The sequence below is a fragment of the Acidovorax sp. SRB_14 genome (genome assembly GCF_012932145.1).
GTDB lineage: Bacteria > Pseudomonadota > Gammaproteobacteria > Burkholderiales > Burkholderiaceae_C > Simplicispira.
In genome coordinates this window covers 56,840-98,682 of record NZ_MWOK01000005.1, presented here as the reverse complement: position 1 = coordinate 98,682, position 41,843 = coordinate 56,840, and the positions used below count along the sequence as shown (strand labels likewise).

Here is a 41,843-nt window from a genome sequence, read left to right as displayed (position 1 = left end):
GGAGCGCATGAGCACACCGTGGCCTTGCAGGGCCCAGTGGGTGGCGGCGCTGCCATCGTTGGTGCTGAGCATCCCGCGCACCTTCACCGTCTCTTGCCGCTCCCCCTGGCGCAGGTGCCAGGTGCCATAGGTTTCATCACTCTCGCGGATCACGATGCACTGGTGGGCCAGCAGGTCCGCCGGCTGGGCTGGCTCGCCCGCTCCTGCCAGGTAGGCGGGTGCCGCGCACAGGACGCGCTGGTTGGCCAGAAGCCGGCGCGCGGTGAGGCGCGAGTCGGGCAAATCCCCAAAACGCACGGCCGCATCGAAGCCTTGCTCCACCAGATTCACCGGCCGGTCGGTGAGGTGCAGTTGAACTTCCACCTCGGGGTAAGCCCGCGCAAAGGCCGACAGGGCCGGTGCAATGTGCACGCGACCAAAGCCCAGCGTGGCGGCCAGCTTGATGAGTCCGCGCGGGGAACTGCGTGCGCCCGCCACGGTGCGCTCCAGCGCCTCCAGGTCGCTCAGGATGCGGGCGCCGTCCAGCAAATAGGTTTCGCCCTCGGGTGTCAAACCGATGCGGCGGGTGGTTCGGTGCAGCAGGCGCACGCCCAGGCGATGCTCCAGTTGCGCCAGGCGCCGACTGACGGCCGGAGGCGTGATACCCATCTGCTGAGCGGCAGCGGCCAGGCTGCCTTCTTTCATCAGCAGGGCAAAAAAGCGCAGGTCTGAAAATCCGTCCATGCCGGGCAATTCGTGCGTTTGATTTATGAATGAAGTGATTTTGAATGACTTTATGCGTTTTTCAATCACCCATAAGATGACTTCAAATAACGCAGCACCCTCACCAGGAGACAATTCCCATGAAGCACACCCCTGTTTGGCCCTCCCTGACCCGTCGCATGGCGGCCACCGCCGCGCTTGCGCTGCTTTCCACCGCCGCCCTGGCGCAGGCTTATCCGACCAAGGCCATTAAGCTGGTGGTGCCCTATGCGCCCGGTGGCAGTGCCGACATTGCCGCACGCCTGGTGAGTGATGAATGGGGCAAGGCGCTGGGTGGCTCGATGTTCATTGAGAACAAGGGTGGCGCGGGCGGCAACATCGGGGTGGACATGGTGGCCAAGGCCGCGCCCGATGGCTACACGATTGGTTTGCAGACCGTTTCCCTGGCCATCAACCCCGCGCTCACGGCCAAGATGCCGTACGACACCCTTAAGGACCTGGCCCCGATCGGCCTGGTGGCCAGTTCGCAGCATGTGCTGGTGGTCAACAACAGTCTGCCGGCAAAGAACATCAAGGAGCTGGTGGCGCTGCTCAAGGCGGAGCCTGGCAAGTATTCCTACGGCTCGGCCGGGGCGGGCAGCACCTTCCACATGTCGGCCGAGCTGTTCAAGGCAGTGGCCGGCGTGCCCATCGTGCACATCCCCTACCGGGGCGGCGGCCCGGCGATGTTCGACACCATGTCGGGCCAGGTGGCGCTGAGTTTTCCCGTGCTATCGGCGGCACAACCGCATGTGCAGGCGGGCAAATTGCGCGCGTTGGGCGTGACAGGCGCCAAGCGCTCGGCCCAGATGCCCGATGTGCCCACCATTGCCGAGGCGGGCCTGCCCAACTATTCGTTTGAAACCTGGTTCATCGTGTTCGCTCCAGCGGGCACGCCCAAACCCGTCATTGACAAGCTCAACACCGCACTGAACCAAGCGCTCGGCACTGTGGCGCTGAAAGAGCGCATGACCAAGGACGGCTTCGACCCCATGCCTTCCACCCCAGAGCAAGCCCGCGCGCGGTTGGAGAAGGAAATGCCCCGGTGGGCCAAGCTCATCAAGGAGCGCGGTATCACTACCGAGTGATAAGCCTCGCCTCGCGACTGAAGCACGTTATCTGCAATGACCGGCTCATCTCTGTTTCCTGGATTTGCCCCGCAGCGCATACCCACGCCGGACGGCCAGCACATCCAGGCGCTGGTGGGTGGCAACGGCCCGCCCTTGCTGCTGCTGCATGGGCATCCGCAGACCTCGGCCCTCTGGCACAAGGTGACGCCTGCACTGGCACGGCATTTCACGCTGGTGCTGGCCGACCTGCGTGGGTATGGCGACTCGGCCAAGCCCGAAGGTGATGCGGACCACGCCAACTACAGCAAGCGCACGATGGCCGCCGATATGCGGGCTGTGATGCAACATCTAGGCCACGCTCGCTTTGCGGTGCTGGCACACGACCGGGGTGCGCGCGTGGCGCACCGGTTGGCGGCAGACCACCCTGCGGCCGTGCAGCGCATGGTGCTCTTGGATATTGCGCCCACGCTGGCCATGTACGAGCAGACCGGCAATGCGTTTGCCCGCGCCTACTGGCATTGGTTCTTCCTGATCCAGCCCGCACCGCTGCCCGAGCGCCTGATCGAGGCCGACCCTGCTGCGTATGTTCACGACGTGATGGGCCGGCGCAGCGCGGGCCTGGCCCCGTTCGATCCACGGGCGCTGGCCGAGTACACGCGCTGCCTGGCGCTGCCGGGCACAGCCCATGGCATCTGTGAGGACTACCGCGCCGCTGCCGGCATTGACCTTTTGCACGACCGCGCTGATCGCGATGCGGGCCGGCAGCTGGGCATGCCGCTGCTGGTCCTGTGGGGCGAGCAGGGAGTGGTGCAGCAGTGCTTCACGCCGCTGACCGAGTGGCAACGCGTGGCGGCCGACGTGCGCGGACATGCCTTGCCCTGCGGTCACTACATCGCCGAAGAGGCACCCGACGCCCTACTGGCAGCCGCCTTGCCCTTCTTGCTGGAAACCAACGCATGACCCATTCCCCAATACCCCGCCAAACCCTTTACCAAAAATTGGTGGCATCGCACACGGTCGCGGCGCTGGACGAGCAGAACGTGCTGCTGTTCTGCGACCTGCACCTGATGAACGAATACACCAGTCCACAGGCCTTTGCAGGCCTGCACGAAGCCGGGCGCGGCGTGCCCGTTCCGGGCCAGAACGTGGCGGTGGTGAGCCACATCATTCCCACGCACCCGATGCGCTACCGCATCATTCAGGACCCTCCGTCTGCGCTGCAGGCAAGCAACCTGAAGTCCAACTGCGAACGGCACCACATCCCGCTGTTCGACATCAATGACCCGCTGCAAGGCATAGAGCACGTGGTCGCGCCCGAGCATGGCATGGTGCGCCCGGGCATGGTCATCATCTGCGGCGACAGCCATACCACAACCTACGGTGCGCTGGGCGCGCTGGGGTTTGGCATTGGCACGTCCGAGGTGGAACATGTGCTGGCCACGCAGACCCTGGTGTACCGGCTGGCGCAAGACATGCGCATCCGCGTGGACGGCGTGCTGCCCACGGGCACGACCGCCAAGGATTTGATCCTCCTGATCATCAGCCGCATCGGCGCCCAGGGCGCGCGCGGCTATTCAGTGGAGTTCTGCGGCAGCGCGATCAGCGCGCTGTCGGTGGAGGCGCGCTTCACCCTGTGCAACATGGCGGTGGAGGCAGGGGCGCGCGGCGCGCTGATTGCGCCGGACCGCACCGCCATCGACTACGTGCTGGCCCGCACCCCCGACATCACAGGCGATCTGCGTGACCGTGCACTGGCGCAGTGGGCCACCCTGCACAGTGATGCCGATGCCGTGTTTGAGGTGGAGCACCGCTTTGACGCGAGTGAGGTGGCTCCTTTTGTCACCTGGGGCACCAGTCCCGACCAGGCCATGGCCATCAACGCCACCGTGCCGCAACCCGCCAGCATGGCCGATGCCGTGCAGCGCAGCAGTGCCGAGCAGGCCCTGCGCTACACCGCGCTCAACGCCGGGCAGGCGCTGCAGGGCGTGGCGGTGCAGCATGTGTTCATCGGCTCGTGCACCAATGCGCGCATCGAAGACCTGCGCGAAGTGGCCAAGGTGGTGGGCACGCGCCATGTGGCGCCAGGCGTGCGCGCCATGGTCGTGCCCGGCTCGGGCGCCGTGAAGGCACAGGCCGAGGCCGAGGGCATCGCCAGCCTGCTGCAGGCCGCGGGCTTTGAATGGCGCCAGCCGGGTTGTTCGATGTGCCTGGCCATGAACGACGACGTGCTGCCCCCCGGCCAGCGCTGCGCATCGACCACCAACCGCAACTTCGAAGGCCGCCAGGGGCGGGGCGCGATCACGCACCTCATGAGCCCGGCCATGGCGGCAGCGGCGGCCGTCACCGGCTGTATCACCGATGTGCGCACCCTGGAGACTTTTCACGCATGACCGACTCCCCCGTTACCCGCACGGACCACGCCGTGCTGCGTGGCCACGCCGCCGTGCTGGCCACGCCCAACCTCGACACCGACCAGATCATGCCCAAGCAATTTTTGCGCGGCATCGACAAATCGGGCCTGGCACCGGGCCTGCTGTACGACCTGCGCTTTGACGGCGCAGGACAGCCGCGCCCGGACTTTGTGCTCAACCAGTCCGCCTTTGCGGCGGTGGATGTGCTGATTGCGGGCTCCAACTACGGCTGCGGCTCCAGTCGCGAGCATGCCGTGTGGGGCATGCAACAATATGGCTTCAAAGCCGTCGTGGCATCGAGCTTTGGCGAGATCTTTTATTCCAACGCCCTCAACAACCGCCTGCTGCTGGCCATGGTGCCCGAAGCCGATGTACAGGCCTTCATGCACGAAGCAGCCCCGCTGTCCGGTCCCTTGGCGCTGGAGATTGATGTACAGCGCCGCGTGGTGCGCAGTGCGCAACACCAGGCCAGCTTCACGCTGTCAGACCGGCACCAGCGCATGTTCTTGCAGGGGCTGGACGTGATCGGTGCGTCGCTCTCGTACACCGACCAGATCAACGCCTTTGCGGCACAGCACTGGGCGGCACAGCCTTGGGTGAAGGACGTGGCACGGGCGACGCGGGAGCGGCTGTCAGCCCTGGCGCAACCCTAGTCTTTGGAGGGGCACCAGACATGCCTCGATCAAGGATTTTCTCCCTCTCATTGTGTGGAAGCGAAGGGGAGCATGTGCCGGCTGTATGCGCTTTGGTCAGAAATGGCCGAAAGCCGATTCGTGGTTGCGGTAGCAGGTCAGGCTTCCTAGCACCCGACCACATAGCCCTGATGACCAGCAACTGGCTCTTGAACCTTTCACCGAATGCGTACCACACCGCCTGCACCAGCAGGTATGCGAACGCCAGCTGGATGGCCGGCCTCCTTGCAAGTGGATCATTCGGCAAGAAGCTGATCGTGCCAATACGCAACTGCACGCCATTGACCACGCAGCCGGCTGCGTACACGGAATAAAGGTCGGGGCCGGCGTTTTGCCTGTACCGGGGCAGCGCTTGAAACCCTGCCTTCAAGGTTCGGTGCCCATGGATGGGACCGGCGCCTGCGTCCTGAATTTTTCGTGCCGCCCCTGGCGCATGCCGGAAGCCGGTCATTCCTTCCGGCGCGCAGAAATCGGGTATCTTGAGCCGCTTTCACCGCCTGCTCCTGCCCCCTCCCTTCCGCTCTCATGAACCCCGACGCGCACCTTCTCTGGAAAGCCCCCCGCTGGGCCCTGGCCGCCCTGCTGGCGGTGCTGGGCATGCTCGGTCCGTTCTCCATCGACACCTACCTGCCTGCGTTCTCGGGCATGGCGCACACCCTGGGCGCTTCACCGATCGAGATGCAACAGACGCTCTCGGCGTACCTGTTCGGCTTTGCATTCATGAACCTGTTCCATGGCGCACTGGCCGACAGCTTTGGTCGCCGGCCTGTGGTGCTGTGGGGCATTGCCATGTTCACACTGGCGTCGGCCGGTTGCGCGCTGTCCCAAACCGTGGGCCAGCTGGTGGTGTTCCGCGCGCTGCAGGGACTGTCCACCGGCGCAGGCATTGTGGTGTCACGCGCCGTCATCCGCGATATGTTTGCGCCCGCGCAGGCCCAAAAGGTCATGAGCCAGGTCACCATTTACTTCGGCGTGGCACCCGCCATCGCGCCGATGGTGGGGGGCTGGCTGTATATGCACGCCGGTTGGCACAGCATCTTCTGGTTCCTGACGCTGGTCGGGGTCGCGCTGTGGATCGCCAACTTTCGCCTTCTGCCAGAAACATTGCATGCGGAGCATCGCCAGCCTCTGAGTGTGAAACACCTGATGCGCGGCTACTGGCAGTTGGGGTCCAGCCCGCGCTTCGTGCTGCTCGCGCTGGCCAGCGGCGTGCCGTTCAACGGCATGTTTTTATACGTGCTGGCGGCCCCGGCCTTTCTGGGAGAGCACCTGGGGTTGCAGCCCACGCAGTTCTTCTGGTTCTTCATGATGACCATCTCGGGCATCATGAGCGGCGCCTGGCTCAGTGGCCGCCTGGCCGGCCGGATCGCCCCCAAGCGCCAGATCCGCCATGGCTTTGTGATCATGCTCACGGTTTCCCTCCTCAACCTGGCGGCCAACCTGCTGCTGCCCGTGCACGTGTCGTGGGCGCTGTTTCCCATCGCGGTTTTTTCGTTCGGCTGGGCACTGATGGTGCCTGTGGTGACCTTGCTGGTGCTGGACCTGTACCCCGAGAGGCGCGGCATGGCATCGTCCCTACAGGCGTTTGTGGGCTCGGTGGCCAACGGGCTGGTCGCTGGCGTGCTCGTGCCCCTGGTCATGCATTCGACGGTGCTGCTGGCCTTTGCCTCGATGGCATTGATGTGGATTGGCCTGGCCGCCTGGATCTACCTGCATCACCGCTGGCCCGAGATCGGCCGGACGGCCCACCCCACCTGAAGCCCATGGCCTTGCCCATGCTTACCTGTAACAATGCATTACCTGCTGCATAGCAGTCCGGAATACTGAGGAGGCCACTGCGGCCAGCGTGAGGGATTGAAATGCAGCTATTGAAACTGGTGGAGTCGCAAATCCAGATCGGCGTGCCACTGCCCTGGAATGTGCGCAACCGCGACTGCACCCTGCTGCTGGCAAAGGCCTATGTGGTTCGCAACGAATCGCAGTTGGAAATGCTGCTTGAGCGCGGCATGTATGTGGACGCCGAGGAGGTACGTGCATTGGCTGCGGCCCAGGCCCCCCCGCCGCGTACCATCCAAAGCATTTATGCGCGCTGGACCGGTGCCATCGACACGCTGGAACTGCTGCTGCCCGCACTGCCGGACCAGAAAGCCGGCTTTGCACCGCGCATCCACGCCCTGGCGACAGAGATCTTGGAACTGGCGGCGCTGGACACCGACATCGCCCTCTTCATGGCCGTGCGGCAGGATCAGGCGCGCCACCTGCGCTATGGCTACAGCCATTCGGTCTACACCGCGCTGTTGGCTCTGCTGATGGCGCAGCGCCTGGGCTGGACTCCGGAGCGCATCCTGCAGCTCACGCAGGCCGCGCTCACCATGAATGCCAGCATTGCCGAGTTGCAAGGGCACATGGCGCACCAGGACCATCCTGTGCTGGACCGCCAGCGCGCCCGGATCCGCCAACACCCCCACGACAGCGCCGCGCTGCTGGAGCGCGCCGGTATCACCGACGCCGGCTGGCTTGCCGCCGTGCGCCAGCACCACGAACAGGTCGGCGGCGGTGGCTACCCCACGGGGGCTGCTGCGGTGGATGAACCCGCACAGGTGCTGCGCATGGCCGACGTCTTCATGGCGCGCATCAGCCCGCGCACGCTCAGGGCGCCGCTGTCGATCCAGGAAGCTGCACGGCAGATGTTCCGCGACGACCAAGGCGGCCCCCTGTCCATGGCAGTGATCAAGGAAATGGGCATTTATCCGCCCGGCGACTTGGTGCAGCTGGCCTCGGGCGAGCTGGGCGTGGTGCTTCGGCGCGGCGCCGAAGCGCGCACCCCGCTGGTCGCCGCCGTCAGCGACGCCCAGGGCCGCAGCGTGACAAGCACCCTGCAGCGCGACACTTCAGACCCGGCCTATGCGGTGACCGGGGCTGCGACCGACCGCAGCCTGCTCGCGCGCGTGCCGCCAGAGCGCTTGTACGGCTACGCCCTGGACGCATAACTGCAGCCTAACAGGCACAAAAAAACCGGCCCCTTTCAGGGCCGGTTTCAATGGAATTGCGCGCGATCAGCGGGCGGGACGGGCAGGACGCTTGCGCGCGTCGTGCGGCACGAAAGGCTTGCCTGCACCGGGCTTGGCAAACGCCGGCTTGCGCGGTGCGAAGTCGCCGCGGGGTGCGCCACCTTCATTGCGCGGGGCAAAGTCGCCACGCGGTGCGCCACCCTCGTTGCGCGCACCAAAGCCAGCGCGCGCGCCGTCGCCAAAACCAGGCTTGCGGCCGTAGCCTTCGCCGTCGCGGCGCGGTGCAAAGCCGCGGTCGTCGCGCGGCGCGCCGAAGCCGCCACCAAAACCACCGCCGCTGCCGCCATGCGGACGGTCGTCGCCCGGACGGCCCTGCGTGCGCTGGCGGTCGTTGAAACCGCTGCTGCCGGCATAGCCACCACCAAAGCCGCCGCGATCGCGGTCACCGCCGCGTGCGGGGCCACCGAACTTGCGGTCGCGCGAGGGGCCGCCACGGCCGCCGCCAAAGTCGCCTTGCGGGCGGCTGCCGCCCTGCGGGAAGCGCTGCACCGGCTCCAGACCCGGAATGACCTCGGCCTTGAACTGCTGGTGACTGTAGCCTTCGATGTCGAAAATCTTGCGGCGGTCGCGGAACTCGGCAAAAGTGATTGCCAGACCGTCGCGGCCGGCACGGCCGGTGCGGCCAATGCGGTGCGTGTAGTCCTCGGCCTTCATGGGCAGGCCGTAGTTGAAGACGTGGGTCACCGTGGGCACGTCAATGCCGCGCGCTGCCACATCGGTGGCCACCAGGATCTGCACCTGGCCTTGGCGCAGCGCCATCAGGCGGCGGTTGCGCAGGCCCTGGCTCAGGGCGCCGTGCAGCGCCACGGCGCTGAAGCCTTCCTGCTGCAGGTCGGCGGCCAGGCCGTCGCACTCCACCTGGGTGCTGGCAAAAACGATGGCCTGGTTGATCGTGGTGTCACGGAGCCAGTGGTCCAGCATCTTGCGCTTGTGCTGGGCGTTGTCGGCCCAGTACAGCACCTGCTTGATGTTCGAATGCTTTTCGTGGGGCGTATCGATCTGGATCTTCTTGACCGAGGAACCACCGTCGTGCATCACGCGCATGGCCAGCTGCTGAATGCGCGGCGCAAACGTGGCGCTGAACATCATGGTCTGCTTGCGCTGGCTGGTGAGCTGGTTGATCTCGGCCAGGTCGTCCGAAAAGCCCAGGTCGAGCATGCGGTCGGCTTCGTCCACCACGAGGAACTGCACCTTGTCGAGCTTGATCTGCATCGAGCGCTGCAGGTCCAGCAGGCGGCCTGGGGTGGCCACCACCAGGTCGGCGTTTTGCAGCTTGGCAATTTGCAACTGGTAGGGCATGCCGCCCACCACGTTGGCCACACGCAGACCACGGGCGTGCTTGACCAGGTCGATGGCGTCGTGCGCGACCTGCTGGGCCAGCTCACGCGTCGGGCAGACGATCAGCGCGCCAGGCACCGCAGGCTTGAAGTTGCGGGTGTTCGTGGGGTCCTTGCGCTTGGCGCGCTTGGGCGGCGCTTCGCCGCGTGCAACGGCCTCGGCGGCAGCGCGTTCGTATTCGGCACGGGCTTCGGCTTCGGCTTCGGCCTGCTGGCGGATCAGCGTGTGCAGCACGGGCAGCAGGAAAGCTGCGGTCTTGCCGCTGCCGGTCTGGCTGGAGACCATCAGGTCGATGAAACGGCCGCCTTCGGCGCCGGCGCCCATGGCCAGGGGAATGGCCTTGGCTTGTACGCTGGTGGGCTGGGTGTAGCCCAGGTCGGCCACGGCCTGCACCAGCTCGGTGGCCAGGCCCAGTTCGATGAAGCCGTTCGGCTCAGCGGTCACCGCTGCGTCGACGGTGGTTTCAATGGTGTCCTGCACGGAAATTTCGGCAGCAAAGGATTCAGCAGGCGCGAATTCGCCCTGCACTTGAAAAGTGTCGGTCATGTATTTTTCTCACACGAATACGATCGCAAGCGCAGCCTGCGATGGCTTCGTCAATGGTTAAAAAACATCAACCATCAGACGAAACCTGCACTGGCGTGGCCAGTGCGGTTGGGTATTTGACGCGAGACTCAAGGCGGCGGCTTGGGGCCTTCCGGCAAGTTCGCAGACCCGGTGTGTGAAGGGAGATGCGCAATCTGCACGGCGGATGCGGTGCAGTGGGCGATTATGCCATAGATACGGGTTTTCCCGCAAGCACCTAGATCGCCAGCAGGTGGGTGCGGTAGTGCGCAAGCTCTTCGATCGACTCATGCACATCGGCCAGCGCCGTGTGTTTCTGTGCCTTCTTGAAACTGCTGTAAGCCTCGGGCTTCCAGCGCTTGGCCAGCTCCTTGAGCGTGCTCACATCGACGTTGCGGTAATGGAAGAAGGCTTCCAGCCTGGGCATATAGAGCGCCAGGAAGCGCCGGTCCTGGCCGATGCTGTTGCCACACAGCGGCACCTTGCCCTTGGGCACGTAGCGCGCCAAGAAGTCGATGATCTGCTGCTGCGCCTGCTCTTCGGTCAGCGTCGAAGCCTTGACCTTGTCGATCAGGCCGCTCCTGCCGTGCGTGCCCCTGTTCCAGGCATCCATCTTGCCCAGCAGCTCGTCGGACTGGTGGATGACCAGCACCGGGCCTTCGATGCGCGGCTCCAGGCCAGGGCCGGTGACGACCACGGCGATTTCGATGATGCGCTCGGCCTGCGGGTCCAGGCCGGTCATTTCACAGTCGAGCCAGACCAGGTTCTGGTCGGATTTGGCGAGGGTTGGCGGGGAGGTGGGAGAGGTTTCTGGCATGGGCGGCATTGTCGCCTATGCCCTACACTCGCGCGTCATGCCTGCCGCTTCGCCCGATTCCTTCCCGCCTTCGCTGGCCCTCACCCTGGCCTTTGTCGCCGTGCTGGTTCTCGGTCTGCTGCTCAAGCTCTGGCTGGCCTCGCGCCAGATTCGGCATGTGGCGCGCCACCGCACCAGCGTGCCGCCCGCGTTTGCCGGGCGCATTGCCCTGGAGGCCCACCAGAAGGCGGCCGACTACACCATCGCTAAGACGCGGTTTGGGCTGCTGGAGATGGCGCTGGGCGCCGCGGTGCTGCTGGGATGGACGGTGCTGGGCGGGCTGGACGCACTCAACCAGGCACTCCTCGCTGCGCTGGACGGCGGCATGGCGCAGCAGCTGGCGCTGCTGGCGGCATTTGCGCTCATTAGCGGGCTGATCGACCTGCCGGCCACGCTCTACCAGACCTTTGTGATCGAGCAGCGCTTTGGCTTCAACCAGACCACGCTGCGCCTGTGGCTCGCCGACCTGCTCAAGTCGACGGCGGTCGGCGCCCTCATCGGCCTGCCCATCGCGGCACTGATCTTGTGGCTCATGGGCGCCGCCGGCAGCCTGTGGTGGCTGTGGGCCTGGGGACTGTGGATGGGCTTGAACCTGCTGCTGATGGTGGTCTATCCCACCGTGATCGCACCGCTGTTCAACAAATTCCAGCCGCTCGAAGACGCGTCGCTCAAGGCGCGCGTCACGGCCCTGATGCAGCGCTGCGGCTTTTCGGCCAAGGGCCTGTTCGTGATGGACGGCAGCCGCCGCAGTGCGCACGCCAACGCCTACTTCACGGGCTTTGGGGCCGCCAAACGCGTGGTGTTCTATGACACGCTGTTGCGCCAACTCGCTCCGGACGAGGTCGAGGCCGTGCTGGCGCATGAGCTGGGGCACTTCCACCACCGCCACATCGCCAAGCGCATGGCCGCGCTGTTTGCCCTGAGCCTGGCCGGCTTTGCGCTGCTGGGCTGGCTGTCCACGCAGACCTGGTTCTACACCGGCCTGGGCGTGCGCCCCAGTCTGGCGCTGCTGGTGCCAAACGCCTCCGCAGCCCCCAACGACGCCCTGGCCTTGCTGCTGTTCCTGCTGACGGTGCCAGTGTTCACCGTGTTCCTCGCGCCGCTGTTCGCCCAGCTCTCGCGCCATGACGAATTCCAGGCCGATGCCTATGCCATGGCCCACACACGCGGCGCAGACCTCGCCTCGGCCCTGCTCAAGCTCTACCAGGACAACGCCTCCACCCTCACCCCCGATCCGGTGTACGTGAAGTTCTATTACTCGCACCCACCCGCCAGCGAACGGCTGGCGCGCATGCCCATCCCCGCCCTGGCACCATGACAATATTGAAGAAAAAAGACTGGTCTGCGCAGACCCGGCGTGCGCTGACAGCTACAGAAGTAGTAGCAAACCTGGCGAAGGTCGAGGGCTGGTCGCTGAGCGGCGACGGCGCCGACGTGGCCATTGAGAAGACCTACCGCTTTGCCAACTACTACGAGACCATAGCTTTCGTGAACGCACTGGCCTTCATCGCGCACACGCAGGACCACCACCCCGACCTGTCGGTGCACTACAACCGCTGCGTGGTGCGCCTGAACACCCACGACGTGGGCGGCCTCTCGGCCACCGACTTTGACTGCGCCGCGCGCATCGACGCCCTGCTGCAGGCATGACATGAGCGAACGCAGTGCGCTCATGTCGGGCTTGGTGGTGGCCAGCCACGGGCGCCACTGCGTGGTCGAAACGCCCGACGGCCAGCGCCGCATCTGCCACCCGCGCGGCAAGAAAAGCCAGGCCGTCGTGGGCGACCAGGTGCTGTGGCAAGCCGCTCCGGCTGGCCAGGGCCACGAGGGCACGATCGAGAAAGTCCAGGAGCGACGCAACCTGTTTTACCGCCAGGACGAGATCCGCACCAAGTCGTTCGCTGCGAACCTCGACCAGGTGCTGATCCTGATTGCCGCCGAGCCGGTGTTTTCCGAGAGCCAGCTGGCGCGCGCGCTCATCGCGGCGGAGGCGGCCCGCATCACGCCGCTGATCGCACTCAACAAGACCGACCTGGTCGAGCCCTTTGCGCGCGCCTGGGCGCGCCTGCAGCCCTACCGCCACATGCTCGGCAGCGACGGCCAGCACCACTATGGCGTTCTGCCGCTGTCGCTGACCGCCTCGGGGGATGTGGACCGCAACCTGCTTCTGCAGCACCTGCGCGGCAAGACCACGCTGGTGCTCGGCCCCTCGGGCTCGGGCAAGAGCACCCTGATCAACCTGCTGGTGCCCGGCGCCACCGTGCTGACGGGCGAAATCTCGCAGGCACTGAACTCGGGCAAGCACACGACCACCAGCACGGCCCTGTACTGGGTGGACGAAGGACGGACCACGGCGCTCATCGACTCGCCGGGTTTTCAGGAATTTGGTCTGCACCACATTGCGCCCATGCAGCTGGCTGCCTGCATGCCCGACATCGCGGCCCACGCGACAGACTGCAGGTTCTACAACTGCACGCACCTGCACGAACCGGGCTGCGGCGTTCTGGATGCGGTCGAAAACGCCTCTAACGCAGACGGCATAAGCGCCACGCGCTATAAAATTTACAGTGAATTATTTGCCGAACTGAGCCACAGCCGCTACTGAGCCGTGCCCGCGGCACCCGGCCTCAACCGAGCAGGCGCGCCAGCGTCAGCAGCGCCAGCAGCAGCAGCCACACCACCACCGAGCGCCAGACCAGCCCCACCACGCTGCGCAGGTGCCCCACCTCGGGCTCGCGGCCCGGCGTGCTGTCGCTGTCGCCGATGTCGGCATCGACCTCGAAGCCCTGCGGCACCAGCAGTTCGATGCGCGCCTTCAGCGCCTCACCGCCCAGGCGCACATTGAGTGCTCCGGCCGTGGCCGCCAGCACCACGCCGTCGTTGTCATTGGGAAAGCGCTGCGCGTGAAAGCGCCAGCCTTCGATGGCCTCCTCGAAGCTGCCGACCACGGCAAAGCACAGCGCCGTGAGCCGCGCCGGCAGCCAGTCCAGCGCCATCCAGGCCAACGTGGAGGCACGCTGCAATGCAGCGCTGGCGGAGTGCTGGGCTGCCGTGCCACGCGGGTGCTTCCAATAGCGCGCCATGAACTCCGCCATGCGGTACAGCACTGCGCCCGCCGGACCCAGGCCCAGCGCCGCCAGCACCGAAAACCAGGCCAACACCCCGAACACGTGGCGGTGCGCGGACAGGACCGAGTACTCGATCACGTGGCGCACGATCTCGCTGCGCGGCAGCGCGCCCACATCCACCTGCTGCCACTGCGCCAGCAACGCCCGCGCACGGTCTTCGTCACCCTCTTCGAGCGCATCGCGCAGGCCCGTGAAATGGTGGCTGAACTGGCGAAAGCCCAGCGTGAGATAGAGGATCGCCACATTCCACAGCACGGCAAAGGGCCAGCCCAGGCCCCAGATCAGCAACCAGTGCACGCCCAGCGCCACCAGTGCAGGTACGAGCACCGCCAGGGTCCAGGCCAGCCAGGCATGGTGCGGTTTGCCGGCATCGAAGTCGCGGCCCATGGCCAGTGCCCAGGCACGCAGTCCGGCGTGGATGGCATTGCCCGCAGCCAGCGGCCGGGCCTGCTCGATCAGCAAGGCGAACAGGATGGCGAAGAAACTCATGGAGCCGAATGATACCCAGCCCACGGCACTTTGGCGGCGGGTGGGAGCGCAGTGCGGCTCAGGCCTGCATGAAGCGGTAGAAATTGCGCAGCATGCCCGCGGTGGCGCCCCAGATGTAATGGCTCTTGGCGCCCTCTTGGTAGGGCATGGAAAACCACTCGCGGCGCACGCCCTGCCACTCGAACACATGGCGCTGGTGGTGTGCCGGATCGAGCAAAAAGGCCAGGGGCACTTCGAAAATTTCGGCTACCTCGTAGGGGTTGGGGTGCAGCACGCAGCCGGGCTGCACCAGCGCCACCACCGGCGAGATGAGGAAGGACGAGCCGGTCACGTAGGTCGGCAGTGCGCCCAGCACCTCGACGAAGCGCGCGTCGAGCCCGACCTCTTCGCGGGCCTCGCGCAGGGCAGTGGCAGCGGCATCGGCATCTTCAGGGTCTGCACGCCCCCCCGGAAACGCCACCTGTCCCGAATGCGTGGACAGGTGCGCCGTGCGCTCGGTCAGCAGCACCGTAGGCTGGTCGCGCAACACGATGGGAACCAGCACCGCGGCATGGGCCGGCGAGCGGTTCGAAAAGCTCTTTTCCTGCACCACCTCGGGTTGCCACACGGGCGGCGCTGCAAAACGCCGGCGCAGGGCCTCGGGCGTCTGCGCCTGCGCGCGCACGGCGGGCAGGTGCGCGTCCACACCCACCACCGGCACGAGGCGCGGGTCGAAGTCGGGCAGCGATGACAAGGACGTGATGACCGGCGACACAGGGACAGGAGGCAAGGACACGGCAGTCGGGGCTGGAAAAAAAGAAAAAGCCGCTACAGACCAATGGCTGTAGCGGCTCGGGCGCTCAAGGCGGCGGGGCTTTTATGCAGCCGTCGCAGCAGCAGCCGCCGCCTTGTTGACGCGCTGTGGCAGCTTTTCCTTGATGCGTGCCGACTTGCCGCTGCGCTCGCGCAGGTAGTACAGCTTGGCACGGCGCACGTCACCACGGCGCTTGACTTCGATCTTGGCGATCAGCGGGCTGTAGGTCTGGAACGTGCGCTCCACGCCTTCGCCGCTGGAGATCTTGCGCACGGTGAAGCCGCTGTTGAGGCCGCGGTTGCGCTTGGCGATCACGACGCCTTCGTAGGCCTGGACGCGCTTGCGCGTGCCTTCGACCACGTTGACGCTCACGATGACCGTATCGCCGGGCGCGAATTCGGGGATGGTCTTGCCGAGGCGGGCGATTTCTTCCGCTTCGAGGGTCTGGATCAGGTTCATGGTTGCATCCAACGATCGTGTCCGCGCCATAAGTGGCAGCGTCGGGATTGACGTTCAGGCCCGCAACATCGTTGCAGGGCGGCCGGCCAGAGGATCGAAAAGCCTCTGATTATAACCACTCAGCAGCGCTTGGCCAGCTCGGCCTCGTCCGCCGGCGCCAAGCGCCCTGCCGCGCGCGCCGCTTCGATCAGGTCGGGGCGGTGCCGTGCCGTGAGAGCCAGGCGCTGGGCGCGGCGCCAGCGCTCGATGTGCGCGTGGTGGCCCGACAGCAGCTCGGGCGGCACGGGGCGACCCTCCCACTCTTCGGGCCGCGTGTAGTGCGGGCAGTCGAGCAGGCCGTCGAGTGCGGGGTTGAAGCTGTCGAGCTGGTGGCTGCCTTCGTCGTTCAGCACCCCGGGCTGCAGGCGCGCCACGGCGTCCAGCAAGGCCAGGGCGGCGATTTCGCCACCTGAAAGCACAAAATCGCCCAGGCTGATCTGCACATTGACATGCGCGTCGATGAAGCGCTGATCGATGCCCTCGTAGCGACCGCACAGCAAAATCGCACCGCCACTGGCCGACCAGTGCTCCACGCCCGCATGGTCCAGCGCCGCGCCAATGGGCGAAAACAGCACCACCGGCGCCTCTCCACCCGGCCCCTCGGCCCGTTCTGCGCGGATTGCCGCCAGGCAGCGCGCCAGGGGCGGCGCCATCATCACCATGCCCGGGCCGCCCCCAAACGGACGGTCGTCGACGCGGCGGTAGTTGCCTTCGGCATGGTCGCGCGGGTTCCACAGGCGCACATCGACCTGCCCCGAGGCGTAGGCGCGGCGCGTCACACCGCTGGCCAGAAACGGGCCAAACAGCTCGGGAAACAGGGTGATGACGTCAAAGCGCATGGCGCGCGGTCAGGCAGGCGCCTGCCCTTAGTAGTCGGGCTGCCAGTCGACCGTGATGCGGCGCTCTGGCAGCTCGACCTTGTCGATGAAGGCCGAGACGAAGGGGATCATGCGCTCGATGGACTTGCCTTCTTGCTCGGCCTCCAGCACCAGCACGGTCTGCGGGCCGGTGGACATCAGCTCGCGCACCTGCCCCAGCACCACACCTTCGCGATTGACCACATCAAGGCCGATCAGATCGACCCAGTAGTACTCGTCGGCCTGGGGCTGCGGAAAGTCCGAACGCGGCACGAAGATGCGCGCGCCGCGCAGCAGCTCGGCGGCATTGCGGTCGTCGATGCCTTGCGCCCACGCCACGATGGAGTCGGAATGCGGGCGCGCCTGGCGGATGGCCAACTGGACCGTGCCATTGAAAATGCGCGCACCCCGTTCGCTGGGCTGCAGGTACCAGCTGCGCGCTGCCAGCAGCGCCTGCGGATCGGTGTTGTGGGACAGCACCTTGAGCCAGCCCTTGACGCCCCAGGCGTCGGTGATGCGCCCGACCTCCACCGCATCTGCGGGCAGGTCGGCGGGCTCGAGAGTGAGTTCAGTGGTCATGGTGGGGTCTGCAGAAATGGCAAAGGGCGGGTTCGTCAGTGGGGACCGACGAACCCGCCCTTGTTCGGGAACCGGACTCAGGCAGCCTTTTTGGCGGCTTGCTTGATCAGGCGGTCCACGGTGGGGGACGACTGGGCGCCCACGCCCACCCAGTAGCTCAGGCGGTCTTGCGCAATGCGCAGACCTTCTTCGCTTTCCTTGGCGGTGGGGTTGTAGAAACCGATGCGCTCGATGAAACGGCCATCACGGCGCACGCGCTTGTCGGCCACGACGACATTGAAGAAAGGACGGCCCTTCGAGCCGCCGCGGGAGAGTCGAATGACGACCATGATTTATCCTTCGGGTGGTGGACCGACGCCATGCGCCTCAAGCCCAGTGTTCGCAACGTTGAGACACGCGACATGGCCACCCGGCCAGCGACACGCTGCAAAGCCTGAAATTATATCGTTGTTTACCCGATGCCACCCATCCGCCCCAGCCGCGACGGCGATTTGCTGCCGATCACCGCGATCTACGCCCACCATGTGCTGCACGGCGCCTGGCGCGACATCGTGCTGATGGAAAAGCCCTTGGGCGCGGGCGACCGCACTTCGCCTGAATAATGCAGCCCATGAAAAACAAGACCGTCGCGGCCTGGCTGGCCTTTCTCGGCGGGCCGCTGGGCCTGCACCGCTTCTACCTCCATGGCCTGACCGACATGATCGGCTGGCTGCTGCCCATCCCCACGGCGCTGGGCATTTACGGCATCGAGCGCGTGCAGCAGTTCGGCCAGGACGACCAGCTCAGCTGGTTCCTGATTCCGCTGCTGGGCTTCACGATTGCGGCCTGCGCCCTGCGCGCGATCCTTTATGGGCTGATGACGCCCGACCGCTGGAATGCCCGCTTCAACCCCGGCGCCTCCCCGGAGGCCAGCCCGGGACGCACCCACTGGTTCACGATTGCCGCCATCGCCTTTTCCCTGCTGGTGGGCACTGCCGTGCTCATGGCCAGCCTGGCCTTCAGCTTCCAGCGCTACTTCGAGTACCAGATCGAGGAAGCGCGCAAGATTTCGCAATAACACCCACTTCAAGCAAAAAGAGCTTCCAGCGCTTATGTAGCAAGCGCTGGAAGCTCTTTTTTTAATAGCACTTGCGGGCTCAGTACAACTGCAGGCTGGCCCAGTAAGCGACCGAGGCGACGAAGGCGCTGGCCGGGATGGTCAGGATCCAGGCCCAGACGATGTTGCCCGCCACGCCCCAGCGCACGGCACTGGCACGCTGCGTGGAGCCGACGCCAACAATGGCACCCGTGATGGTGTGCGTGGTCGACACCGGAATGCCCAGCATGGTCGCCAGGAACAGCGTCATGGCGCCGCCCGTTTCGGCGCAGAAGCCGCCCACGGGCTTGAGCTTGGTGATCTTCTGGCCCATGGTCTTGACGATGCGCCAGCCACCAAACATGGTGCCGAGGCCGATGGCCGCGTAGCACGACACGATGGTCCAGGTCGGCGGCGATGCATCGCTGGTCGAGGCATAGCCGGTGGCGATCAGCAGCAGCCAGATGATGCCGATAGTCTTCTGGGCATCGTTGCCGCCATGGCCCAGGCTGTACGCGCCGGCCGAGACCAGCTGCAGCCGGCGGAACCATTTGTCCACTTTGCTCGGGCGCGTACGGCGAAAGATCCAGGCCACCGCCACCATCATCAGCGAGCCGAGCAAGAACCCCAGCAGCGGCGAGACGAAGATGAAGGCCACCGTCTTCAAGATGCCCGAGGACACCAGCGAGCCGGCACCGGCCTTGGCGATCACGGCGCCGACGATGCCGCCGATCAGCGCATGCGAGGAGCTGCTCGGGATGCCGTAATACCAGGTGATGAGGTTCCAGGAAATGGCCCCGACCAGGGCACCGAACACCACGTGGGTGTCGACCACGCCGGGCTGGACAATGCCTTTGCCAATCGTGGCCGCCACGCTCAGGTGGAAGACAAAAATGGCGACGAAATTGAAAAAAGCTGCGAACACCACGGCCTGGCCGGGCTTGAGCACCCCGGTAGAGACCACGGTCGCAATCGAGTTGGCGGCGTCGTGGAAGCCATTCATGAAGTCAAACACGATGGCCAGCGCCACCAGGAGCACGACGACCCACAGGGCGGTTTGTACGGTTTCCATGCTTGTGAAGCGCGCCGCGCTCAGGAGTTCTCGAGGATGATGCCCTCGATCTGGTTGGCCACGTCCTCGCACTTGTCCGTGACCGTCTCCAGCAGTTCGTAGATGGCCTTGAGCTTGATCAGCTCGCGCACATCGGGCTCCTCGCGGAACAGTTTGCTCATCGCAGAGCGCATGACGCGGTCGGCATCGCTCTCCAGGCGGTCGATTTCCTCGCAGGTCTTGAGCGCCGCCTCGGCCGCGCTCGGGTCGGCCAGCTTGGCGAGCAGCTTGACCGCATCGCGCACGCGTTCGCAGCATCTGACGTTCAGGTCGGTGAGGCGCTTGATCTCGTCGGTCATGTGGCGCACGTCGTACAACGCCATGGTCTCGGCGGCGTCCTGGATCAGGTCGGCCACATCGTCCATGGTGTTGATCAGCGAGTGGATCTGCTCACGGTCAATCGGCGTGATGAAGGTCTTGTGCACGGCCTTGTTGACCTCGTGCGTCACGCGGTCGGCTGCGCGCTCGGCGTTGTCCACGTCCTGGTTGTATTTGTCCCGCAGGTGCGGGTCGTTGTAGTTTGCGACGAGTTGCGAAAAGGCGTGCGAGGCATCCACGATGCGGTCCGCATGCTGGTTGAACATCTCGAAAAAATTACCTTCGCGCGGCAAAAGCTTGCCAAACAGCATGAGAACTCCTCAAGGGAATCGGAAAACAAAAATGGCGCAAGCATGGAAAACCCCATGCGTTCTGCGTGAACCGGGGGAGTTTAACCGTGCCCCCAAGACGCCACTGCCACAGAAAGCTGACGCCTTTGTGACACTCCAGGCCCGGTTCAGGCGCTGCGAAAAATGAAATACACCGCGCCCAGCATGCACAGGCCTGCCCACAGATAGTCCCATTTGAACGGCTGGCCCAGGTACAGCACAGCAAACGGAACGAACACCACCAGCGTGATCACCTCTTGGAGAATTTTCAGCTGGCCCACATTGAAAAGCGTGAAACCGATGCGGTTGGCCGGCACCTGCAGCAGGTACTCGAACAGCGCGATGCCCCAGCTCACGAGGGCAGCGATGTACCACGGCGCGGCCGCCAAGTTCTTCAAATGGCCGTACCACGCGAAGGTCATGAAAACATTGCTCGCCCCCAGCAAGGCCACGGTCTGGACGGAGATGGGGAGCGTTTGCAGGAACATCATGGGTGCACAGAAAAAACACAAAAACAGGCCGTAACGCTTACCGATAGGGCGTTACAAGCTCCTGAATCAATAGCTCACCACGGCGGCGGCGCCCTCGGATGGGCCCGCGGGAGCGCGATGCCACAAAAAAAGGCACTGCCCTCACTGCAGTGCCTTTGCGTCGTTGGCGCGGTTTGGGTCCAAGCCGCGCAGCTTATTCGCCCAGATAAGCTGCCCGCACCTTGGGGTCATTGAGCAGGTCGTGGCCCCGTCCGGTCATGGTGATCAGGCCCGACTCCATCACATAGCCCCGGTTGGCAATGGCCAACGCGCGGCTGGCGTTTTGCTCGACCAAGAGCACCGTGACGCCCTGCGCGTACACGTCGCGCACCACTTCGAAGATCTTGTCGACCATGAGGGGCGACAGACCCATGGACGGCTCGTCGAGCAGCAGGACCTTGGGCTGGCTCATCAGCGCGCGCGCCATGGCCAGCATCTGCTGCTCGCCGCCCGACATGGTCCCGGCCAGCTGGTCCTTGCGCTCGCGCAAGCGGGGAAACAGCACGAACATCTTTTCGATATCGGCCAGGATCCCGGCCTTGTCGTTGCGTGTGTAGGCGCCCATTTTGAGGTTTTCGGTGATGCTCATGCGCGCAAACACGCCGCGGCCTTCGGGCACCATCACCAAGCCTTGCTTGACCAGGTCCCACGGTCCTTTGCCCTTGATGCTGTGGCCCAGGTACTCGATATCTCCATCGCTGATCGGTTGCGTGCCGGTGATGGCCTTCATGGTCGTGGTCTTGCCGGCGCCGTTGGAGCCGATCAGCGAGACCAGTTCGCCCTCGTGCACCTCGAAATCCACGCCCTTGACCGCCTGGATGCCGCCGTAGGCCACCCGCAGGCCCGTCACCTTCAGCAAAATTTTCTTGGATGTGTTGTCGGCCATGCTCAGTGTCCTCCGGTGCCCAGGTAGGCCTCAATCACTTTTTCGTTCTTCTGCACGTCAAACGGCGTCCCTTCGGCGATCTGCTTGCCGTAATCGAGCACCGTGACACGGTCGCACAGGCCCATCACGAGCTTCACATCGTGCTCAATCAGCAGGATCGTGCGGTCGTCTTTGCGGATGCGGTCGATCAGCTCGCGCAGCAGGACTTTTTCGGTCGCGTTCATGCCGGCGGCGGGCTCATCCAGCGCGATCAGCTGCGGGTCGGTGGCGAGCGCCCGCGCGATCTCCAGGCGGCGCTGGTCACCGTAGCTCAGGGTGCGCGCCTTGTAGTCCGCAAACTTGCCGATGCCCACATAGTCGAGCAGCTCCTGCGCGCGCTTGGCAATGGCCGCCTCTTCCTGCTTGAAACCCTTGGTGCGCAGCACCGCGCCCACCAGCCCCGACTTGGTGCGGATGTGGCGGCCGACCATGACGTTTTCGAGCGCCGTCATTTCAGCAAACAGCCGGATGTTCTGGAAGGTGCGCGCAATGCCGGCCTGGGCCACCTTGTGCACGGCCGTGGGTTCATAGGGCTTGCCGGCCAGCTCGAAGGCGCCCGCATCGGGCGTGTAGAGGCCGGTGATCACATTGAAGAAGGTCGTCTTGCCGGCGCCGTTGGGGCCGATGAGGCCATACACCTGCCCGCGCTCAATCGTGATGCTGACGTCGGACAAAGCCTGCAAACCGCCAAAGCGCTTGGAAATGCCTGCCACCCGCAGCACCACATCGTTCGATTTCTCTGCCATGTTCTAACTTTCGGTGGTGTTCAGGACTTTTGCTCGAGGCTCTTGCCATGCTCGGGCGAGGGCCACAGGCCGCGCGGGCGCAGCAGCATGACGATGATCATGGCCAGCGCGATCAACAGCTGGCGCAGGATGGCCGCATCGAGCCGCCCGTCGGTCATCGCCTGCAGCGGGCCGGCGACGTAGCGCAGCACTTCGGGCAGGGCCGACAACAACACGGCGCCTAAGATCACGCCCGGGATGTGGCCGATGCCACCGAGCACCACCATGGCGACGATCATGACCGACTCCATCAGGCTGAACGATTCGGGTGAGACGAAGCCCTGGAAAGCCGCGAACATGGCGCCCGAGACGCCACCGAACGACGCGCCCATGCCGAACGCCAGCAGCTTCATGTTGCGTGTGTTGATGCCCATGGCCTTGGCGGCGATCTCGTCTTCGCGGATGGCCATCCAGGCACGGCCGATGCGCGAGTCCTGCAGGCGGTAGCAGATGACGATGGTGACGATCACCAGCGCCAGGAACAGGTAGTAGTAGAGCGTGACGGAGTTGACGTCAAAGCCGAACAGTTCGTACTGCTTGCCCAGGTTGAGCCCGAAGATCTTGACCGAATCGATCTGGCCCACGCCCTTGGGGCCATTGGTCAGGTTGACGGGGTGGTCGAGGTTGTTCAGGAAGATGCGGATGATCTCGCCAAAGCCCAGGGTCACGATGGCCAGGTAATCGCCACGCAGCTTGAGCACCGGAATGCCCAGCAACACCCCTGTGCCGGCGGCCACCAGCAAGGCCAGCGGAATGACCAGCCACAGCGAAGTGTGCAGCCCATTGGGGAACATGGCGGCGAACGCGGCAAAGGTGTCCGACAGGTGCGGCGAGGCCATCAGCGCGAACAGGTAGGCGCCCACGGCATAGAAGGCCACATAGCCCAGGTCGAGCAGGCCGGCGTAGCCCACCACGATGTTCAGCCCCAGCGCAAGCATCACATAGAGCAGGGCCAGGTCGGCGATGCGCACCCAGGCGTTGCCGAAGTACTGCAGGATGAAGGGCAGCACCAACAGCGCAATGCCGCCGAGGACCCAGGTCGTGAGTTTGTTGTGCTTCATGGAGGCGTCCTCAGGCGCGGTCGGCGATGCGTTCACCCATCAGGCCCGAGGGCCGCAGCGTCAGGATGATGATCAGCACGATGAAAGCGAAGATGTCGGTGTAGTGGCTGCCGAGCACGCCGCCCGTGAGCGTGCCGATGTAGCCCGAGCCGATGGCCTCGATCAACCCCAGCAGGATGCCGCCGATCACGGCGCCAGGCAGGTTGCCGATGCCACCGAACACCGCCGCCGTGAAGGCCTTGAGGCCCGGCAGAAAGCCCATGGTGTGCTGGGCCGTGCCGTAGTTGGAGGCGTACATGATGCCGGCGATCGCGGCTAGCACGGCGCCGATGATGAAGGTGGCCGAGATCACCATGTCGGGCTTGACGCCCATCAGGCCCGCCACGCGCGGGTTCTCGGCGGTGGCGCGCATCGCGCGGCCCAATTTCGTGTAGCTCACCAGGTACACCAGCGAAGCCAAGGCCACGGCGGTCACCCCGAGGATCAGCACCTGGGTGGAGGTGATGACCGCACCGCCGATCTCGAACGGCGTGGTGGGCAACAGGGTGGGATAGGGCTTGTAGTTGGGCTTCCAGATGATCATGGCCAACGTCTGCAGCAGGATGGACATGCCCAGGGCCGTGATCAGGGGGGCCAGACGGGGGCTGTTGCGCAGCGGGCGGTAGGCGACCTTCTCGATGGTGAAGTTCAGCGCGGCGGCCACCACGCAGGCGATCACGGTGGCCAGCAAAAGGATGATCCAGCCCGGGGTTCCGGGCATGGCCTGCTGCATAAGGCCGATGCAGCTCCAACTCGTCAAGGCGCCCACCATGAGCACCTCGCCGTGGGCAAAATTGATCAATTGAATGATGCCGTACACCATCGTATAGCCCAAGGCTATCAAGGCATACATGCTGCCGAGAACCAGACCGTTGATGATCTGCTGCAGCAAAATGTCCATAAAAATGTCCTTCGTTGGTAGCGGCATACGCCAAAGGCGCTGGGGTCGGCACAGCCTTGTGGGCTTGGCATCCATCTAGCAAAAAACCCGCCAGGAATGCAGCCATGCGGGTTTCTGTGCAAAATTGTAGTCCCTTGCAAACCCGCGCCCAGAGCCGATTTGGCGGGGTTTTCCCTCGGATTTTGACCCCATCAGACGGCCTTGCAACGAATAAGAAATACTGATCGAGTATGCAAAAAAGATGTGCAAACTTATCGGTTTTCGGACCCTGTCACCCCCTCAGGGCCGCGCCCCGGTCGCCTTTGCGCGACCGCGCGCGCCGCGGGCTCAGCGCTCGCCGTCGGGCGTGCGCACTGAGGCGTTGCGCGCGCGCAGCTGGTCGAGTTTGTCGGCGATCTTGATCTCCAGTCCGCGCCGCACGGGCTGGTAGAAGCCGGGTTCGGCCATGCCGTCGGGCAGGTAGCGCTCGCCTGCGGCGAAGCCGCCGTCCTCGTCGTGCGCATAGCGGTAGCCGCGGCCGTAGTCGAGCTGCTGCATGAGTTGGGTCGGCGCATTGCGCAGGTGCATGGGCACCGGGCGCGTGCCCTCACTCTTGACGAGCGCGCGCGCCGCGTTGTAGGCCTTGTAGACCGCGTTGGACTTGGGCGCCACGGCCAGGTAGATCACGCATTCGGCCAATGCCAGCTCCCCTTCGGGGCTGCCCAGGCGCTCGTAGACCTCGGTCGCGTCCAGCGCCAGGCGCAGGGCGCGCGGGTCGGCCAGGCCAATGTCCTCGCTGGCCATGCGCACCAGGCGGCGCGCCATGTAGCGCGGGTCGGCGCCGCCGTCGAGCATGCGCACCAGCCAGTACAGCGCGGCATCGGGGTCGCTGCCGCGCACCGACTTGTGCAGCGCGCTGATGGTGTCGTAGAACTGCTCGCCGCCTTTGTCGTAGCGGCGCATCTGCTCGCCCAGCACCTGCAGCAGCCAGTCGTCGCGGATGTCACCCAGCTGCTGCTGCGCAGCCGCCATGGCCAGGGTCTCGAGCGTGTTGAGCAGGCGGCGCGCATCGCCATCGGCATAGGCCACCAGCCGCTCTATTGCTATATCTTCAATCGCTGGAAGCGCTTGGTGGGCTTGGGCCAGGGCCACAATTTGCTTCAAATCGTCGCTCGACAGCGGCTGCAGCACATAGACCGCCGCGCGCGACAGCAGGGCCGAGTTGACCTCGAACGACGGGTTCTCGGTGGTGGCGCCGATGAAGGTGAACAGGCCGCTTTCCACGTGCGGCAGGAACGCATCTTGCTGGCTCTTGTTGAAACGGTGCACCTCGTCGACGAACACGATGGTGCGCTGCTGCAACAGGCCATCGCGCGCCGCGGTGGCCTGCTCGACGGCCTCGCGGATGTCCTTGACGCCCCCGAGCACGGCGCTGATGCTGATGAACTGGGCGTCGAACGCATCGGCCATGAGCCGCGCGATGGTGGTCTTGCCCACCCCCGGCGGCCCCCACAGGATGCAGCTGTGCGGCCGGCCCGACTCGAACGCCAGGCGCAGCGGCATGCCCGGCCCCAGCACATGCTGCTGCCCTATCACTTCGGCCAGCGTGCGCGGGCGCAGGCGCTCGGCCAGGGGCTGGTGCGGCGTGGCTGCGGCCGGTTTCAAATCATGGGGTCCCGTCATGCTGTTCTCAGTGTGCTCTTGCGGTGGCGGCATGGCCAGCGTCCTGCCCGATTCCAACACAGGCCGCGGACGCGGGTGCGCGGCTGCGTGAAAATCCACCCATGGACATCCACCTCCCCAAAGACGCGCAGCAACGCGCCGTGGTGTCGATCGAGCGCTATTTCGCGCAGCACATGGACGGGCCCATCGGCAACATGGCCGCCGGCGCCCTGCTCGGCTTTTTCCTCGAAGAACTGGCGCCGCTGGTCTACAACCAGGCCGTGGCCGATGTGCAGGAACGCCTGCAGGCCCGCGTGATGGAGATCGACATCGAAGTCCACGCGGACGAATTCACCTACTGGAACAAGCCGGGGCGCCAGCGCCAGGGCGCCTGAGCACGGCACCGCCCCATGCCCACCTTGCCCGCCCTGCTCGCCGAGGTGCGCCGCTGCACCCTGTGCGCCGAGAGCCTGCCGCTGGGTCCGCGCCCGGTATTTCAGCTGCACCCGCGCGCGCGCATTCTGGTCGCCGGCCAGGCGCCGGGCAAGAAGGTGCATCTGTCGGGCGTGCCGTTCGACGACGCCAGCGGCCAGCGCCTGCGCGCCTGGATGGGGGTGTCGCCCGACACCTTTTACGACCCGCACCAGGTGGCGATCCTGCCCATGGGGCTGTGCTACCCCGGCACCGGCCCGTCGGGCGACCTGCCGCCGCGCCCGGAATGCGCGCCCGCCTGGCGCCAGCCCTTGCTCGCGCGCCTGCCGGACCTGCAGCTCACGCTGGTGATCGGCCAGTACGCACGGGCCTGGCATGTGCCGGGCGCGCGCGGCCCGCTGACCGTGACAGTGCGGCAGTGGCAGGCCCTCTGGCCCGGCGTGGTGGTGCTGCCGCACCCCAGCGGGCGAAACAATGGCTGGCTCAGGCACAACCCGTGGTTCGAGGCAGAGCTGGTGCCGGCCTTGCGCGCGCGCGTCGCGGCCGTGCTGGCCGGCACTGCTCCGGGGTAGCGCACCCGCGCACGCTACTGCCGGAGTACGTCGGCGCCGGCCGGCGGCTTGAATTCGAAGGCCGAGGCCGGAAGCACCGGGTTGGCCTGCAGGCCGGTGAAGCGGATCAGCGAGCGCTGGCCGAAGCTGTCGAGGATGTCGAGCGCGGCCAGCTGGTCGCCGTCAAAGCCCACGCGCACGCTCTGCAGCTGCCCTTCCTTGGCCTTGGGGGTGGCCAGCACCCATTCCAGCCCGTCCTGCGCGGGCGCAGAGGCCAGCGTGAAATCGGCGCGCAGCGCCTTGAGGTCGGGGGCCGCGGCCAGCAGCGCGGCCGGCGTCGAGCCCAGTGCCTGCGCCTGGGCGCGCTGCGTGACCTGGTTCAGGTCGGCGTCGTAGAGCCACAGCGTGCGGCCGTCGGCCACGATGGTCTGCTCGAACGGCTTGAGGTAGACGAACTTGAAGCGCCCCGGGCGCTGGAATTCGAAGGTGCCGCTCGATGTCTTGCTGCGCGCGGCCTGCCCATCCTTGGGGGGCGAGGTGACCACCTGGGTGAAGTCGGCGCGCCCGGCCTGGGTGCGGGCCATGAAGGATTCAAGGCTTTTGAGGCCGTCAGCGCTTGCCAGCTGTGCGCTGGCTGCTATCAAAACAGCAGTGACTATCTTTTTCATCGGGACTCCAGAAGGGGGACGGCGGCTATTCGCTGCGCGCGGGCACCAGCACCTCGCGCTGGCCGCTGGTGGTGAGGGCACTGACTAGGCCGGCGTTTTCCATATCTTCGAGCAGGCGCGCCGAACGGTTGTAACCAATGCGCAGCTTGCGCTGCACGTACGAGATGCTGGCCTTGCGGTCCTTGAGCACCACCTCCACGGCCTGGTCGTACATGGGGTCTTTTTCGCCGCCTTCACCCCCCTCGCCGGGCATATCGCCCTCGCCGTCGACCGTGCCGCCCTCGAGCACGCCGTCGATGTAGTCGGGTTCGCCCTGGCTCTTGAGGTAGCTGACCACGCGGTGCACCTCCTCGTCACTGACGAACGCGCCGTGCACGCGCACCGGCAGGCCGGTGCCGCTGGCCATGTAGAGCATGTCGCCCATGCCCAGCAGCGCCTCGGCGCCCATCTGGTCGAGGATGGTGCGGCTGTCGATCTTGCTGCTGACCTGGAAGGCGATGCGCGTCGGGATGTTGGCCTTGATCAGGCCCGTGATCACGTCCACGCTGGGACGCTGCGTGGCCAGGATCAGGTGGATGCCGGCCGCGCGCGCCTTCTGCGCCAGACGGGCGATCAGCTCCTCGATCTTCTTGCCCACGACCATCATCAGGTCGGCCAGCTCGTCGATCACGACGACGATGTGCGGCAGGCGCTGCAGCGGCTCGGGCGCTTCGGGCGTGAGGCTGAACGGGTTGTAGAGGAACTCCTCGCGCGCCTTGGCCTCGTCGATTTTGGCGTTGTAGCCGGCCAGGTTGCGCACGCCCAGCTTGCTCATGAGCTTGTAGCGCCGCTCCATCTCGCCAACGCACCAGTTGAGGCCGTGCGCGGCCTGCTTCATGTCCGTGACCACGGGCGCGAGCAGGTGCGGAATGCCTTCGTAGACCGACATCTCGAGCATCTTCGGGTCGATCATCAAGAGGCGCACGTCCTTGGCCTCGGCCTTGTAGAGCAGGCTCAGGATCATCGCGTTGATGCCCACCGACTTGCCCGAGCCGGTGGTGCCGGCCACCAGCACGTGCGGCATCTTGGCCAGGTCGGCGACCACGGGGTTGCCGACGATGTCCTTGCCCAGGCCCATGGTCAGCATCGACTTGCCGTCGTGGTAGATCTGCGACCCCAGGATCTCGCTGAGCTTGATGGTCTGGCGCTTGGCATTGGGCAATTCGAGCGCCATGAAATTCTTGCCCGGAATGGTCTCGACCACGCGGATGGACACCAGGCTGAGCGAACGCGCCAGGTCCTTGGCCAGGCCGACGATCTGCGAGCCCTTGACACCCGTGGCCGGTTCGATCTCGTAGCGCGTGATGACCGGGCCGGGCATGGCCGCCACCACACGCACCTCGACGCCAAAGTCCTTGAGCTTCTTCTCGATCAGTCGGCTGGTCATTTCCAGCGTTTCGGGCGAAACGGTTTCCTTGTGCGGCTGCGGCCCATCGAGCAGGCCGACCTGCGGCAGGCGGCTGTCGGGCATCTCGGTGAACAGGGGCTTTTGCCGCTCCTTGGCCACGCGCACACTGGGCTGCGGCTCGACCAGCACCGGCTCGATGATCTGCACCGGCCGGGGCGGGTGCTCCTCGGTCCCGGTGCGCTGCTCCAGCACCACCTCTTCGCGCTGGCGCGCGGCGCGCTTGCCTTCGGCCAGGTCCTTGGCCACCTCGCGCCGCTCCCGGCGCGACTGCACGAGGGCATCGATGCGGGCGCCCAGGCCCTCGGCCACGTGGCCCCAGGAAAAGCGGAATACCAGCGCCGCGCCCGCCACGGCCAGCACGATGCACAGCAGGCCCGACCCCGTGAACCCCAGCCAATGCATGCCGGCCGGTCCCACCAGGTAGCCCAGCACCCCGCCCGCATGGCCGGGCAGCAGCGCTTCAAAGCGGTACATGCGCGACCACTCGAGCGCCGTGCTCGACGCCATCAGCAGCGCCAGGCCGCCCCAGAACAGGGCACGGCGCGCCAGCGGGTGCGGCGTGCCGGCGTCCTCGCCGCCGCGCATCCAGTGCGCCAGCGCCGACAGCCAGGCACGCACGCCGGCCGCCACGCACCACCAGACGGAAAATCCCAGCAGGAAATAGCTGCCATCGGCCAGCCAGGCCCCCAGGCGCCCGGCCCAGTTGGCCACCATGCCCGCAGGCACGGCCCCCGAGGTGGACCAGGCCGGGTCCTGGGCCGAATAGCTGAGCAGCGCCAGCAACCAGAAAACCAGGGCCAGAAGGCCTGCAACCAGCCCCACCTCCTGGCCAAAGCGCGCGGCCCCGGAGCGCGGCGCAGACTTGCCGCCAGATGAAGCATTCAGGGTATTGAGTGAGTAGGTCATAAGCGTGCGGGCGAAGCTTACCCGATGCCCATGGCCTGGCCTGGCAGCCCCGGCGCGGCCCGCGCAGGCCCGCGCCGGGGCAGTGCCATTGGTTTTTTCAATCAGCGTGACAGCGACGCGGCTGGCGGGTCTGGCGCCGCACTTGGTTGATACTTGCGGCTTCGCTCCCATCTGCCTTCAGCGCCCTCGCCCCCTTGCACCGGGCGCAAGAACCTGAATTTCCAACATGTCCAAGCCCCAACACGCCAAAGTTCTCATCCTCGGCTCCGGCCCCGCCGGCTACACCGCCGCCATCTATGCCGCGCGCGCCAACCTCGATCCCGTGCTCATCACCGGCATGGCCCAGGGCGGGCAGCTCACCACCACCACCGACGTGGACAACTGGCCGGCCGACGTGCACGGTGTGCAGGGCCCCGAGCTGATGCAGCGCTTTCTGGAGCACGCCGAGCGCTTCAAGACGCAGGTCATCTTCGACCACATCAACCATGTCGACTTCAGCCAACGCCCCTTCACGCTCACGGGCGACAGCGGCACCTACACCTGCGACTCGCTGATCATCGCGACAGGCGCCTCGGCCAAATACCTGGGCCTGCCCTCGGAAGAGGCGTTCATGGGCAAGGGTGTCTCGGGCTGCGCCACCTGCGACGGCTTCTTCTACCGCGAGCAGGACGTGTGCGTGGTCGGCGGCGGCAACACCGCCGTCGAGGAAGCCCTCTACCTGTCGAACATCGCGCGCAAGGTCACGCTGATCCACCGCCGCGACAAGTTCAAGGCCGAGCCCATCCTGGTCGACAAGCTGATGGAGAAGGTTGCCACGGGCAAGATCGAGCTCAAGACCTTCTACACACTCGACGAAGTGCTGGGCGACGCCAGCGGCGTGACCGGCATCCGCATCAAGAGCACGCAGGACGGCAGCACACAGGACATCGCGCTGCAGGGCTGCTTCATCGCCATCGGCCATGCGCCCAACACCGAGATCTTCGCGGGCCAGCTGGACATGGAAGGCGGCTACATCGTCACGCAGGCCGGCCTCAAGGGCTTTGCCACGCAGACCAGCGTGCCCGGTGTGTTTGCCGCTGGCGACGTGCAGGATCATGTCTATCGCCAGGCCATCACCAGCGCCGGCACGGGCTGCATGGCGGCGCTCGACGCGCAGCGTTTTCTGGAGCAAGGCCCGTCTGCCTGAGCCCGCGCTATAATCCATGGCTTTGCCAAAACTGGCTGCGCTCTTGACTGCGCACGGCCAGGGCCCTGTGGGCCACGGCAATCGGGTTACCGCCACCCTGTAATGGCGAGGTGAGGCCCTTGGCACACCGCGCGCATGCCCGCATGCGCCTGGCTGGATCCAGGGCCGTTAAAAATATCGGAGTGTCCTCATGGCACGCGTATGTGAAGTCACGGGCAAGAAGCCCATGGTCGGAAACAATGTTTCCCACGCCAACAACAAAACCAAGCGCCGGTTCCTGCCGAACCTGCAATACCGCCGTTTCTGGGTCGAAACCGAAAACCGTTGGGTGCGCCTGCGCATCTCCAACGCCGGTCTGCGTCTGATCGACAAGAACGGTATTGATTCTGTGCTCGCAGACCTGCGCGCACGTGGCCAGGCGTAAGGAGAACCACCATGGCAACCAAAGGCGGACGCGACAAGATCAAGCTGGAATCCACTGCGGGTACCGGCCATTTCTACACCACGACCAAGAACAAGAAGACGATGCCCGAGAAGATGCTGATCATGAAATTTGATCCCAAGGCTCGCAAGCACGTCGAGTACAAGGAAATGAAGCTGAAGTAATTCAGCCTTCGCTTTTCCAGCGAAAACCGCCCTCCGCGTCACTGCCGGGCGGTTTTTTTGTGCCGGAGCCCGCCACGGCGGGCTTTCCGAAACCTCCCTGCCACCGGGCGTTACGACGATGCCTATTGCCCGTCGAGCCGATTCCGCCGCATGGCCCGCCAGAGCGCAAGGTCGTAGGTGATCTTGAGCAAGCCGCATGCGATGAGCGGCAACGAGATCCATCCGGCCGCGAACAGCGCGCCGCTCAGCGTCGGGCTGATCGCAGCCGCGAGGCTGCGCGGCACGGCCGTGAAGCTTGCTGCGGCACTGCGCTCGGCCGGGGTCACCACGGCCATCACGTAAGCCGTTCGCGTCGGCACATCCATAGACGAGAGTGCACTGCGAACCATCAGCAGGCCGAGTGCGACCGGCAGGCTCGGCGCCAGCGCAGCCAACACCAGGCAGGCGTTGGCCGGCAGGTGCGTGAAGACCATGGTGTTGAGCAAGCCGATGCGCTGTGCCACCACCGGCGCTGCGAGCTGCGACGCCGCGCCCAGCAGGCCGGTCCAGAAGAAAAACACGCCGGCCTGGGTCAGCGAAAAGCCGAACCGTTCTAGCAGCCACAACGACATCAGTGCATTGACCGTCAGTCCACCAGCGAAGGCGTCGACGCTGAAGAGCGCCGCCAACCGTACGACGACGCCGCGCGAAGGCCCCAGAGGCGCCGCGACGGGCATGCTGTCCGCGTTGCCGCCCTGCGCGTGCGCTGGCAGATTGCGATAAAGCCAAAAAACGGCGAGCCCGATTGCGGCGTACACCGCGAACATCCCGCGCAGCGCGTCGAGGCGTGCCAGCCCGCCGTGTCGAACCAGCCAGTCCGGCACGGCGGCAGCCAATGCGCCCAGCGCAGCGCACAGCGCGCCCACCAGGCTGTAGCGCGCAAACAGCGCGGTCCGCGCATGGCCCTGGGCCGCCGCTGCCAGACGGGCATGCTCCAGGGGAAGAAAAACGCTCACATCGCCCGAGCTCGGATTGAGCGTGCCGACCAGCGCCACGACCAGCAGCGGCCAGAACGACGACAAGCCTGCAAAGCCCAAGCCCGTGGCAGCCATCAGCAAGGCGGCGCAGCGCAGCAGCCGTGCGCCCGCGAAGCGGTACCCCCAGGCGCCGACCGCGAGCGTGGCCAGCGCCGAGCCCAGCATCGTCGCCGTGCTGACGATGCCGACCTCCAGCGTGCCCAATCCGATCGACAGCAGGTAGGCCGGCAGCAGCACCGCCATGTACCCGTCGCCAAAGGCGCGCAATCCCCGGGCAGCAAGCAAGGGCCAGGCGCCGGGGTCGACTCCGACGGGCAACAGACGCGCAAGGCCAGGACGTGGACGCGGCAAAGGGGTGGTGCTCATCGTTTTGCCGCCAGCAGCGGCATGGTTTGCAGAGATCGATACCGGATTGAATCATCCACTGCAATCCGATCCCCCTGCCGACACCGCCGCAGGGTTATTGCGGGCCGTTGCCCATCCCTGCCATCGCAGCACGCAGCATCCCGTTCACATCGAGGGCGCAAAAAAACCGCATGGCCCCCTGACAAGGCGGCCATGCAGCGGGCAGCGGTAGGCCGTGCTCAGGCGTGCGCGGCGCGCAGCTTCATCGAGAACTCCCGCAGCGCATGGATGCCGCTTTCCTCGGCGCGGTGGCACCAGGCCTGCAGGTCGGCGGTGAGCTGCTCACGCGAGTGCGAGGTGCTCAGCCACAGCTGGCGCAGTTCTTCGCGCATGGTGACCATCTTGTCGAGCACCGGGTGCGCGGCGCGCGCCTGCTCCAGGTGCGGCAGCACCTGGGCCGGGACTTTTTCGGCGTCGCGGTGCAGCCAGCGCCGCGCGGCCTGGAGCACCGAGACATCGGCTTGGCGCGCCTGCAAGGCGGCCATTTCGTCCTGGCAAGCCCGCCGCAAGCTGCGCGCGTAGCCGGCCATGACTTCGTAGCGGTGCGCGATCAGCGCCTCCAGCGTCTTCTCGTCGGCCACCGGCCTGACGGCGCCCAGGCGCAGCCGCGGCGCGACCTTTTTGACGCTGGCCCAGCCGATCTTCTGCATCAGGCGGATGTACATCCAGCCCAGATCGAACTCGTACGGCTTGACCGACAGCTTGGCCGAGGTCGGGTAGGTGTGGTGGTTGTTGTGCAGCTCCTCGCCGCCGATCAGGATGCCCCAGGGCACGAGGTTGGTGCTCGCGTCCTGCGCCTCGAAATTGCGGTAGCCCCAGAAATGCCCCAGACCGTTGACCACGCCGGCCGCCCAGAACGGTATCCAGGCCATCTGCACGGCCCACACGGTCAGCCCGATCGCGCCGAACAGCGCCACGTTGACCAGCAGCATGAGTGCAATGCCCCACGAGACAAAGCGCGAGTACAGATGCCGCTCCACCCAGTCGTCGGGCGTGCCGCGGCCGAACTTGGCCAGGGTGGCAGGATTTTCGGCCTCGCTGCGGTAGAGCTCGGCGCCGCGCCACAGCACCGCCCGCAGGCCGCGCGTCTGCGGGCTGTGCGGATCGTCGGGGCTTTCGCACTTGGCGTGGTGCTTGCGGTGGATCGCAACCCACTCCTTGGTGACGATGGAGGTCGTCAGCCAGAGCCAGAAGCGGAAGAAATGCGCGGGAATCGGGTGCAGGTCCAGCGAGCGGTGGGCCTGCGAGCGGTGCAGAAAGATCGTCACCGCGGCGATGGTGATGTGCGTGAGCAGCAGCGTGTACAGCACCACCTGCCACCACGCCAGGCGCAGCGCGCCATGGGCCAGCCAGTCCACGGCCGCATTCAGAACCACCCCATCGGGCAACAACATATCTCACCAACCCTTTTCGCCGTATCGTGGACGCCCCTTCCAGCAGGGGCGAACCCCCAATTTTAGAAGGCCGGCGCTCCGCGGGAGCGTGGACTTACCCCTGGGTTTACGCTGACTTCTCCGCTGCTTAGGGCTTTTTGGTCCAGACCGCGGCGAAAAACCCGTCGGTCTGGTGCACATGGGGCCACAGGCGCAGGTAGCGGCCGCCGGTTTCGCCCCCGCTGCACAGGCCCGCCGCGCCTTCCACCTTCAGCTGCGCCAGCGCCTCGCCCGCGTCCAGCGCCACGAAGTCCGGGTGCGCGGCGGCGAAGGCCTCGGCAATGGCCTCGTTCTCCTGCGGCAGCACGCTGCAGGTGGCATAGACCAGGCGCCCGCCGTCTTTCACCAGCCGCGCCGCACTGGCCAGGATGGCGGTCTGCTTGGCCACCAGTTCCTCCACCGCCTTGGGCGTCTGGCGCCACTTCAGGTCGGGGTTGCGGCGCAATGTGCCCAGACCCGAGCACGGGGCATCGACCAGCACGCGGTCGATCTTGCCGCTCAGGCGCTTGACGCGCTCGTCGCGCTCGTGCGCGATGGCGGCCGGGTGCACGTTCGACAGCCCGCTGCGCTTGAGCCGCGGCCCCAGCGCATCGAGCCGGTGGCCCGACACGTCAAACGCGTACAGGCGTCCGGTGCTGCGCATGGTGGCGCCAATGGCCAGCGTCTTGCCGCCGGCGCCGGCACAGAAGTCCACCACCATCTCGCCGCGTTTGGCGTCGAGCAGCAGGGCCAGCAGCTGCGAGCCCTCGTCCTGCACCTCGATGGCTCCGCGCACGAAGGCCGGCAGCTTGGCCAGCGCCGGCTTGCCCTCGACGCGCAGGCCCCAGGGCGAATACGGCGTTGCTACGGATTTAATAGCTGCCTGCGCAAGCTCCTTCTGCACTTCAGGCCGCTTTTCCTTCAAAACGTTGACGCGCAGGTCGAGCGGCGCGCTGCGCGACAGCGCCTGCACCAGCGGCCAGAAGCCGTCGCCCAGCTGCTCCTTGAGCGGTTGCGCCAGCCACTCGGGCAGGTTGTGGCGGTGGCGTTCGAGCAATTCGTCCTCGCGCACCGCGTCGCACTGCTCCAGCCACTGCTTTTCGCGGTCGCTCAGAGCGCCGTGCAGAAACTCGCGCGCACCGTGCGCCGCCTGCGGGTTCGTGCGGCGCGCTTCCTCGTCCTGCCAGTGGGCGTAGCCCAGGATGGCCAGGCGCCGCTCCTTGGGGCCGGAGCCCGACGGCGCCATGTGGTCGAACAGGAGCTTCTTGCGCAGCACCGTGTAGACGGTTTCTGCGAGTGCGGCGCGCTCGCGCTGGCCCAGGCCGCGGTGGTCGCGGAAAAAGCGCGACACCACCGCGTCGGCCGGGTGTTCAAAAGTGAGGGTGAGCCTGACGAGTTCAGCGCAGGCATTGATCAAGACATTGGGGTGCATAGGCAGCGATTGTCCCACCGCCGAACTGCGCAGGCGGCGCAGCGCGCGCTGCACACCCGTTGCGCCCGCCCTGCGCCACGCTGCGTGGCCAGGTCCGCACGCCGCTGCCGGCCGGCGGGCGCACACGCCGGCGTCCTACAGGGGCAGCGGCAGCAGCGGCCTAAGGTGGGACGTGGCACGCGGGCTGCGCGGGCGGCACCGCGGCGCCCCAGGAAAAGCGCAGTGGAAAGGAGTCAACCGTGGAATACCTTCTCAAAAAAGGCCTGTTCGGCGAGCAATCGCTCACCAAGGTCGTGGGCCTCTACAGCAACCCGAGCGATGCACAGGCCGCTGCGGCCAGAGCGCGGGCCCTGCCCGGCATGGCCCCCGGGCAGGTGCGCCTGTTGGGCCCGCAAGACGCCAAGGTGTCGCACCGCAACTTCTTTGGCCGCAGCCTGGAGCCCGAACAGCGCGGCATTTTCAAAACGATTTTCCGGGCCCATGCCGTCACCGGCGTGGCGGGGGCCGTGCTCGGTCTGTTGCTGTTTCTGTGGCTCTACCGCAGTGGCCAGCCCATGATCGCCAGCAGTCCGCTGCTGGCCTTCATCTCCATCGTGGGGTTTGCCATCACCTTCGGCCTGCTGTTGGGGGGCCTCATCGCGCTGCGGCCCGACCACGTCCAGCTGATCACCTCGGTGCGCAGTGCGCTGGCCGGCGGGCGCTGGGCCCTGGTGCTGCACCCGACCGATGCCGACCAGACGCAGGCGGCCAAGGAACTGCTGACGGCCACCAGCGCGGAGACGCTGAGCACGCTGTGACCTGCGTCCCAGCCGGCAGACGCCTAAGGTACGCGTGAACCGGCGCTGCACCGCACCAGGCCCTTAAACGCCAGGCGGCGACGCCACGTGGTCTTTCAGCGCTGTGGCTTCCAGCCACTGGGCCAAGGCGCGCGGGTAGACTAGGTGTTCCTGCGTGAGCACGCGCGCGGCCAGCGTCTCGGCCGTGTCGCCCGGCAGCACCGGCACCACGGCTTGGTCGAGGATGGGCCCCACGTCCAGCTCGGCCGTCACCAGGTGCACCGTGGCGCCGGCCACCTTGCAGCCCGCATCGAGGGCGCGCTGGTGCGTGTGCAGGCCGGTGAAGGCCGGCAGCAGCGAAGGATGGATGTTGGTCAGGCGCCCTGCGTAGTGCGCCACAAATCCCGGCGAGAGGATGCGCATGAAGCCCGCCAGCACCACCAGCGCGGGGTCGTACCGGTCGATCAGCGCGGCCAGCGCGGTGTCGAAGGCCTCGCGGCTGCCGAACGCCTTGTGGTCGAGCACCTCGGTGGCAATGCCCTGGGTGCGCGCCCACTCCAGCCCCTTCGCGTCCGCCTTGTTGCTGACCACCGCCGCCACCCGCGCGCCCAGGCGCCGCTCCCAGTCCTGCTGCTGCGCAGCCCGTACGATGGCGGCCATGTTCGAGCCGCCGCCTGAAATCAGAATCACGATGTTTTTCATTTGCTGGAATTATCCCTGCCATGCCTTTTGACCCCCGCACCCGCCCCCTGACCGCCATCGAAGCCCGCGTGCTCGGCACGCTGATGGAAAAGGCCCGCACCGTGCCCGACAGCTACCCACTCACGCTCAACGCCGTGGTCACGGGCTGCAACCAGAAAACCACGCGCGAGCCGGTGATGCATGTCTCCGACGCCCAGGCGCAGGAAGCGCTCGACGAACTGCAGCGCCTGGCACTGGTGTGCGAGGGCGGCGGCAGCCGCGTCGCGCGCTGGGAGCACAATTTCCCGCGCGGCGTGGGCGTGCCCGACCAGTCGGCCGCACTGCTGGGCCTGCTGCTGCTGCGCGGTCCGCAGACCGCCGGCGAACTGCGCACCAACGCCGAGCGCTGGCACCGCTTTGCCGACATCTCGTCGGTCGAGGCCTTCCTCGACGAGCTGCAGGAACGCAGCAGCGACAAGGGCGGCCCGCTGGTCGTGCAGCTGCCGCGCGCACCCGGCGCGCGCGAGCAGCGCTGGGCCCAGTTGCTGTGCGGCCCGGTGGACACCACGGCGCTGCCGCCCGCCAGCGACGCCACCGATGCGCCGCACGGTGCCGCGCCCGCGGCCCTGCAGGCGCGCATGCATGCGCTGGAGCAGCAGGTCGCCGCACTGCAGGCCACGCTGCAGCGCCTGTGCGCCGAACTCGGGCTGAACGCCGTGGCACCCGCCGTGCCCATGTCGCCCCCCGGACAGGACTGAATCGAACGACCGTGCTACAAATATGCCTTCTCAGGAGGCATATCGCATGGATCTCGCATTCACCCCCGACGAGCAGGCTTTTCGCAACGAAGTTCGCGCCTGGGTTCGCAGCCACCTGCCCCCGGACATTGCCCACAAGGTGCACAACGCGCTGCGCCTGACCCGCGAAGACCTGCAGGGCTGGGCCAAGATCCTGGGCAAAAAGGGCTGGCTGGCGTTCGGCTGGCCCAAGGAGTTTGGCGGCCCCGGCTGGACCGCCGTGCAAAAGCACCTGTTCGAAGAAGAATGCGCACTGGCCGGCGCGCCGCGCATCGTCCCGTTCGGGCCGGTGATGGTCGCGCCCGTGATCATGGCGTTCGGCAATGCCGAGCAGCAAAAGCGCTTTCTGCCCGGCATTGCCAGCGGCGAGGTCTGGTGGAGCCAAGGCTACAGCGAACCGGGCTCGGGCTCGGACCTGGCCTCGGTCAAGACACGCGCCGAACGGGTGGGTGACCATTACGTGGTAAACGGCCAAAAGACCTGGACCACGCTGGGCCAGTACGGCGACTGGATGTTCAACCTCGTGCGCACCAGCAACGAGGGCAAGCCGCAGACCGGCATTTCGTTCCTGCTGCTGGACATGAAATCGCCCGGCGTCACCGTGCGGCCCATCAAGCTGCTGGACGGCGAGTGCGAGGTCAACGAGGTCTTCTTCGACAACGTGAAGGTGCCCGCCGAGAACCTGATCGGCGAAGAGAACAAGGGCTGGACCTACGCCAAGCACCTGCTGAGCCACGAGCGCACCAACATCGCCGACGTGAACCGCAGCAAGCGCGAGCTCGAGCGCTTGAAACGCATCGCCAAGCAGGAGGGCGTGTGGGACGACCTGCGCTTTCGCGACCAGATCGCGCTGCTCGAAGTGGACATCGTGGCGCTCGAGATGCTGGTGCTGCGCGTGCTGTCGGCCGAAAAATCGGGCAAGAACTCGCTCGACATCGCCGGCCTGCTCAAGATCAAAGGCAGCGAGATCCAGCAGCGCTATGCCGAGCTGATGATGCTGGCGGCCGGGCCGTTTGCCCTGCCGTTCATCGAGGAAGCCATGGAAGCGGGCTGGCAGGGCGACTTCCCGGGCGGCGCCGCGGCCAATGCGCCGCTGGCCTCCACCTACTTCAACCTGCGCAAGACCACCATCTACGGCGGCAGCAATGAAGTGCAGCGAAATATCGTCGCTCAAACCGTTTTGGGTTGAACCATGTCCGTGAGCGGCGCCGATTTTCGCTTCGCGAAACAGGACCGCTCCCCCGCACCCCCTCTGCGAGGGGGCTCCCGCAAGAGCTTCGCTAGGAATAAACAAAATGGACTTCGATTTTTCCGACGATCAGCAACAGCTGCGCGACGCCGTGCGCCGCTGGGTGGACAAGGGCTACTCCTTCGAGCGCCGCCGCGCCATTGCCGCTGCCGGCGGCTTTGACCGCGCCGCCTGGGGCGAACTGGCCGAGCTGGGCCTCACGGCCCTGACCGTGCCCGAGCAGCACGGCGGCCTGGGCCAGTGCGCGATCGATGCGATGGTGGTGATGGAAGAACTGGGCCGCGGCATGGTGCTCGAGCCGCTGGCGCAGGCCTTCATGGCCAGCGCCGTGCTGTCGCAGTGCGCCCCCGCCGCCGTGCAGTCCGCCTGGCTGCCGCGCATTGCCAGTGGCGAGGCCCTGGTCGTGCTGGCGCAGCAGGAGCGCAAGGCCCGCTACCGCCTCGACGTTTGCGAGGCAAAAGCGACTGTAACGCCCACAGGTCATACTCTGACAGCTATGAAAAGCATAGTACCGGCCGGCGACCAGGCGGATGCCTACCTTGTGCCCGCGCAGCTCGACGGCCAGATCGCGCTGTTCCTCGTCGAGCGCGGCGCCGCTGGCGTGGCCGCGCGCGGCTACGGCACGCAGGACGGCAGTCGCGCCGCCGAGCTGGAGCTGGACAACGCCCCGGCCATGCTCGTCACCGCGGACGGCCTGGCCGCCCTGGAGCTGGCCGTGGATACCGGCATTGCCGCCCTGTGCGCCGAAGCCGTGGGCGTGATGGACCAGACCCTGGCCCTCACCGTGGACTACATGAACCAGCGCAAGCAGTTCGGCGTGGCCATCGCCAGCTTCCAGGCGCTGCGCCACCGCGTGGCCGACATGAAGATGCAGCTCGAACTGGCGCGCTCGATGGGCTACTACGCCAGCCTCAAGCTCGGCGCCCCGGCGCCCGAGCGTCGCCGGGCCCTGGCCCGCGCCAAGGTCCAGCTGGGCCAGTCGATGCGCTTCGTCGGCCAGCAGTCGGTGCAGCTGCATGGCGGCATCGGCGTGACCGATGAATACATCGGCAGCCACTACTTCAAGAAACTCAGCCAGATGGAGATGCAGTTCGGCGACACGCTGCACCACCTGGGCGAGGTGTCGGCGCGCATGCAGGAGACGGCCGGCGTGTTCGCCTGACAGTGCCGCGCAAAAAAAGCCCCGCAGGCGCCAGGCCTGCGGGGCTTTTTTCATGGGCGTGCCGGCGTCAGAAACCGAGCGCGTGCGGCAGCCAGGTCGAGATGGCCGGAATGAAGGTCAGCATCACCAGCACCACGAAATGCGCCAGAAGGAACAGCGGCATTTCGCGCGTGAGCGCGGTGATCGATACGCGCGTGGACACCGCCGTCACGAACAGCAGCCCGCCCACGGGCGGCGTGATCATGCCCAGCGTCAGGTTGACGATCACCACCATGGCGAAGTGGATCGGGTCGATGCCCAGCGCGGCGGCGATCGGCGCCAGGATGGGCACCAGGATCATCACGCCCGGCAGCGGCTCCATGAAGATGCCGAACACCAGCAGCAGCACGTTCACGGCGATCAGGAACATCACGGGCGAGAGCTGCCAGCTCACGATCAGCTCCGACAGGTACTGCGGAACGCCCTCCACCGTGAGCACCCAGGCGAAGGCCGCCGAGGTCGCCATCACCAGCAGCACCGACGAAGTCAGCATGGCCGAGCGCGCGGCAATGCCGGGCAGGGCCTTCCACTCCAGCGTGCGGTAGATCCACTTGCCGCACACCAGCGCATAGAACACCGCCACCACCGAGGCCTCGGTGGGCGTGAAGATGCCAAAGCGGATGCCGACGACGATCAGCACGATCAGCATCAGCGCCGGAATCGCCTTGATGCTGGTCACCAGCATTTCGCGGCCGCTGGGGCGCGGCTCGCGCGAGCGGTAGTCGCGCTGGCGGCACACATACCAGTTCACGGCCGCCATGGCGGCTGCGATCAGCAGCCCCGGCAGGAAGCCGGCGATGAACAGGCCGCCGACCGAGACGTTCTCATCCTGCAGCGCATAGATGATCATGCTCACCGACGGCGGAATGATGGGGCCGACGATGGCCGTGCTGGCGGTGAGCGCCGCGGCATAGGGGCGCGCATAGCCGGCCTTGTCCATCATCTTGACCATCATCGAGCCCGGTCCGGCCGCATCGGCCAGGGCCGAGCCCGAGATGCCCGAGAACAGCGTCAGCGACAGCACGTTGGCGTAGCCGAGGCCGCCGCGCAGGTGGCCGACGAACTGCGCCGCGAAGCGCAGCAGCACCGCCGTGAGCGCACCGCCCGACATCAGCTCGGCCGCGAGGATGAAGAACGGCACCGCCATCAGCGGAAAGCTGTCGATGCCGGTGAACATCTCCTTGAACACCACCAATTGCGGGTAGCGCCCGCCCACAAACACCGCAAGAGCGGCCGAAATCGCCAGCGCAAAAGCCACCGGGAAGCCCAGCGCCAG

General features: G+C 66.2%; 43 protein-coding genes and 1 pseudogene (1 of these 44 cut by a window edge). 20 read left to right on the top strand and 24 right to left on the bottom strand.

What is annotated here, in order from left to right:
• Positions 1-723: LysR family transcriptional regulator (locus B2J86_RS05715; RefSeq protein WP_173024928.1), on the bottom strand; the 723-nt coding region annotated here is incomplete at its 3' end.
• Positions 724-842: 119 nt separating this feature from the next.
• Between B2J86_RS05715 and B2J86_RS05710 the strand changes: the two genes are divergently transcribed.
• The 6 genes from B2J86_RS05710 to B2J86_RS05685 all read left to right on the top strand — a co-directional run bounded on the left by B2J86_RS05710 (position 843) and on the right by B2J86_RS05685 (position 7,904).
• On the top strand, positions 843-1,829 hold the full coding sequence (locus tag B2J86_RS05710) for a tripartite tricarboxylate transporter substrate binding protein (RefSeq protein WP_169167606.1): 987 nt from the start codon (positions 843-845) through the stop codon (positions 1,827-1,829).
• A gap of 36 nt (positions 1,830-1,865) precedes the next feature.
• Positions 1,866-2,771: an alpha/beta fold hydrolase gene (locus tag B2J86_RS05705; protein WP_173024927.1), complete on the top strand. Its 906-nt coding sequence runs from the start codon at positions 1,866-1,868 to the stop codon at positions 2,769-2,771.
• A complete protein-coding gene (leuC, locus tag B2J86_RS05700; protein ID WP_173024926.1) occupies positions 2,768-4,201 on the top strand; it encodes a 3-isopropylmalate dehydratase large subunit in 1,434 nt (477 codons plus the stop codon). The genes B2J86_RS05705 and leuC overlap by 4 nt, the downstream gene beginning before the upstream one ends.
• Positions 4,198-4,875, top strand: coding sequence for a 3-isopropylmalate dehydratase small subunit (leuD, locus tag B2J86_RS05695; protein ID WP_173024925.1), 678 nt, complete (start codon positions 4,198-4,200; stop codon positions 4,873-4,875). The genes leuC and leuD overlap by 4 nt, the downstream gene beginning before the upstream one ends.
• 564 nt (positions 4,876-5,439) lie before the next feature.
• On the top strand, positions 5,440-6,672 hold the full coding sequence (locus tag B2J86_RS05690; protein ID WP_173024924.1) for a multidrug effflux MFS transporter: 1,233 nt from the start codon (positions 5,440-5,442) through the stop codon (positions 6,670-6,672).
• A 101-nt stretch (positions 6,673-6,773) separates the two neighbouring features.
• On the top strand, positions 6,774-7,904 hold the full coding sequence (locus B2J86_RS05685) for an HD-GYP domain-containing protein (protein ID WP_173024923.1): 1,131 nt from the start codon (positions 6,774-6,776) through the stop codon (positions 7,902-7,904).
• A 66-nt stretch (positions 7,905-7,970) separates the two neighbouring features.
• Here B2J86_RS05685 and B2J86_RS05680 read toward each other — a convergent pair whose 3' ends face one another.
• Positions 7,971-9,869 (bottom strand): DEAD/DEAH box helicase, encoded by a 1,899-nt coding sequence (locus B2J86_RS05680; RefSeq protein WP_169167600.1) that lies wholly within the window; start codon positions 9,867-9,869, stop codon positions 7,971-7,973.
• A gap of 256 nt (positions 9,870-10,125) precedes the next feature.
• Positions 10,126-10,704, bottom strand: coding sequence for an oligoribonuclease (gene orn, locus B2J86_RS05675; RefSeq protein WP_169167599.1), 579 nt, complete (start codon positions 10,702-10,704; stop codon positions 10,126-10,128).
• A 37-nt stretch (positions 10,705-10,741) separates the two neighbouring features.
• On the opposite strand from orn, the gene B2J86_RS05670 reads away from it, so the two are divergent.
• The 3 genes from B2J86_RS05670 to rsgA are packed head-to-tail and all read left to right on the top strand — an operon-like array spanning position 10,742 to position 13,348.
• Complete coding sequence (locus B2J86_RS05670; protein ID WP_169167598.1) at positions 10,742-12,061, top strand: M48 family metallopeptidase; 1,320 nt, start codon at positions 10,742-10,744, stop codon at positions 12,059-12,061.
• The gene (locus B2J86_RS05665) at positions 12,058-12,393 is read left to right on the top strand and encodes a 4a-hydroxytetrahydrobiopterin dehydratase (RefSeq protein ID WP_173024920.1); all 336 of its coding nucleotides are present in this window, start codon (positions 12,058-12,060) and stop codon (positions 12,391-12,393) included. Before B2J86_RS05670 ends, B2J86_RS05665 begins: the two co-directional genes overlap by 4 nt.
• A gap of 1 nt (position 12,394) precedes the next feature.
• Positions 12,395-13,348, top strand: coding sequence for a ribosome small subunit-dependent GTPase A (gene rsgA, locus B2J86_RS05660; protein ID WP_169167596.1), 954 nt, complete (start codon positions 12,395-12,397; stop codon positions 13,346-13,348).
• A gap of 22 nt (positions 13,349-13,370) precedes the next feature.
• On the opposite strand, the gene B2J86_RS05655 is transcribed toward rsgA, so the two are convergent.
• The 6 genes from B2J86_RS05655 to rpsP form a co-directional block, all read right to left on the bottom strand.
• Positions 13,371-14,360, bottom strand: a complete 990-nt coding sequence (locus tag B2J86_RS05655) for a CobD/CbiB family protein (RefSeq protein ID WP_173024919.1) — start codon at positions 14,358-14,360, stop codon at positions 13,371-13,373.
• A 58-nt stretch (positions 14,361-14,418) separates the two neighbouring features.
• Entirely contained in the window at positions 14,419-15,135 is a 717-nt protein-coding gene (locus B2J86_RS05650) for a CoA pyrophosphatase (protein WP_206041383.1), read from the bottom strand.
• Positions 15,136-15,216: 81 nt separating this feature from the next.
• Positions 15,217-15,612 (bottom strand): 50S ribosomal protein L19, encoded by a 396-nt coding sequence (gene rplS / locus B2J86_RS05645; RefSeq protein ID WP_169167594.1) that lies wholly within the window; start codon positions 15,610-15,612, stop codon positions 15,217-15,219.
• A gap of 119 nt (positions 15,613-15,731) precedes the next feature.
• The gene (gene trmD / locus B2J86_RS05640; RefSeq protein ID WP_169167593.1) at positions 15,732-16,490 is read right to left on the bottom strand and encodes a tRNA (guanosine(37)-N1)-methyltransferase TrmD; all 759 of its coding nucleotides are present in this window, start codon (positions 16,488-16,490) and stop codon (positions 15,732-15,734) included.
• Between the two features lie 27 nt (positions 16,491-16,517).
• Positions 16,518-17,087 (bottom strand): ribosome maturation factor RimM, encoded by a 570-nt coding sequence (gene rimM / locus B2J86_RS05635; protein ID WP_173024918.1) that lies wholly within the window; start codon positions 17,085-17,087, stop codon positions 16,518-16,520.
• Between the two features lie 77 nt (positions 17,088-17,164).
• Positions 17,165-17,416, bottom strand: a complete 252-nt coding sequence (gene rpsP, locus B2J86_RS05630; protein ID WP_173024917.1) for a 30S ribosomal protein S16 — start codon at positions 17,414-17,416, stop codon at positions 17,165-17,167.
• Positions 17,417-17,620: 204 nt separating this feature from the next.
• Between rpsP and B2J86_RS18360 the strand changes: the two are divergent.
• Positions 17,621-17,689, top strand: a pseudogene (locus B2J86_RS18360) (GNAT family N-acetyltransferase); the annotation flags it as partial.
• An 8-nt stretch (positions 17,690-17,697) separates the two neighbouring features.
• Positions 17,698-18,144, top strand: coding sequence for an NINE protein (locus B2J86_RS05620; RefSeq protein ID WP_169167589.1), 447 nt, complete (start codon positions 17,698-17,700; stop codon positions 18,142-18,144).
• 79 nt (positions 18,145-18,223) lie between these two features.
• On the opposite strand, the gene B2J86_RS05615 is transcribed toward B2J86_RS05620, so the two are convergent.
• The 8 genes from B2J86_RS05615 to B2J86_RS05580 form a co-directional block, all read right to left on the bottom strand.
• Positions 18,224-19,234 carry an inorganic phosphate transporter gene (locus tag B2J86_RS05615; RefSeq protein WP_169167588.1) on the bottom strand — a complete coding sequence of 337 codons (1,011 nt, stop codon included), beginning with the start codon at positions 19,232-19,234 and terminating at the stop codon, positions 18,224-18,226.
• Between the two features lie 20 nt (positions 19,235-19,254).
• Complete coding sequence (locus tag B2J86_RS05610) at positions 19,255-19,902, bottom strand: DUF47 domain-containing protein (RefSeq protein ID WP_169167587.1); 648 nt, start codon at positions 19,900-19,902, stop codon at positions 19,255-19,257.
• 146 nt (positions 19,903-20,048) lie between these two features.
• A complete protein-coding gene (locus B2J86_RS05605) occupies positions 20,049-20,411 on the bottom strand; it encodes a DMT family protein (protein ID WP_169633270.1) in 363 nt (120 codons plus the stop codon).
• A 193-nt stretch (positions 20,412-20,604) separates the two neighbouring features.
• Entirely contained in the window at positions 20,605-21,336 is a 732-nt protein-coding gene (locus B2J86_RS05600; protein ID WP_169167586.1) for an ABC transporter ATP-binding protein, read from the bottom strand.
• 2 nt (positions 21,337-21,338) lie between these two features.
• The gene (locus B2J86_RS05595) at positions 21,339-22,121 is read right to left on the bottom strand and encodes an ABC transporter ATP-binding protein (RefSeq protein WP_169167585.1); all 783 of its coding nucleotides are present in this window, start codon (positions 22,119-22,121) and stop codon (positions 21,339-21,341) included.
• A 20-nt stretch (positions 22,122-22,141) separates the two neighbouring features.
• Positions 22,142-23,221 carry an ABC transporter ATP-binding protein gene (locus B2J86_RS05590; RefSeq protein WP_169633269.1) on the bottom strand — a complete coding sequence of 360 codons (1,080 nt, stop codon included), beginning with the start codon at positions 23,219-23,221 and terminating at the stop codon, positions 22,142-22,144.
• Positions 23,222-23,231: 10 nt separating this feature from the next.
• The gene (locus tag B2J86_RS05585; protein ID WP_169167583.1) at positions 23,232-24,161 is read right to left on the bottom strand and encodes a branched-chain amino acid ABC transporter permease; all 930 of its coding nucleotides are present in this window, start codon (positions 24,159-24,161) and stop codon (positions 23,232-23,234) included.
• 327 nt (positions 24,162-24,488) lie between these two features.
• Complete coding sequence (locus B2J86_RS05580; RefSeq protein WP_169633268.1) at positions 24,489-25,823, bottom strand: replication-associated recombination protein A; 1,335 nt, start codon at positions 25,821-25,823, stop codon at positions 24,489-24,491.
• Positions 25,824-25,924: 101 nt separating this feature from the next.
• Between B2J86_RS05580 and B2J86_RS05575 the strand changes: the two genes are divergently transcribed.
• Entirely contained in the window at positions 25,925-26,197 is a 273-nt protein-coding gene (locus tag B2J86_RS05575) for a DUF2164 domain-containing protein (protein ID WP_169633267.1), read from the top strand.
• A 15-nt stretch (positions 26,198-26,212) separates the two neighbouring features.
• Positions 26,213-26,806 carry a uracil-DNA glycosylase family protein gene (locus tag B2J86_RS05570; RefSeq protein ID WP_169633266.1) on the top strand — a complete coding sequence of 198 codons (594 nt, stop codon included), beginning with the start codon at positions 26,213-26,215 and terminating at the stop codon, positions 26,804-26,806.
• A 14-nt stretch (positions 26,807-26,820) separates the two neighbouring features.
• On the opposite strand, the gene lolA is transcribed toward B2J86_RS05570, so the two are convergent.
• Together lolA and B2J86_RS05560 are read right to left on the bottom strand one after the other, a co-directional pair.
• Positions 26,821-27,453 carry an outer membrane lipoprotein chaperone LolA gene (lolA, locus tag B2J86_RS05565; RefSeq protein WP_169167579.1) on the bottom strand — a complete coding sequence of 211 codons (633 nt, stop codon included), beginning with the start codon at positions 27,451-27,453 and terminating at the stop codon, positions 26,821-26,823.
• 25 nt (positions 27,454-27,478) lie between these two features.
• Positions 27,479-29,806 (bottom strand): DNA translocase FtsK, encoded by a 2,328-nt coding sequence (locus B2J86_RS05560; protein WP_169633265.1) that lies wholly within the window; start codon positions 29,804-29,806, stop codon positions 27,479-27,481.
• A 226-nt stretch (positions 29,807-30,032) separates the two neighbouring features.
• Between B2J86_RS05560 and trxB the strand changes: the two genes are divergently transcribed.
• From trxB to rpmG, 3 genes are all read left to right on the top strand, one after another.
• Positions 30,033-30,992, top strand: a complete 960-nt coding sequence (gene trxB, locus B2J86_RS05555) for a thioredoxin-disulfide reductase (protein WP_169633264.1) — start codon at positions 30,033-30,035, stop codon at positions 30,990-30,992.
• Positions 30,993-31,182: 190 nt separating this feature from the next.
• The gene (gene rpmB / locus B2J86_RS05550; RefSeq protein ID WP_106445425.1) at positions 31,183-31,416 is read left to right on the top strand and encodes a 50S ribosomal protein L28; all 234 of its coding nucleotides are present in this window, start codon (positions 31,183-31,185) and stop codon (positions 31,414-31,416) included.
• Between the two features lie 11 nt (positions 31,417-31,427).
• Positions 31,428-31,598, top strand: a complete 171-nt coding sequence (rpmG, locus tag B2J86_RS05545; RefSeq protein WP_027995663.1) for a 50S ribosomal protein L33 — start codon at positions 31,428-31,430, stop codon at positions 31,596-31,598.
• A 122-nt stretch (positions 31,599-31,720) separates the two neighbouring features.
• On the opposite strand, the gene B2J86_RS05540 is transcribed toward rpmG, so the two are convergent.
• The 3 genes from B2J86_RS05540 to B2J86_RS05530 all read right to left on the bottom strand — a co-directional run bounded on the left by B2J86_RS05540 (position 31,721) and on the right by B2J86_RS05530 (position 35,863).
• Positions 31,721-32,980: an MFS transporter gene (locus B2J86_RS05540; protein WP_169633263.1), complete on the bottom strand. Its 1,260-nt coding sequence runs from the start codon at positions 32,978-32,980 to the stop codon at positions 31,721-31,723.
• Positions 32,981-33,198: 218 nt separating this feature from the next.
• On the bottom strand, positions 33,199-34,413 hold the full coding sequence (locus tag B2J86_RS05535; RefSeq protein ID WP_173024916.1) for a fatty acid desaturase: 1,215 nt from the start codon (positions 34,411-34,413) through the stop codon (positions 33,199-33,201).
• Positions 34,414-34,540: 127 nt separating this feature from the next.
• Entirely contained in the window at positions 34,541-35,863 is a 1,323-nt protein-coding gene (locus tag B2J86_RS05530; protein WP_169633261.1) for an RsmB/NOP family class I SAM-dependent RNA methyltransferase, read from the bottom strand.
• Between the two features lie 239 nt (positions 35,864-36,102).
• Between B2J86_RS05530 and B2J86_RS05525 the strand changes: the two genes are divergently transcribed.
• Positions 36,103-36,660, top strand: coding sequence for a hypothetical protein (locus B2J86_RS05525; RefSeq protein WP_173024915.1), 558 nt, complete (start codon positions 36,103-36,105; stop codon positions 36,658-36,660).
• Positions 36,661-36,723: 63 nt separating this feature from the next.
• Here B2J86_RS05525 and purN read toward each other — a convergent pair whose 3' ends face one another.
• Positions 36,724-37,341: a phosphoribosylglycinamide formyltransferase gene (gene purN / locus B2J86_RS05520; protein ID WP_169633259.1), complete on the bottom strand. Its 618-nt coding sequence runs from the start codon at positions 37,339-37,341 to the stop codon at positions 36,724-36,726.
• Between the two features lie 20 nt (positions 37,342-37,361).
• Here purN and B2J86_RS05515 point away from each other — a divergent pair, with 20 nt between their 5' ends.
• The 3 genes from B2J86_RS05515 to B2J86_RS05505 all read left to right on the top strand — a co-directional run bounded on the left by B2J86_RS05515 (position 37,362) and on the right by B2J86_RS05505 (position 40,528).
• Positions 37,362-38,078 (top strand): YceH family protein, encoded by a 717-nt coding sequence (locus B2J86_RS05515; RefSeq protein WP_169167572.1) that lies wholly within the window; start codon positions 37,362-37,364, stop codon positions 38,076-38,078.
• A gap of 46 nt (positions 38,079-38,124) precedes the next feature.
• Complete coding sequence (locus tag B2J86_RS05510) at positions 38,125-39,306, top strand: acyl-CoA dehydrogenase family protein (RefSeq protein ID WP_169633258.1); 1,182 nt, start codon at positions 38,125-38,127, stop codon at positions 39,304-39,306.
• Positions 39,307-39,412: 106 nt separating this feature from the next.
• Positions 39,413-40,528: an acyl-CoA dehydrogenase family protein gene (locus B2J86_RS05505; RefSeq protein ID WP_173024914.1), complete on the top strand. Its 1,116-nt coding sequence runs from the start codon at positions 39,413-39,415 to the stop codon at positions 40,526-40,528.
• Between the two features lie 67 nt (positions 40,529-40,595).
• On the opposite strand, the gene B2J86_RS05500 is transcribed toward B2J86_RS05505, so the two are convergent.
• A protein-coding gene (locus B2J86_RS05500) for a TRAP transporter large permease (protein WP_169167569.1) crosses the window boundary here: on the bottom strand, positions 40,596-41,843 show its 3' portion. Its footprint extends 36 nt past the window's final position; 1,248 of the gene's 1,284 nt are visible here — the last part of the coding sequence; the start codon falls outside the window, past its right edge; its stop codon occupies positions 40,596-40,598.

What these genes read in the sequence shown, in the direction of transcription:
- B2J86_RS05665 (WP_173024920.1), top strand. Translation starts at nt 12,058, where the DNA reads ATGACAATATTGAAGAAAAAAGACTGGTCTGCGCAGACCCGGCGTGCG.
- B2J86_RS05605 (WP_169633270.1), bottom strand. Translation starts at nt 20,411, where the DNA reads ATGATGTTCCTGCAAACGCTCCCCATCTCCGTCCAGACCGTGGCCTTG.
- B2J86_RS05580 (WP_169633268.1), bottom strand. Translation starts at nt 25,823, where the DNA reads ATGACGGGACCCCATGATTTGAAACCGGCCGCAGCCACGCCGCACCAG.
- rimM (WP_173024918.1), bottom strand. Translation starts at nt 17,087, where the DNA reads ATGACCACTGAACTCACTCTCGAGCCCGCCGACCTGCCCGCAGATGCG.
- rsgA (WP_169167596.1), top strand. Translation starts at nt 12,395, where the DNA reads ATGAGCGAACGCAGTGCGCTCATGTCGGGCTTGGTGGTGGCCAGCCAC.
- B2J86_RS05690 (WP_173024924.1), top strand. Translation starts at nt 5,440, where the DNA reads ATGAACCCCGACGCGCACCTTCTCTGGAAAGCCCCCCGCTGGGCCCTG.
- B2J86_RS05670 (WP_169167598.1), top strand. Translation starts at nt 10,742, where the DNA reads ATGCCTGCCGCTTCGCCCGATTCCTTCCCGCCTTCGCTGGCCCTCACC.
- B2J86_RS05655 (WP_173024919.1), bottom strand. Translation starts at nt 14,360, where the DNA reads ATGAGTTTCTTCGCCATCCTGTTCGCCTTGCTGATCGAGCAGGCCCGG.
- B2J86_RS05515 (WP_169167572.1), top strand. Translation starts at nt 37,362, where the DNA reads ATGCCTTTTGACCCCCGCACCCGCCCCCTGACCGCCATCGAAGCCCGC.
- B2J86_RS05505 (WP_173024914.1), top strand. Translation starts at nt 39,413, where the DNA reads ATGGACTTCGATTTTTCCGACGATCAGCAACAGCTGCGCGACGCCGTG.
- B2J86_RS05570 (WP_169633266.1), top strand. Translation starts at nt 26,213, where the DNA reads ATGCCCACCTTGCCCGCCCTGCTCGCCGAGGTGCGCCGCTGCACCCTG.
- B2J86_RS05600 (WP_169167586.1), bottom strand. Translation starts at nt 21,336, where the DNA reads ATGGCCGACAACACATCCAAGAAAATTTTGCTGAAGGTGACGGGCCTG.
- B2J86_RS05595 (WP_169167585.1), bottom strand. Translation starts at nt 22,121, where the DNA reads ATGGCAGAGAAATCGAACGATGTGGTGCTGCGGGTGGCAGGCATTTCC.
- B2J86_RS05615 (WP_169167588.1), bottom strand. Translation starts at nt 19,234, where the DNA reads ATGGAAACCGTACAAACCGCCCTGTGGGTCGTCGTGCTCCTGGTGGCG.
- B2J86_RS05710 (WP_169167606.1), top strand. Translation starts at nt 843, where the DNA reads ATGAAGCACACCCCTGTTTGGCCCTCCCTGACCCGTCGCATGGCGGCC.
- B2J86_RS05560 (WP_169633265.1), bottom strand. Translation starts at nt 29,806, where the DNA reads ATGACCTACTCACTCAATACCCTGAATGCTTCATCTGGCGGCAAGTCT.
- B2J86_RS05705 (WP_173024927.1), top strand. Translation starts at nt 1,866, where the DNA reads ATGACCGGCTCATCTCTGTTTCCTGGATTTGCCCCGCAGCGCATACCC.
- B2J86_RS05535 (WP_173024916.1), bottom strand. Translation starts at nt 34,413, where the DNA reads ATGTTGTTGCCCGATGGGGTGGTTCTGAATGCGGCCGTGGACTGGCTG.
- B2J86_RS05575 (WP_169633267.1), top strand. Translation starts at nt 25,925, where the DNA reads ATGGACATCCACCTCCCCAAAGACGCGCAGCAACGCGCCGTGGTGTCG.
- lolA (WP_169167579.1), bottom strand. Translation starts at nt 27,453, where the DNA reads ATGAAAAAGATAGTCACTGCTGTTTTGATAGCAGCCAGCGCACAGCTG.
- B2J86_RS05680 (WP_169167600.1), bottom strand. Translation starts at nt 9,869, where the DNA reads ATGACCGACACTTTTCAAGTGCAGGGCGAATTCGCGCCTGCTGAATCC.
- leuD (WP_173024925.1), top strand. Translation starts at nt 4,198, where the DNA reads ATGACCGACTCCCCCGTTACCCGCACGGACCACGCCGTGCTGCGTGGC.
- B2J86_RS05590 (WP_169633269.1), bottom strand. Translation starts at nt 23,221, where the DNA reads ATGAAGCACAACAAACTCACGACCTGGGTCCTCGGCGGCATTGCGCTG.
- rplS (WP_169167594.1), bottom strand. Translation starts at nt 15,612, where the DNA reads ATGAACCTGATCCAGACCCTCGAAGCGGAAGAAATCGCCCGCCTCGGC.
- B2J86_RS05585 (WP_169167583.1), bottom strand. Translation starts at nt 24,161, where the DNA reads ATGGACATTTTGCTGCAGCAGATCATCAACGGTCTGGTTCTCGGCAGC.
- B2J86_RS05540 (WP_169633263.1), bottom strand. Translation starts at nt 32,980, where the DNA reads ATGAGCACCACCCCTTTGCCGCGTCCACGTCCTGGCCTTGCGCGTCTG.
- B2J86_RS05510 (WP_169633258.1), top strand. Translation starts at nt 38,125, where the DNA reads ATGGATCTCGCATTCACCCCCGACGAGCAGGCTTTTCGCAACGAAGTT.
- trmD (WP_169167593.1), bottom strand. Translation starts at nt 16,490, where the DNA reads ATGCGCTTTGACGTCATCACCCTGTTTCCCGAGCTGTTTGGCCCGTTT.
- rpsP (WP_173024917.1), bottom strand. Translation starts at nt 17,416, where the DNA reads ATGGTCGTCATTCGACTCTCCCGCGGCGGCTCGAAGGGCCGTCCTTTC.
- B2J86_RS05620 (WP_169167589.1), top strand. Translation starts at nt 17,698, where the DNA reads ATGAAAAACAAGACCGTCGCGGCCTGGCTGGCCTTTCTCGGCGGGCCG.
- B2J86_RS05530 (WP_169633261.1), bottom strand. Translation starts at nt 35,863, where the DNA reads ATGCACCCCAATGTCTTGATCAATGCCTGCGCTGAACTCGTCAGGCTC.
- rpmG (WP_027995663.1), top strand. Translation starts at nt 31,428, where the DNA reads ATGGCAACCAAAGGCGGACGCGACAAGATCAAGCTGGAATCCACTGCG.
- B2J86_RS05610 (WP_169167587.1), bottom strand. Translation starts at nt 19,902, where the DNA reads ATGCTGTTTGGCAAGCTTTTGCCGCGCGAAGGTAATTTTTTCGAGATG.
- trxB (WP_169633264.1), top strand. Translation starts at nt 30,033, where the DNA reads ATGTCCAAGCCCCAACACGCCAAAGTTCTCATCCTCGGCTCCGGCCCC.
- B2J86_RS05685 (WP_173024923.1), top strand. Translation starts at nt 6,774, where the DNA reads ATGCAGCTATTGAAACTGGTGGAGTCGCAAATCCAGATCGGCGTGCCA.
- rpmB (WP_106445425.1), top strand. Translation starts at nt 31,183, where the DNA reads ATGGCACGCGTATGTGAAGTCACGGGCAAGAAGCCCATGGTCGGAAAC.
- leuC (WP_173024926.1), top strand. Translation starts at nt 2,768, where the DNA reads ATGACCCATTCCCCAATACCCCGCCAAACCCTTTACCAAAAATTGGTG.
- orn (WP_169167599.1), bottom strand. Translation starts at nt 10,704, where the DNA reads ATGCCAGAAACCTCTCCCACCTCCCCGCCAACCCTCGCCAAATCCGAC.
- purN (WP_169633259.1), bottom strand. Translation starts at nt 37,341, where the DNA reads ATGAAAAACATCGTGATTCTGATTTCAGGCGGCGGCTCGAACATGGCC.